At 68.0% G+C, this 53415-nt stretch carries 60 protein-coding genes and 3 pseudogenes; 27 read left to right on the top strand and 36 right to left on the bottom strand.

Annotated elements, in window-relative coordinates:
* Positions 1 to 145: 145 nt before the first annotated feature.
* From ABZ930_RS27480 to ABZ930_RS27450, 7 genes are all read right to left on the bottom strand, one after another.
* Positions 146 to 445, bottom strand: a complete 300-nt coding sequence (locus ABZ930_RS27480; protein WP_361553065.1) for a hypothetical protein — start codon at positions 443 to 445, stop codon at positions 146 to 148.
* A gap of 544 nt (positions 446 to 989) precedes the next feature.
* Positions 990 to 1676 carry a hypothetical protein gene (locus ABZ930_RS27475; RefSeq protein ID WP_361553063.1) on the bottom strand — a complete coding sequence of 229 codons (687 nt, stop codon included), beginning with the start codon at positions 1674 to 1676 and terminating at the stop codon, positions 990 to 992.
* Positions 1677 to 2145: 469 nt separating this feature from the next.
* Entirely contained in the window at positions 2146 to 2985 is an 840-nt protein-coding gene (locus tag ABZ930_RS27470) for a DUF6461 domain-containing protein (RefSeq protein ID WP_361553060.1), read from the bottom strand.
* Between the two features lie 311 nt (positions 2986 to 3296).
* Positions 3297 to 3800, bottom strand: a complete 504-nt coding sequence (locus ABZ930_RS27465) for a DapH/DapD/GlmU-related protein (protein ID WP_361553058.1) — start codon at positions 3798 to 3800, stop codon at positions 3297 to 3299.
* A 498-nt stretch (positions 3801 to 4298) separates the two neighbouring features.
* A complete protein-coding gene (locus tag ABZ930_RS27460; protein ID WP_361553055.1) occupies positions 4299 to 5084 on the bottom strand; it encodes an SDR family NAD(P)-dependent oxidoreductase in 786 nt (261 codons plus the stop codon).
* 164 nt (positions 5085 to 5248) lie between these two features.
* The gene (locus tag ABZ930_RS27455; protein ID WP_361553052.1) at positions 5249 to 5815 is read right to left on the bottom strand and encodes a hypothetical protein; all 567 of its coding nucleotides are present in this window, start codon (positions 5813 to 5815) and stop codon (positions 5249 to 5251) included.
* Between the two features lie 85 nt (positions 5816 to 5900).
* Positions 5901 to 6611 carry an N-acyl homoserine lactonase family protein gene (locus ABZ930_RS27450; protein WP_361553049.1) on the bottom strand — a complete coding sequence of 237 codons (711 nt, stop codon included), beginning with the start codon at positions 6609 to 6611 and terminating at the stop codon, positions 5901 to 5903.
* A 302-nt stretch (positions 6612 to 6913) separates the two neighbouring features.
* Here ABZ930_RS27450 and ABZ930_RS27445 point away from each other — a divergent pair, with 302 nt between their 5' ends.
* Positions 6914 to 7387, top strand: a complete 474-nt coding sequence (locus ABZ930_RS27445) for a hypothetical protein (RefSeq protein ID WP_361553046.1) — start codon at positions 6914 to 6916, stop codon at positions 7385 to 7387.
* 88 nt (positions 7388 to 7475) lie between these two features.
* On the opposite strand, the gene ABZ930_RS27440 is transcribed toward ABZ930_RS27445, so the two are convergent.
* Positions 7476 to 7865, bottom strand: coding sequence for a helix-turn-helix domain-containing protein (locus tag ABZ930_RS27440; protein WP_361553043.1), 390 nt, complete (start codon positions 7863 to 7865; stop codon positions 7476 to 7478).
* A 174-nt stretch (positions 7866 to 8039) separates the two neighbouring features.
* On the opposite strand from ABZ930_RS27440, the gene ABZ930_RS27435 reads away from it, so the two are divergent.
* The gene (locus ABZ930_RS27435; RefSeq protein ID WP_361553157.1) at positions 8040 to 8765 is read left to right on the top strand and encodes an alpha/beta fold hydrolase; all 726 of its coding nucleotides are present in this window, start codon (positions 8040 to 8042) and stop codon (positions 8763 to 8765) included.
* 311 nt (positions 8766 to 9076) lie between these two features.
* Here ABZ930_RS27435 and ABZ930_RS27430 read toward each other — a convergent pair whose 3' ends face one another.
* From ABZ930_RS27430 to ABZ930_RS27420, 3 genes are read right to left on the bottom strand one after another with little or no spacing between them, the layout of a single operon-like run.
* Positions 9077 to 10093 carry a VOC family protein gene (locus tag ABZ930_RS27430; protein WP_361553040.1) on the bottom strand — a complete coding sequence of 339 codons (1017 nt, stop codon included), beginning with the start codon at positions 10091 to 10093 and terminating at the stop codon, positions 9077 to 9079.
* Positions 10090 to 10965: an alpha/beta fold hydrolase gene (locus ABZ930_RS27425; protein ID WP_361553038.1), complete on the bottom strand. Its 876-nt coding sequence runs from the start codon at positions 10963 to 10965 to the stop codon at positions 10090 to 10092. The genes ABZ930_RS27430 and ABZ930_RS27425 overlap by 4 nt, the downstream gene beginning before the upstream one ends.
* A gap of 13 nt (positions 10966 to 10978) precedes the next feature.
* Positions 10979 to 12583, bottom strand: a complete 1605-nt coding sequence (locus ABZ930_RS27420; RefSeq protein ID WP_361553035.1) for a bifunctional 3-(3-hydroxy-phenyl)propionate/3-hydroxycinnamic acid hydroxylase — start codon at positions 12581 to 12583, stop codon at positions 10979 to 10981.
* 131 nt (positions 12584 to 12714) lie between these two features.
* Here ABZ930_RS27420 and ABZ930_RS27415 point away from each other — a divergent pair, with 131 nt between their 5' ends.
* The 3 genes from ABZ930_RS27415 (at position 12715) to ABZ930_RS27405 (ending at position 16197) form a co-directional block, all read left to right on the top strand.
* On the top strand, positions 12715 to 13344 hold the full coding sequence (locus ABZ930_RS27415) for a TetR/AcrR family transcriptional regulator (RefSeq protein WP_361553032.1): 630 nt from the start codon (positions 12715 to 12717) through the stop codon (positions 13342 to 13344).
* Between the two features lie 330 nt (positions 13345 to 13674).
* On the top strand, positions 13675 to 14733 hold the full coding sequence (locus ABZ930_RS27410; protein WP_361553029.1) for an amidohydrolase family protein: 1059 nt from the start codon (positions 13675 to 13677) through the stop codon (positions 14731 to 14733).
* Positions 14734 to 15168: 435 nt separating this feature from the next.
* Positions 15169 to 16197: a hypothetical protein gene (locus ABZ930_RS27405; protein ID WP_361553027.1), complete on the top strand. Its 1029-nt coding sequence runs from the start codon at positions 15169 to 15171 to the stop codon at positions 16195 to 16197.
* Between the two features lie 248 nt (positions 16198 to 16445).
* Here ABZ930_RS27405 and ABZ930_RS27400 read toward each other — a convergent pair whose 3' ends face one another.
* Together ABZ930_RS27400 and ABZ930_RS27395 are read right to left on the bottom strand one after the other, a co-directional pair.
* Positions 16446 to 16748, bottom strand: coding sequence for a hypothetical protein (locus ABZ930_RS27400; protein WP_361553024.1), 303 nt, complete (start codon positions 16746 to 16748; stop codon positions 16446 to 16448).
* A 74-nt stretch (positions 16749 to 16822) separates the two neighbouring features.
* On the bottom strand, positions 16823 to 17503 hold the full coding sequence (locus ABZ930_RS27395; protein ID WP_361553021.1) for a DUF2238 domain-containing protein: 681 nt from the start codon (positions 17501 to 17503) through the stop codon (positions 16823 to 16825).
* Positions 17504 to 17810: 307 nt separating this feature from the next.
* Here ABZ930_RS27395 and ABZ930_RS27390 point away from each other — a divergent pair, with 307 nt between their 5' ends.
* Together ABZ930_RS27390 and ABZ930_RS27385 are read left to right on the top strand one after the other, a co-directional pair.
* Complete coding sequence (locus ABZ930_RS27390) at positions 17811 to 18473, top strand: hypothetical protein (protein WP_361553018.1); 663 nt, start codon at positions 17811 to 17813, stop codon at positions 18471 to 18473.
* A gap of 113 nt (positions 18474 to 18586) precedes the next feature.
* Positions 18587 to 19447: a glycoside hydrolase family 16 protein gene (locus tag ABZ930_RS27385; protein ID WP_361553015.1), complete on the top strand. Its 861-nt coding sequence runs from the start codon at positions 18587 to 18589 to the stop codon at positions 19445 to 19447.
* Between the two features lie 100 nt (positions 19448 to 19547).
* Here the strand turns inward: ABZ930_RS27385 and ABZ930_RS27380 are convergent, their stop codons facing one another.
* The 4 genes from ABZ930_RS27380 to ABZ930_RS27365 form a co-directional block, all read right to left on the bottom strand.
* Complete coding sequence (locus ABZ930_RS27380; RefSeq protein WP_361553012.1) at positions 19548 to 19973, bottom strand: pyridoxamine 5'-phosphate oxidase family protein; 426 nt, start codon at positions 19971 to 19973, stop codon at positions 19548 to 19550.
* 268 nt (positions 19974 to 20241) lie between these two features.
* Positions 20242 to 20616, bottom strand: a complete 375-nt coding sequence (locus ABZ930_RS27375; protein WP_361553009.1) for a hypothetical protein — start codon at positions 20614 to 20616, stop codon at positions 20242 to 20244.
* Between the two features lie 61 nt (positions 20617 to 20677).
* Positions 20678 to 20980 (bottom strand): hypothetical protein, encoded by a 303-nt coding sequence (locus ABZ930_RS27370; RefSeq protein WP_361553006.1) that lies wholly within the window; start codon positions 20978 to 20980, stop codon positions 20678 to 20680.
* Positions 20981 to 21145: 165 nt separating this feature from the next.
* Positions 21146 to 22045 (bottom strand): LysR family transcriptional regulator, encoded by a 900-nt coding sequence (locus ABZ930_RS27365; protein WP_361553003.1) that lies wholly within the window; start codon positions 22043 to 22045, stop codon positions 21146 to 21148.
* 131 nt (positions 22046 to 22176) lie between these two features.
* Here ABZ930_RS27365 and ABZ930_RS27360 point away from each other — a divergent pair, with 131 nt between their 5' ends.
* Together ABZ930_RS27360 and ABZ930_RS27355 are read left to right on the top strand one after the other, a co-directional pair.
* Positions 22177 to 23358 carry a CoA transferase gene (locus tag ABZ930_RS27360; protein ID WP_361553000.1) on the top strand — a complete coding sequence of 394 codons (1182 nt, stop codon included), beginning with the start codon at positions 22177 to 22179 and terminating at the stop codon, positions 23356 to 23358.
* A gap of 19 nt (positions 23359 to 23377) precedes the next feature.
* Positions 23378 to 24685 (top strand): SLC13 family permease, encoded by a 1308-nt coding sequence (locus ABZ930_RS27355; RefSeq protein ID WP_361552997.1) that lies wholly within the window; start codon positions 23378 to 23380, stop codon positions 24683 to 24685.
* A 435-nt stretch (positions 24686 to 25120) separates the two neighbouring features.
* Here the strand turns inward: ABZ930_RS27355 and ABZ930_RS27350 are convergent, their stop codons facing one another.
* Entirely contained in the window at positions 25121 to 25966 is an 846-nt protein-coding gene (locus ABZ930_RS27350) for an SDR family oxidoreductase (RefSeq protein WP_361552994.1), read from the bottom strand.
* A gap of 85 nt (positions 25967 to 26051) precedes the next feature.
* On the opposite strand from ABZ930_RS27350, the gene ABZ930_RS27345 reads away from it, so the two are divergent.
* From ABZ930_RS27345 to ABZ930_RS27335, 3 genes and pseudogenes are all read left to right on the top strand, one after another.
* Positions 26052 to 26771 (top strand): helix-turn-helix domain-containing protein, encoded by a 720-nt coding sequence (locus ABZ930_RS27345; RefSeq protein ID WP_361552991.1) that lies wholly within the window; start codon positions 26052 to 26054, stop codon positions 26769 to 26771.
* Between the two features lie 300 nt (positions 26772 to 27071).
* Entirely contained in the window at positions 27072 to 28250 is a 1179-nt protein-coding gene (locus ABZ930_RS27340; protein ID WP_361552988.1) for a cytochrome P450, read from the top strand.
* Positions 28251 to 28328: 78 nt separating this feature from the next.
* Positions 28329 to 28484: pseudogene (locus ABZ930_RS27335) on the top strand (IS5/IS1182 family transposase); the annotation flags it as partial.
* Between the two features lie 107 nt (positions 28485 to 28591).
* Here ABZ930_RS27335 and ABZ930_RS27330 read toward each other — a convergent pair.
* From ABZ930_RS27330 to ABZ930_RS27320, 3 genes are all read right to left on the bottom strand, one after another.
* On the bottom strand, positions 28592 to 29344 hold the full coding sequence (locus tag ABZ930_RS27330) for an alpha/beta hydrolase (protein WP_361552985.1): 753 nt from the start codon (positions 29342 to 29344) through the stop codon (positions 28592 to 28594).
* A gap of 141 nt (positions 29345 to 29485) precedes the next feature.
* A complete protein-coding gene (locus ABZ930_RS27325) occupies positions 29486 to 29821 on the bottom strand; it encodes a cupin domain-containing protein (RefSeq protein ID WP_361552982.1) in 336 nt (111 codons plus the stop codon).
* A gap of 307 nt (positions 29822 to 30128) precedes the next feature.
* Complete coding sequence (locus ABZ930_RS27320) at positions 30129 to 30266, bottom strand: hypothetical protein (protein ID WP_361552979.1); 138 nt, start codon at positions 30264 to 30266, stop codon at positions 30129 to 30131.
* A 384-nt stretch (positions 30267 to 30650) separates the two neighbouring features.
* Between ABZ930_RS27320 and ABZ930_RS27315 the strand changes: the two genes are divergently transcribed.
* Positions 30651 to 31496: a DUF3626 domain-containing protein gene (locus ABZ930_RS27315; protein WP_361552976.1), complete on the top strand. Its 846-nt coding sequence runs from the start codon at positions 30651 to 30653 to the stop codon at positions 31494 to 31496.
* A gap of 142 nt (positions 31497 to 31638) precedes the next feature.
* Here the strand turns inward: ABZ930_RS27315 and ABZ930_RS27310 are convergent, their stop codons facing one another.
* From ABZ930_RS27310 to ABZ930_RS27295, 4 genes are all read right to left on the bottom strand, one after another.
* On the bottom strand, positions 31639 to 31926 hold the full coding sequence (locus ABZ930_RS27310; protein WP_361552973.1) for a hypothetical protein: 288 nt from the start codon (positions 31924 to 31926) through the stop codon (positions 31639 to 31641).
* Positions 31927 to 32340: 414 nt separating this feature from the next.
* Positions 32341 to 33300 (bottom strand): threonine/serine dehydratase, encoded by a 960-nt coding sequence (locus ABZ930_RS27305; protein ID WP_361553154.1) that lies wholly within the window; start codon positions 33298 to 33300, stop codon positions 32341 to 32343.
* Positions 33301 to 33357: 57 nt separating this feature from the next.
* A complete protein-coding gene (locus tag ABZ930_RS27300; RefSeq protein WP_361552970.1) occupies positions 33358 to 33552 on the bottom strand; it encodes a hypothetical protein in 195 nt (64 codons plus the stop codon).
* Between the two features lie 86 nt (positions 33553 to 33638).
* A complete protein-coding gene (locus ABZ930_RS27295; RefSeq protein WP_361552967.1) occupies positions 33639 to 34886 on the bottom strand; it encodes an FAD-dependent monooxygenase in 1248 nt (415 codons plus the stop codon).
* 79 nt (positions 34887 to 34965) lie between these two features.
* Here ABZ930_RS27295 and ABZ930_RS27290 point away from each other — a divergent pair, with 79 nt between their 5' ends.
* The 4 genes from ABZ930_RS27290 to ABZ930_RS27275 all read left to right on the top strand — a co-directional run bounded on the left by ABZ930_RS27290 (position 34966) and on the right by ABZ930_RS27275 (position 37778).
* Positions 34966 to 35547 (top strand): TetR/AcrR family transcriptional regulator C-terminal domain-containing protein, encoded by a 582-nt coding sequence (locus ABZ930_RS27290; RefSeq protein ID WP_361553151.1) that lies wholly within the window; start codon positions 34966 to 34968, stop codon positions 35545 to 35547.
* Between the two features lie 318 nt (positions 35548 to 35865).
* Positions 35866 to 36402 carry a dihydrofolate reductase family protein gene (locus ABZ930_RS27285; RefSeq protein ID WP_361552964.1) on the top strand — a complete coding sequence of 179 codons (537 nt, stop codon included), beginning with the start codon at positions 35866 to 35868 and terminating at the stop codon, positions 36400 to 36402.
* Between the two features lie 158 nt (positions 36403 to 36560).
* A complete protein-coding gene (locus ABZ930_RS27280; RefSeq protein ID WP_361552961.1) occupies positions 36561 to 37361 on the top strand; it encodes a HEAT repeat domain-containing protein in 801 nt (266 codons plus the stop codon).
* 162 nt (positions 37362 to 37523) lie between these two features.
* A complete protein-coding gene (locus tag ABZ930_RS27275) occupies positions 37524 to 37778 on the top strand; it encodes a DUF6479 family protein (protein WP_361552958.1) in 255 nt (84 codons plus the stop codon).
* A gap of 321 nt (positions 37779 to 38099) precedes the next feature.
* Here ABZ930_RS27275 and ABZ930_RS27270 read toward each other — a convergent pair whose 3' ends face one another.
* The 4 genes from ABZ930_RS27270 to ABZ930_RS27255 form a co-directional block, all read right to left on the bottom strand.
* Positions 38100 to 38921, bottom strand: a complete 822-nt coding sequence (locus tag ABZ930_RS27270) for a S1 RNA-binding domain-containing protein (RefSeq protein WP_361552955.1) — start codon at positions 38919 to 38921, stop codon at positions 38100 to 38102.
* 95 nt (positions 38922 to 39016) lie between these two features.
* Positions 39017 to 39382, bottom strand: coding sequence for a barstar family protein (locus tag ABZ930_RS27265; RefSeq protein ID WP_361553148.1), 366 nt, complete (start codon positions 39380 to 39382; stop codon positions 39017 to 39019).
* 5 nt (positions 39383 to 39387) lie between these two features.
* Positions 39388 to 39759: a hypothetical protein gene (locus ABZ930_RS27260; protein WP_361552952.1), complete on the bottom strand. Its 372-nt coding sequence runs from the start codon at positions 39757 to 39759 to the stop codon at positions 39388 to 39390.
* A 459-nt stretch (positions 39760 to 40218) separates the two neighbouring features.
* Positions 40219 to 40629: a VOC family protein gene (locus ABZ930_RS27255; protein WP_361552949.1), complete on the bottom strand. Its 411-nt coding sequence runs from the start codon at positions 40627 to 40629 to the stop codon at positions 40219 to 40221.
* A gap of 215 nt (positions 40630 to 40844) precedes the next feature.
* Between ABZ930_RS27255 and ABZ930_RS27250 the strand changes: the two genes are divergently transcribed.
* A complete protein-coding gene (locus ABZ930_RS27250) occupies positions 40845 to 41126 on the top strand; it encodes a hypothetical protein (protein ID WP_361552946.1) in 282 nt (93 codons plus the stop codon).
* 180 nt (positions 41127 to 41306) lie between these two features.
* A complete protein-coding gene (locus ABZ930_RS27245) occupies positions 41307 to 41897 on the top strand; it encodes a hypothetical protein (RefSeq protein ID WP_361552944.1) in 591 nt (196 codons plus the stop codon).
* Between the two features lie 249 nt (positions 41898 to 42146).
* On the opposite strand, the gene ABZ930_RS27240 is transcribed toward ABZ930_RS27245, so the two are convergent.
* Both ABZ930_RS27240 and ABZ930_RS27235 read right to left on the bottom strand, forming a co-directional pair.
* The gene (locus tag ABZ930_RS27240) at positions 42147 to 42341 is read right to left on the bottom strand and encodes a hypothetical protein (RefSeq protein WP_361552941.1); all 195 of its coding nucleotides are present in this window, start codon (positions 42339 to 42341) and stop codon (positions 42147 to 42149) included.
* A gap of 10 nt (positions 42342 to 42351) precedes the next feature.
* On the bottom strand, positions 42352 to 42972 hold the full coding sequence (locus ABZ930_RS27235; protein WP_361552938.1) for a TetR/AcrR family transcriptional regulator: 621 nt from the start codon (positions 42970 to 42972) through the stop codon (positions 42352 to 42354).
* A gap of 72 nt (positions 42973 to 43044) precedes the next feature.
* On the opposite strand from ABZ930_RS27235, the gene ABZ930_RS27230 reads away from it, so the two are divergent.
* Positions 43045 to 43566 carry a GNAT family N-acetyltransferase gene (locus tag ABZ930_RS27230; protein WP_361552935.1) on the top strand — a complete coding sequence of 174 codons (522 nt, stop codon included), beginning with the start codon at positions 43045 to 43047 and terminating at the stop codon, positions 43564 to 43566.
* Between the two features lie 576 nt (positions 43567 to 44142).
* Positions 44143 to 44673, top strand: a complete 531-nt coding sequence (locus tag ABZ930_RS27225) for a hypothetical protein (protein ID WP_361552932.1) — start codon at positions 44143 to 44145, stop codon at positions 44671 to 44673.
* Between the two features lie 70 nt (positions 44674 to 44743).
* On the opposite strand, the gene ABZ930_RS27220 is transcribed toward ABZ930_RS27225, so the two are convergent.
* Positions 44744 to 44902, bottom strand: coding sequence for a hypothetical protein (locus ABZ930_RS27220; protein WP_361552929.1), 159 nt, complete (start codon positions 44900 to 44902; stop codon positions 44744 to 44746).
* Positions 44903 to 45205: 303 nt separating this feature from the next.
* Positions 45206 to 45424, bottom strand: a complete 219-nt coding sequence (locus ABZ930_RS27215; protein WP_361552926.1) for a hypothetical protein — start codon at positions 45422 to 45424, stop codon at positions 45206 to 45208.
* Positions 45425 to 46197: 773 nt separating this feature from the next.
* On the opposite strand from ABZ930_RS27215, the pseudogene ABZ930_RS27210 reads away from it, so the two are divergent.
* A pseudogene (locus ABZ930_RS27210) lies at positions 46198 to 46401 on the top strand (IS5/IS1182 family transposase); the annotation flags it as partial.
* A 4-nt stretch (positions 46402 to 46405) separates the two neighbouring features.
* On the opposite strand, the gene ABZ930_RS27205 reads toward ABZ930_RS27210, so the two are convergent.
* Together ABZ930_RS27205 and ABZ930_RS27200 are read right to left on the bottom strand one after the other, a co-directional pair.
* The gene (locus tag ABZ930_RS27205; RefSeq protein ID WP_361552923.1) at positions 46406 to 46840 is read right to left on the bottom strand and encodes a hypothetical protein; all 435 of its coding nucleotides are present in this window, start codon (positions 46838 to 46840) and stop codon (positions 46406 to 46408) included.
* Between the two features lie 823 nt (positions 46841 to 47663).
* Entirely contained in the window at positions 47664 to 48311 is a 648-nt protein-coding gene (locus tag ABZ930_RS27200) for a dihydrofolate reductase family protein (RefSeq protein ID WP_361552920.1), read from the bottom strand.
* 192 nt (positions 48312 to 48503) lie between these two features.
* On the opposite strand from ABZ930_RS27200, the pseudogene ABZ930_RS27195 reads away from it, so the two are divergent.
* The 4 genes and pseudogenes from ABZ930_RS27195 to ABZ930_RS27180 all read left to right on the top strand — a co-directional run.
* Positions 48504 to 48688: pseudogene (locus ABZ930_RS27195) on the top strand (IS5/IS1182 family transposase); the annotation flags it as partial.
* A gap of 130 nt (positions 48689 to 48818) precedes the next feature.
* Positions 48819 to 49358, top strand: a complete 540-nt coding sequence (locus ABZ930_RS27190; protein ID WP_361552917.1) for a 2'-5' RNA ligase family protein — start codon at positions 48819 to 48821, stop codon at positions 49356 to 49358.
* 566 nt (positions 49359 to 49924) lie between these two features.
* Positions 49925 to 50386 carry a hypothetical protein gene (locus ABZ930_RS27185; RefSeq protein WP_361552914.1) on the top strand — a complete coding sequence of 154 codons (462 nt, stop codon included), beginning with the start codon at positions 49925 to 49927 and terminating at the stop codon, positions 50384 to 50386.
* A 152-nt stretch (positions 50387 to 50538) separates the two neighbouring features.
* Positions 50539 to 51126, top strand: a complete 588-nt coding sequence (locus tag ABZ930_RS27180) for a class F sortase (RefSeq protein ID WP_361552911.1) — start codon at positions 50539 to 50541, stop codon at positions 51124 to 51126.
* Between the two features lie 149 nt (positions 51127 to 51275).
* Here ABZ930_RS27180 and ABZ930_RS27175 read toward each other — a convergent pair whose 3' ends face one another.
* Positions 51276 to 52265, bottom strand: a complete 990-nt coding sequence (locus tag ABZ930_RS27175; protein WP_361552908.1) for an SDR family oxidoreductase — start codon at positions 52263 to 52265, stop codon at positions 51276 to 51278.
* Positions 52266 to 52457: 192 nt separating this feature from the next.
* Between ABZ930_RS27175 and ABZ930_RS27170 the strand changes: the two genes are divergently transcribed.
* A complete protein-coding gene (locus ABZ930_RS27170; RefSeq protein ID WP_361552905.1) occupies positions 52458 to 53324 on the top strand; it encodes a helix-turn-helix transcriptional regulator in 867 nt (288 codons plus the stop codon).
* Positions 53325 to 53415: the final 91 nt, after the last annotated feature.

Genomic DNA, 53415 nt, shown 5'->3' with positions numbered 1-53415 from the left:
GACGCTTCACGTCCAGGACGATGACGTCGACCAGCCCGGGCTGCGGGCCACCAGGCCCTCTGCTCAACAGCTTCGAAGATCTCTACAACACGCGCCGAGGCTGACGGCGACTCATTGTCCGCGCGTACCGCCAAGCGGCTACTGGTCAGACGGGATTAGTGAACGAGATCGGCTTGCCGGTGGCTTGGGCATAAGCAATTTCCTTGCTCGTGGACTCGCCGATGTACCCGCCAGGGTTGACGACCAGAACCCGGTCAGCCAGGTCGATCTTGCGTAGGTGGAGGGCATCCAGCACCGTCTTCTGCTGGTCGGTGATCAACTCGTCTGCTTCGCCCGGGGCGACAACGATGACCCCTGCGAAGGTCAGATCACGGTTCGCCGCACGCATCTCGTCCACGAACCGGGTAGAGCCGCAGATGCAGACAATTTCAGGTCGATCGGGCACGGCTCAGCCCTTCGCTCGAACGGAGCGCCGCCAGCAGCGAGCACCTTGGCATCACAAACAGTCGCACGGGCCGGCCTTTTACGTAACAACCCGTCACCTGCCCTGCGTAGGCTGAAGGTTAGTTGGTGGCACTGCCATCAGTGAGACCGGCAGGTCACACCGCTGCACCCCGGACCGCACCCGGTGCGGAATCCCGTTGACCACCTGCCGGTGATCATGCACCGTCCGCAGAGGTTGTTACCCGCAGGCAGCAACAGCTCCGGATGTCGCCGCTCTGCCATGGACGCGGGCAGACCACACGTCGAGTCCTACCGACACAATGCCCGAGGGCACACGTTCTCGTTCGAGCGTGCGGACGACCGCATTCGCAGCCCCCGACAGATTTGGGACATCGGGGTACCTGTTGTGCGGGCCATGTTGCGGAAATAGGCGATTTGAGAGACGACGGGAGATGCCATCGGGTGCTCGGATTCGCTCCTCATGGCCGGGTCCACCTGTGAAGGCCAGCGGTTATGCGGTCGCCGGGCTCCTTGTGTCACGTCCGTCAGACGATGACGGGGACGGTCTCGGAGCGCTTGGTGGACCAGTTGGTGACGATGGGCTTGTCGACGGTGGCGGTGTCGGGGAGCTTGATCTCGGCCGGGTGCGGGTCGTTGTCGGTGGTGGCGATGATGATGTTCTCGAACTCCACGCCGCCGTTCTCCTTGGTGGTCTTGGGGCTCACGCCGGTGTAGGCGACGGCGGAGCCGGAGAGCTTGATCGGGTCTTCGCCGCCCTGCCCGACGGGGGAGGCGACACCGTCGGCGCCGGAGCCGAAGGAGACGCTGGGCGTGTTGACATCCAGGTAGCAGGTGATGCCGGACTTCGCCTTGGCGGTGACGAGGTAGTAGCCGCCGGCCTGCGTCTCCGTGGTGACCGTGAATTCGAGGTCGTTGGTGCCGCAGGACTGGCCGTAGCCGCTCTTGTCGCCGGCCGTGGAGCCGGACTTGTCGTCGGAACCGCCGCTGCTGGAGCCGCCGTTGGAGGAGCCCTTGGTGGTGGAGGCGTCCGCGGAGGGCTTGTCGGCGGAGGAGCCTTCGCCGCCGGCGGAGGCGACGGCGGAGGGGCTCGCGGTGCTGTCGGCGTCGGTGTTGTCGTCGGGGCCGCAGGCAGTGGCGGTGGCAGCGAGGGCCGTCACGGCCGCTGCGGCCAGGGCGATACGGGCGGAACGGGCGGTGAGACGCGAACGCATCGTGATCTCCAGTGGCTTGTCGGTGGCGGAGCTTCTTCCTGACACCGACGACACTAGGGTCGAAACGATCTTCAAATGATCCTGTACATGTCCGGTTTCTGTTTCAGCGACCTCGGTTCCCGCAAACGGCGCTCACTCGCACGGCGGCGGGAGCCTGCCGGCACGAACCAGGTGGGCGCCGGGCGCTCCTGCGGACGGGGAACGTGCTTGCCCTCGCTGCCGTCGCGTACAGCGAAGCCGTTGAGCGCCCTGGCGCGCGAGCCGTCCACGGCACAGTCGTTCAGATCGCCTTCCCACGCCGCCTTCCGCGCCGACACCTGCCCAGTTCGCACGCGCGCTCTTCCGGACCTCGTCGAAGTGGATCGCTGAGGCAAGCCCAAGGGGCACGATCTTGCAGCCCTGGAAAGGGAGGTCGCTGGCAGCAGCTCCGAGTGAGTCGACGGACCAGTGGTGGGTGCCCATTCGCTCACTACGCGCCCGTCTCGCGCTCCGAGCAATCCTTGGCAAGGGGCTCGTCGTGGGTGATGACGATCGGCGCGTTCGCCTCCGCCCGTGCGCGGTCGGAAGCCGCCGCGACCTCCTCGTAAGACCATTCCCTGTACAGACGCTCTCCGTGGGCATCGGTGATGTCGATGACCAGGCCCGTCCACTCCTTGGCGGGCTGTTCGGGGACGAGTCCCAGTTCGTATCTCGCGTCCCGGAGGAGGGATTCGGTGACGTGTACGCCGGTGAGCCTCTCGGTCAGAGCAAGGACCGCCGCCTTCCTGTCGACGGCCGGGGCGCTCTCGTCGTGCTCTCCCTCGGCAGTCAGCTGGAAGCCGACTTCCCGCAACAGGGGGACCAGTTCATCGGGGCTGTTGCCGTCGCGCGCCGAGGGACCCTCGAACGTCGTACGGAGCTCACCGTCCTCGAACCAGTGGAAGAGATGGATGGGCTTGCCGCCGTTGCTCGAGTGCGCCACGACCCGGCCGCCCTTCGACAGAGCCTCCGCGCACGCGCCCTCGATCCCCAGGCCACCGTCGAAGCCGAGGACAACTGTCCAATCGCCTCTCTCGCCCGGAGTACTGAAGGCGCCCGCGACGTAGGACTCGTCCCAGTCGTCATCCGCCTCTGCACGGTGAGCGTCATCCGCCTCGATCAGCCCGGCCGTGCCCTCCCCCGTGCCGCGCGGCTCCGCCTCCATCGCACGCAGCACCTCCTGCGGGCTCCGCCCCCGAATCAGTGTCAAGGTGTATCCGCTTTCCAACATGTGGTCGAAGAGCGGCGAGGTGCGGATCCAGGCGTAATCGTGCACGGTCACCAAGTTCATACGGCACAGTGTTCCTGACGCCTCTGACAATGCCCGAAAGCCCGAATCTCGCAACTGCGGCTCGGACTTGGTCTGCGCCCGGTCCGTGTCAGCGGTCTGCTCGTGTGACGAGCTCCTAGTAGCGCTTCGTTAGGTTCTGGACCTGCGGGTTGTGCCGACCCGGCACCGCAGCATGTCCTGCATGGGGGGGGCGAAGATCCCCGCTGGAAGCGGATGATGGCGGGGGCCCCGGCCGGCGTTCGGCGGAGCGTACGTCTCAGATCAGGCTCTGACAGCCCTGCGTACGAAAGCCTGGGAAGTACAGGGCCGGCTCAGTCGATGACCTTGATCACCGTCGCCGGTACCCCCGCGACGACGCTCCGGGCAGGAACGTCGCGGGTCACGACGGCACCGGCAGCGACCACAGCGTCAGCACCGATGGTCACTCCCTGCAGAATCACAGCGGACGCCCCGACCCAGACGTTGCGTTCGATCCGGATCGGGGCCGACGTGATCCCGGTGCGCCGCCGAGCCGGATCCAGCGGGTGCCCCGAGGTGATCAGGCTGACGTTCGGGCCGAGCATCACCTCGTCATCGATATCGATGCCACCGACGTCGTTGAAGCGGCAGCACTGGTTCACGAAGACGTTGCGACCCACCCGGATATTCACACCGTGGTCGGTATAGACGGGCGGGATGAGATGGAAGGTCTCGTCCACCGCCTGCCCGGTGAGCTCGCTCCACCGCTCATGGATCTCTCCCTGCTGGACGTAGGCGAGCCTGTTGATCTGTTCGGCCATTGCGATCGCCCGCCGCACCTTCTGTGCAAAGTCCATGTCGTCCCTTCAGCAACAACCCTCGTGTGATTGCTGCGAGTGAAACAACGCCGCGCTGTCCCGGGCAAACAACCTCCCGGCACACCGGTCACAACCACTGGTTGTGTCGCCACGATCCGGCCATGGATGTCGAAGCGTCGGGACGTTCGCGGCGACAGCAGGCGGCGGGCGGATCGCGGCCCTCGACTCACACGTCAGAATTGCCGTGTGCCACAGTGCTTCGCGCCTGCGTGAAGGGCGATCGACGCTGGAAAAGACGCGGGAAGCAGATGCGAACCGACCCGGCCCTGCGGCGAATCACAGCTCAGCCATACGCCCGAGGCCCAGCCCCTCTTGCGGCCGACAGACGTGCAGGAGGCGGCCGCCGACCATCGCGCTCCGCCGGCTGAGCAGGGGCGGCCGCCTCTCCCCCGATACGGCGGCGAGTGCGCGCTGTGGCGAGACGGCGGCCGGGCGCGTCGAGGCCCTGTCGGCTTCGGTGCCGTACGGGGGACAGGGTCAGTACAGGGTGGGCTGGGCGGTCCAGGAGGTGAGGCCGCCGTCGACAGGCAGGGTCACACCGCTGATGAAGCCGGCGTCGTCGGAGGCGAGGAACAGGATCGCGCCGGCGATCTCGTCCGACTCACCGACCCGGCCGAGCGGGATGCGCTCCGCGTAAGCCGCGCGGACCTGCGGGTTCTCGTCGAGGATGGGACGCAGAGCCGGCGTGGCGACCGGGCCGGGGGCGACGGCGTTGACTCGTACACCCTGGTGGCCGTAGTCGACGGCCATGCTCCTGGTGAGGTTGATGACCGCGCCCTTAGCCGCGTTGTACGCGGCCATCCCGAAGTCTCCGCCCATGCCGGAGATCGACGCGGTGCTCACGATGGAGCCCTTGGAGGCGATCAGGTGCGGCAGCGCGGCACGGGCGACGTGGAACACGCCGTCCAGGTCGACGCCGAGGACGAACCGCCACGACGCGTCGTCGACGTCAGCGACGGCTCCGCCCGCGCCGACGCCCGCATTCGCGACGAGGATGTCCAGGTGGCCGTATGTGTCGGCCACTTCGTCGATGGTCGCGGTCACCGCGCTCGGGTCGGTGACGTCCAGGACTCGGGTGTCGAGCCGGGCGCCGGCGTCCGGGTGTTCCGTGACGAACCGGTCGATCGCGGGCTGCGCGACGTCGACGGCGACGACGGTGGCCCCCTCGGCCAGCAGGCGGGAGGTCACCGCGGCGCCGATGCCGGAGACCCCTCCGGTGACGAACGCGACCTTGCCGTCGAATCGGCCTTGGTAAAGGGACATCTCAGGTTCCTCTCGAGCACTCTTCGCTGATGTCTGCCGCACCGCACGGTTCGGCAGCAACGAGGGCGCGCGAAGAGCAGCGCCGGGAAGCGTGTCGGACCGCCTGCGTGCACGGACCGCTCTCCACCCTACGCCACTATCTGACAGGTGTCAGATAGTGGCGGTCAGGTGCGGAACCAGAACTCGGGTGAAGCGGCCAGGATGAGTCGCACACCGCGCTCGACATCCAGCGGCTCCTCGACCAGCCACGCCTCGATGGCCCCGACCGTGCCGGCCGCCGCGTAAGCCGCCACGACGCCGATCGCGCTCAGGTCCGCAGCCTCGATGCCCGCGGGAAGGTTCTCCGGGTGCCTGGCCAAGTGATCACGCAGGTAGTCGCGGATCACTTTCTCGAGGTTCGCGCGCAGCGGCGCCAGCAGCTGCGGATCCAGCGCGTTCCGGTACACCGCGGCGCGACCCGCGACGTGCGCGAGCAGGGCGTGCTCACCCGCGCGGAAATCAGCGAGGCCGGACATGTCTCCGTATCCGCCGACCACCTCCGCAATCTCCTCCCCCAGCGCCGAGGCGAGCAGATCGACCGGGGACCCCGCATGCCGATAAAAGGTGTCCCGCGTGACACCGGCGGTGCGGCACACTTCAGCGACGGAGAGCTTCTGGGATGGCTGCTCGGCGGCCATCTGCAGCACCGCCGCACGCAGGAGTCGTTGGGAGCGTAGGTAGCGACTGTCCACCTGGGCAGCATAGGTGTCAGGACCACAATCAAGGCACATGACTTTGCAGGTGGAAACGGACAGCGCTGGGGTCGTCCGAGCTGGCCTAGAAGGTGCTCCGCGACGGTTCCCAGACCGAGCAGTCGTGTGCGAAGAGCACGCGCCGCGGATCGAAGTCGGCAAGTCGCTCCAGCCAGTGCGGGTGGGCGGGAAGCGGCTGCTCCACGCCGTGAAGTGCCGCTTGGCGGGCCAGTTGGTCGGACGCGAAGTGGGAGGCGAAGTCGTGGGCCTGGCCGGCGAGGACTACCGCGCCGTCGGGCTGTCGGAGGACCAGCGACTGATGTCCTTTGGTGTGGCCCGGCGTCGGAATGATCCAGACACCCGGCCAGACCTCCACCTCACCGGCGAGTTCTTCGTAGGACGCGGCAGGGAAATCGATCAGCTCGACGAAGGTGTAGTCGCCGTTGCGGGCGGTGGCCAACTCGACGTCCTGGACCAGAATGGGCTTGCCGCCCAGGAGAGGGTTTCCGCCGCAGTGGTCGAAGTGGAGGTGGCAGTTCGCGACGAGGGAGATGTCGTCAGGACCGACTCCGGCCGCGGCCAGGGCCTCCTGCAAGGCCCGGCGTCGGGGACGGTAATGGGCCTCGGTCTCGGGATCGGCCTTGCCGATGCCGGAGTCGAAGAGGATCAGGCCGCGCTCGTGTTGCACCAAGTAGGCGAGCACAGGTTCGACCCGCGGCTGCGGGCCGCCGGTTTCCAACGCGGGCCGGATGAAATATCCCAGATCGAGCCGACGCACCGGCATGTTCTTCTGCATGCGGCCAGCCTCGCAGGTGTGGGTGTCCCGGTCGGCCGATCTGCCCAGAGCAGAGCCACGGCCGACCTCATCGGCCGCGGGGCGTGCGATTCACGCGCGGGGTTCAGCCTGCCGCGGAGCCTTGGCCGCGGCGCGGGCCTGCGTGAAGGCGAGGCGATGTCATTCGGCGCCGACCTGGATCAAGTTGCCGCAGAAGGTCAGCCGGTCGATCAGGGCCGCGCAGAGCCTCGGGTCGGCCTCGTGGGGGCCGGCGCACAGGTCCAACGCGGCCAGCTCGTCGAGCGGCCGGAGAAACTGACGGCATGACCGAATCGCGCATCGACGAAGAAATCGCCGAGCATCCCCGTTTCGCCCGCTACCTCCATGCTCTGGAGCAGGTCGTCGACACGGACGAGGCTGATCTGGTGGCAGCCGTGCTGCGCGATCAGGACGCCACGATGGCGGACAGCGCGGTCGGCCGTCACCTGGATCGCCGCGCCACTCAACTGCTCACCGGCCCGGCGTTCGTCACGTGGGCTCGGACCATGGCCGCACCGATCGGCGAGCGCGACTACCTCAGCCGCCGGCTGCGGGAGTGGAGGCTGCTCAGATCGATCGCATTGGGTGAAGCCTGGACAGCCGAGGAACTCATCGGGGCGACCGACTGGTGCCAGCGCACAGCCACGAACACACCGCTCATCAGCACACCCGCTGCGGTGCGGCTACTCGCCGACCACGGGCGAACCCGCCGTATCCGCAACGCGGCACGCCTCCGCCTACGACAGCTGGAGCAGTGAGACCAACTCAGTCACCTGCCGGCAGAGTCCGCGGACCGCAGGCCGCCGCGTGGCTCCGCGGTTCTGCTGCATCGGGCAAGCTCTGAGGTCATCGGGGATCCGTGCGGGCGTCATAGGCGGCGCGGGCATCGTCGATCCGGGTGAGGTGCGCGACGCTCCATTCGAGCAGGGGCGCGGTGGCCTTGCGCAGGGTGATGCCCATCTCGGTGAGCTCATAGCTGACATGTGGCGGCATCACGCCGTGGACGGTGCGCGTCAGGATTCCGTCGCGCTCCAGGCTGCGCAGTGTCACGGTGAGCATGCGCTGGCTGATGCCGTCGACGGCCCTCTTGAGCTCGGTGAAACGGCGCGGTCCGTCCTTGAGATTGCGCACGACCAGCAGCGACCACTTGTCTCCGACGATGTCGAGCACCACCCGAGTCCGGCACGCATCGCCGGGCCATGCCGCCGACTGAGGATCGCCCTGTAGCGCGTCCATGGTTACCTCCAGAGAACCGGGTCACCGAAAAGTGCCTTATTGCCTGCTGCGCGTCGTGTGCACCAGCATGCTCTTGGTACTCAAACAGTACCGAGGCACGAAAGGTAACCGCCAGAGCCGCGAACCAGCGGTATGCGCGTGACCGTGTCTTTCTGCTCCTTCGAAGGAAGATCGATGTCCACATTTCTGTTGGTGCACGGCGCTTGGCACAACGGACGGTGCTGGGAGCGGGTGGTACCGCTGCTGGAGGCCGCCGGGCACCGGGTGTTCGCGCCGTCCCTGACAGGCTTTGGCGACAAGGCACATCTGCTCGGTCCGGAGGTGGGTCTCGATACGCACGTCGACGACGTGGTCGGGCTGATCGCCGAGGAGAACCTCAGCGACGTCGTGCTCGTCGGCCACAGCTACGCAGGGCTGGTGATCTCCTCCGCGGCCAACCGGATTCCGGAACGCATCGCGCACCTGGTCTACCTCGACGCGATGGTCCCGGAGGACGGCGAGTCCGCAGTCGACGTCATCCCCGTGACACGGCAACTGATCGAGCTCGCAGAGAACTCCGAGAGCGGCTGGCGCGTGCCGCCGATGCCCGAACAGCCCGCTCCCCTCGGCCTGTTCGGCGTCACCGACCCGGACGACGTCGCCTGGCTGCGCACGATGCTCTCGGACCAGCCGGTGCGCTGTCTGCAGCAGCCGGTGCGACTGGACAACCCAGCCGTTGACGCGATCCCGCGCACGCACATTCACAATGTCGGCGCCATGCCGGCGGGCGTCACCCATCGCCCCGTCCCCTCGATCCAGCCCAACGGCAGTGCCGCCCAGGTCTGGGAGCTCCCGACCGGTCACGACTGCATGATCACCATGCCGAGCGAACTCAGCGAACTGCTCCTCAAACTCTCCTAGTCAGGGGCTGTCGCCCATGTGTCACGCCCGCATCAGGAGCGAGGCATGGGTGACAACTGCCTGGTAGGACTCGGCGGTCTTGTCGTAGCGGGTCCCGGTGCCGGGCCAGGCGGGGTTGGCCGTAGCGCTGTCGAGCGGCTCAAGGAACTGCTCGACTCCTACAGTGACGGCATGCCCCCGGGCGGGTCTGGGGCGTGGAGACCGAAGGCGCGCGAGCCCTGTCGGCGGCCCTTGCCTCTGGAGCACAAGGTCGGACTCCGGTGACGGCCATGTCCCTCGGAACCTTGGGCGGCGTCACGGACCGTACCGGGTCAGGCGTCGGCGATGCCGTTGCCGCTCAGCTTGGCGACGGTGTCCTCGGAGCGTGCCAGGGACCGGGCACCGGCGCGGAATTGGTCGAGCTTGTCGACGATGGTCCGGCCGACGGGGAGGTGTCCCCAGATGCTGATGCCCTGGTGGATGGTGGGCTCCCAGATGCTCTCGTCGATGACGATCGGGTTCCAGCCGACTTCCCATTCGAAGCCTGAGGGGGTACGGGCGTAGTAGGACAGTTCCTTGTCGTTGGTGTGCTGCCCGACGGACAGGGCCATGTCGAAGCCGAGTTCGTGCACGCGCTGGTAGCTCTGGGCGACGTCGTCGAGGGTGGCGGCCTGGATGTTGAGGTGCTGCACCCGGGTACGGACCGGGTCGACGGGCAGGCCGCGGGTGGCGGCCACCGCGATGGAATGGTGCCGCTCGTTGACGCGCAGGAAGCGGATCTTGAGCTTGACGCCGCTGATGGTCTCGTCGATGTAGTCGGTCAGCCGGGCATCGAAGACGGTGTTGAAGTAGCCGCGGATCCTTGTCGGCTTCGTTGAGGTCAGCGCGACATGCCCCATACCGGAGTCGCCCGTGACGAAGCCCGAGGCGAGCATGCGCAGCGGCTCGGCCGCTCGAAGCGCATTGGTGTAGATCTCCTGGGCGATGCCCTTGGGGCCGGGGAAGCGCAGCAGGCGCTCCACGCCGCGCAGAGCCGCTTCCTCGTCGGAGCCTTGTGTCACGGGTACGCCGTGAGCGCGGATGCGGGCTTCGATCTGTTCGAAGGAGGTGTGGTCGTCGATGTGCCAGCCGAGGGCGACCACGTCCTCGGCGGGGCCCTTGCGCAGCAGGAAGCGGCATTCCTGGTCGTCGAGGCGGAATCGCATCAGGTCGGATGCGAGAGCGTCGTGGTGCATGCCGATGGCGTCGGTGCCAAAGCGCTGCCAGTCGGCGAAGTGGTTGGTCTCGATGACGATGTAGCCGAGGTGGACGGCGCCGAAGACGGACGGGGCACTGGTCCGGGTGCTCATCGGTGACCTGCCAGGAAGTCGGCGCAGAGACGGTTGAACAGTTCGGCGCGTTCGAACTGGACCCAGTGGCCGGTGTTGGCGACCACGTAGAGGTCGCAGTCGGGCAGACGCTCGGCGAGCAGGTGGCCGCCCGAGGGCCGGTTGACCTTGTCCCGGGCGCCCCACAGCACGAGGGTGGGTACCGGCAGCCGGCGCAGGCGCCGGTCCCGGGTGAAGTCCATCTTGACCAGCGTGCGCAGCGCGTTCGGGCCGGACGGGCGGCGCAGCGGCGGTGCGGCGATCACGTCGGGGTCGATGCTGGCCCGGTAGCGCTCGTCGATGGCGGCGTCCGGCACATCGGCCGCGTTGAAGACGAGGTAGTGGCGGATGAACTTCTCCAGCTTGAGCCGGGAAGGGCCGTCCCCGCTGTAGTAGTTGAGCAGGCTGTTCAGGCCGGGGGTGGGCAGGGCGCGGGTGGTGCCGATACCGCCGGGTCCCATCAGGACCATGCGGTCGACGCGGTCGGGGGTGTCCAGGGCCAGGCGCAGCGCGCAGGCTCCGCCGTAGGAGTTGCCGACCAGATGGGCTTTGTGGAGGCCGAGTTGGTCGAGCAGGCCGCGGATGCCGTCGGCGAGGAAGCCGAAGGGGTCGGTGCCGTCGATGCCCTTGGTGCTGCGGCCGTAGCCGGGCAGATCGGGAACGATGACGCGGTGGTTCTCGGCCAGGGCCGCGATGTTGCGCGTGTAGTTGGAGACACCGGAGGCGCCCGGGCCGCCGCCGTGCAACAGCAGCACGGGCGGGCCCTCTCCGGTTTCCGCGGCGAAGATCTTCCTTCCGCCGCCGATGTCGTACGTCGTCTCCTGCATCTTCGGCAGACCGGTGGTCGTGGTCATGGTGTCGGTGTCCTCACGAGATGGTGGACGCGGCCGGGCGGGCAGCGGTGCGGAGGGCGAAGTCCCGGGGCGGTGGCGAAAGCAGGCCTGTCGTGGCGGCCGCGTAGACGTAGGCGTCGGGCCGCAGCGCGAGGGTGGTGGCGCGGTGTTCGCCCATCCACGGCAGCAGCACGTTGTCGGTGTCGACGAGGGTGTCGCCGGCCGGTCGGCTGCCGGCTGGGGTGAGGGTCACCGACGGCACGTCGAGGCGGTCCCAGGCGGGTTGCGGCGTGGCCGTACGGGCGTGCAGCAGCAGCCACCGGCCGGCCAGTGCGTCGTCCAGGCGCACGCGGTTGCCGCCGGGATCGAGGACCCAGGGCTGGGGGATCTGACGGCCGGAGGCCTTGGCGTGCGGCGTGGCCTGCAGGCCTGCGTCGTAGTGGGCAACGGGGATCCACTGGGAGGCCTGCAGCCGGTTGGCGAAGCCGGGCACCCGGTCGAGTGCGCGCAGGGCGTGGTCGCGGATTCGCGTGAGTGCCGGACGGCGCTCGGTGATCATGCGTCCGACGAACACGGCCCGCTTGGTGACCTCCATGACGTGCGGTTTGCGCTCGGTCTCGTAGCTGTCGAGCACGCTGTCGGGCAGCTCTCCGCGGAGTACGGCTTCCAGCTTCCAGCAGAGGTTGGCCACGTCCCGGACGCCGGCGGCCATGCCCTGACCGATCCAGGGCGGCATGGCGTGCGCGGCATCGCCGGCGAGGAAGACCCGACCGACGCGGAAACGGGCGGCGAAGCGGACGTGGTGGCTGTAGACGGTGGCCCGCAGGACCTTGATGCTGTCGCGGCCGATCCCGTACCGGGAGATCAACTGGTACACGGCGTCCTCGGTGACCAGGTGCTTCTCGTCGTCGTCGGGCAGCAGCGGGAACTCGTAGCGGTGGTGCCCCAGCGGTGTGGGGCAGTCCACGGCCGGGCGGGCCGGGTCGCAGTGGAAGCGCAGTGTGTCGTGGCCGGGCCAGGGCTTGAGCATCTTGGTGTCGATGACGACCCAGCGGTCCTCGTAGGTGCGCCCCTCGTATCCGATGTTCAGCTGGGCGCGGGTGAGGCTGGAACCGCCGTCGGCGGCGATGACGTAGGACGCGCGCAGCCGCCGGACAGAGTCGTCGTGGGTGCCGGCCAGGGTCAGCTCGACTCCGGTGGAGTCCTGACGGACCCGCAGGCACTCGTGCTCGAGGAGGATTTCGACGTTCGGGTAACGGTCGACGCCTTCTCGCAGCACCTGTTCCAGGGCCGGCTGGTAGATGAACATCTGGGGCGGGTGACCGTGCCCGCGCGGGGTCGGTCGGGCGCTGAGGAAGGGTCGTCCGGCCGCGTCCACGAAGTCGACGGGCCGCTCGGTCAGCATGTCCTGCTTCAGCCGTTCGGCCAGGCCGATGCGCTGCCAGATGCGCACCACCTCCTCGTCGGTGGAGATGGCCCGGGCGCGCGTGAAGATCTCGGCGTCCCGTTCCACGACAACGACTCGCAGGCCCGTCGCGCCCAGCAGATTCGCCGCGGTCACACCCGTGGGGCCATAGCCGATCACCGCCACGTCGTAGGCGGTGTCTTCGGCCTCTGCACCGGCCCGGGTCTCACTCATCGGGCCCCCTCGCTGTCGATCACGTCGCAGAATCCTTAATGTAGTGGTCACTCTAATTGGAGTGAATGCTACGGTAGGCTTGCTGTCGAAGACGGTCAAGCGCCGAGCACACACCAGGAAGGGCACCCGTCATGGCCCCGCAGACACCCCGCAAGAAGCGCGCCAACGGAGTGGAATCGCGGCAGCGCATCCTCGACGCCACCGTGGAGATCGCGGGCGAGCGGGGGTACGAGGGCACGTCGATCGCGGCGGTCAGCACCAAGTGCGGACTGCCTGCCAGCTCGATCTACTGGCACTTCAAGGACAAGGACGACCTCATCGCCGCGGTCATCGAGCGCAGCTTCGAAACGTGGCTCGCCGCCGTCGAGCTGCCGGGCGAAGAGACCGGCACCCCGCTGGAGCGGCTCACCGGCATGGCAGCGAGCGTGGCGAAGTCACTGGTCGATGCCCCCGACTTCCTCCGGCTCGGGCTGATGCTCGCCCTGGAACGGCGCCCCACCGAGCCTCGGGGCCGGGCGGTGTTCCTCCAGGTCCGGGACATCGCAGGCGCAAAGATCGTCGAAATGGCCAGGACGCTCGTCCCCACCCTCGACGAGGAGTCCGTCCGCCTGCTCACGGCCTACGCCATCGCCGGTGCCGATGGACTGTTCGTCCAGCGGGAGATCCACGGGGACGCCGTCGACTTGGTCGCGATGTTCGAACTGCACGCTGAACTGGTCTACGCCGCGGCGGTGCGGATGGCAGCGAAAGGCGAGGAATGAACACGGTCAGCCGACGGTCGCGGGGGCCACGCCCGATTGCGGCCTGATGCGGCGCACTGCACGACACCGCCCGCGCCGCTTCCCGTTCCCGGACCACGGCCCGGCCTCGATCTGTCCGAGGCCGGGCCGCAGCGCAGGCAGTTGCAGCCCACGGTGGCCCCTCTCTCCTCTTCCGGTCCCTCCCGCAAACCCCTCCGTCGCCGCCACGCCGGACTTCGTCAAAGGCTCCGCGCACAGACGCCCCTGCCTCGTCATGCGGACCGGCGGAACGCGGTCGACGGCCGGGACGGCACTTCCCCTTGCACTGCAGACAGCACGAAAGGCCACTTCATGCCTCTCTCTGCACAGCGCATCGACGTCCACCAGCACGCGGTGCCCGACTTCTACCGCGACGAACTCGCCGCGGCCGGCATCGCCGCCGCCGGCGGGCGAGCCCTGCCCGACTGGAACCCCAAGTCCGCCCTGAACCTGATGGACCAGCTGGAGATCGCGACATCGATCCTCTCCGTGTCCACACCGGGCACCGGTTTCCTCACCACCTCAAGCGAAGCGGTCGCCCTGGCCCGACGGCTCAACTCCTATTGCGCCGCTCTGACCGTCGATCACCCCGGCCGTTTCGGCTTCTTCGCCACCCTGCCCATGCCCGACGCCGACGCCTCCTCCGCCGAGGCCACACGTGCGCTGGACGACCTGGGCGCTGACGGTGTCACCCTGCTCGCCAACAACCAAGGCACCTACCTGGGCGCCGAAGGGCAGGACGCGCTGTGGCACACCCTCAACGACCGCAACGCAGTGGTCTTCGTCCACCCAGCGGATCTCCCGGCATCCACGGTCGACGGCATCCCCGCCTTCGCCGCCGACTTTCTCCTGGACACGACCCGCGCCGCCTATCTCCTGGTCCGCAACGGCATCCTGCGGCGTTACCCCAACATCCGATTCATCCTCAGCCACGCCGGCGGCTTCGTGCCCTACTCCTCGCACCGCATGGCCATCAGCATCGCCAACGACACGGCGCGCAGCCCGCTCGACGTGCTCGACGACTTGCGTTCCTTCTACTTCGACACGGCTTTGTCCTCCAGTCCGGCATCCCTTCCCACTCTTCTGGCCTTCGCCCGTCCCGGACACATACTCTTCGGCAGCGACTGGCCCTTCGCCCCCACCGCAGCAGGGCAGTACTTCGTCAACGGCCTGGAGGGCAACGTCGACGTAGACACACTCAAGGCCGTCAACCGCTCCAACGCCGAAACGCTCTTCCCTCGCCTGGCCGCCACTCCCCCAGCACAACTCCCCACTCCTGCCGCCGCGGTGCGCCTGCGCCGCGCAGCCCAGCGCACCGCAGCGCGTCTGGTCTTCAAGCTCCTCCAGCCAGCTCCGGCAGGGCGAGGTTGAGGGCGGAGAAGGGGGCTGCGGCGAGGACCGGAGTGAGACACCTGAAGGCGAACACACCGTGCAAAGCCGTGATCAGCCGCACTCTGACGGGAGCCCGGCAGCTGCACTCGCCGGGCCACTGCCAGGGTCTGTCCGATGGGTCCTATGCGCTGATCTGGGCCGCGGCCCAGTGTTCGCTGCACGAACGGGGTCGCATGGCACGGAAAGCACTACGTGACCCTGGCTGAGCTATTGGTTCGCCTCGGCAGTTTCGGCCTCGGCCTGACGTGGTGGGACGTCAGGGCTGGCGACGCGCGCGTACTCAGCGAACTTCGCCGCCACTACCCGGGGGCCGAGGACCTCTGAACGGGCGCGTCACCACGGACGTGGTCACAGGCGGATCGCGGCAACGGTGACCGTCCCGGCCTGTCAGTACCGGCCGCTACTGTCTGCCGGATGGAACACACGATCCCCCGCGGCAACTGGCTCGACGACGACATCTTCCGTGCCTGCGTGAGAGAGGTGGCACCGCTGCGTCCGGGCTCATGGAGCTTGTCGGAGTTCGCGCACGCGACGTCCGCGCTGGGCTGGCAACTCCGGGAGCCGAGGGAGGTCGCGGGCCAGGTCTGGCACAGGTTCACTGCCCGGAAGGGTCCCTCGGCCGGTTACGGCACGCTGATCGCCGACGCCTCGGAACCCGAACAGGTGCGCAGGCTGGACATCCGGGTCGTCGACCTGCCCGACGAAGACGTGCTCGGCGCCGTGGACCGCGTCCGCGCCGCATGGTGGGTCATGGAGGAGGAGCTGGGCCCGCCTGCCCTGTGGGGCGGCTCCTCAGGCCCGTGGATGTTGTGGCGGCAACCCGACCCCGCCCTCCCCGCCCTTCAGGTACACGCGCATGACGGCGGCGAGATGAGCCTCGCGCTCCTGCCACCCGACGCGCACGCCGACACCTTCGGCCAGGCCCGTGCGCGAGGTCGCTGGCAGGCCACCGAGGCGTCCATACCTTCTTCCCAGGTGGTTGCGGACAGGTCCGGAACCACCTGGGAAGACGTGGAGAAGCGCCTATGCGAAGCGCTGCGATCCCTCATCCACGACGTCCCGTACTTTCCCGGCAGGTTCATCCTGCACCTGGGGGTGGCTCAGGATCCTCTGCGCTTTGTCCAGTGTTGGAGCCAGGACCTGACCCTCGTCATCGAGGCCACCGGATCCATGCGCCAGCCGAATCCGGCCGACACCGCCAGGCTCATCCGGAGCGGCTGGGAGAACTCCCGCTCGATGTGGCAACGCCGCTTCCCGTACGCCATGAAAGACCGCGCCCACGCCGCGACGGCCGCCAGCATGCTCGTCGATGAGTTGCGACAGTTCGGCACCGATCCGGCCGAGCTCTCCCACGACGGCACCATGAGCGGCCGCGGACACCGCCTCCACATCGACCTGCCGGACCTGGGCATCCCGCGCCTCCACCACCGCGCCGACATCTGAACCCCGTTGGGCAAGGTGCTCGTTGCCGAACCGGACGACAGCGGCGTGCCCCACTCTCACATCGCGGCTGACGGCGATGCCCCGAGCCGACTCTCCACCCCTAATCCGCCGTCACCGGCCTCTCTCGGAGAAGGCTGATTCATCGCCGGACCGTGCAGACGGCCACCGCCTCAGAAGCAGACAGGAATGAAATCGAGGAGCAACACCTCATCGAGTCAGGTCTGAGGGCAACAAAGAACCTCACCGCGCTACTTCCAGGGAATGATCTCGATGTCGTCCTCGGCCCGCACGGTCGCGGTTACGTTCCGGCGGCCGTTGGCGAACAACGCTGCGGTGAGAGTCTCCCGCGCCTTGCTCTTGGCCTCCCGATCGTCAGCGGTTTCCACGACGAGGTTGAACGTGACGTTCCCGGCGTCGTCGCGCCGCCAGGAGAGACTGCCTCTGGAACCTCGGGGGTCGTAGGGCGCGAGTGCGTCGTTCAGGTCGCTCAGTTCGGCTCCCGTGGGCTCCTTGGTGAAGTCGACGGGCACGCTGGCGAGGTAGTAGGTCATGCGGAGACCGTACGTCAGTCCGAGGCCAGTGGATGTGGGCGGAAACCTCCGCACCGGACGGCCGGCCATCGGTCTCACGAGGAGGCGGCCGACCTTGCCAGACCCAGACGGGCCAGGGCGCGGTCGTGGACGCGGCTCAGGAGCAGCAGGGCGCAGGTGGCGCCGATCAGGGCGCAGAACATGTCCCACTGGGTGTCCCACACGTCTCCCTGGGTGCCCAGGAACGCGTCGGCGGCGTCGCCTCCGGTGACCGCCGCGAGCCATTCCAGCATCTCGAAGACGGCGCTGAAGGCCAGGCAGGCGCAGATGGTGAGCGCGGGGAGCCAGCGGCTGTTGCGCAGCGGGGAGGTGCGGACGAGGAGTTCGCGAACCAGGACGGCCGGGACGAAGCCCTGCATGAAGTGGCCGAAGCGGTCGTAGGGGTTGCGGTTCCATCCGAGCCAGTCGCGCACCCAGTCCCCCGCGGGCACCTCCGCGTAGGTGTAGTGGCCGCCCACGATGAGGACCAGGGCGTGCGCAGCCAGCAGCCCGCACAGCAGTCCGCTCAACGGGAAACGGTGGCGCAGCAGGATCGCCAGCGGCAGTCCCGCCATCACCCACACCGTCTCCAGCAGCCAGGTCGTCGGATCGGCCGCACCGAACCACGACACGACGAGCGCCACGGTCACCGCGACGGCGAGGACAGCCGGCAGGCGGCGCCGGGGCAACAGGCTCACGGCCGGCGTCGGGGCGGGGGCGGGGTGGGTGGCGGTCATCGCCTGCTCCTCATGTTTCGGTGCGGGCCACCACTGTCGGGCTCAGCCGCGACCGCCCTCATGAGTACGGGTACTCAGACCACCGCGTCGCATCTCCCCGATCGGCATGAGTGATGGCCGCACCATGTGCGGGAGGCGGCGGAGAGGTCGATCGCCTGCGCGTACTCACCGATCTCCACGAGGACGGCCTGCTCGATGTCCGCTGCCGTGGCTGGCACCCCTAAAGCGGTCACGAGCAGATGCGAGGTTCCTGTCATGCCGCAAAATCTCGCGGCGGGGAACCGTGCTGCATGGCGATACTGGGCTGGTGAGCGACGCCTTGGCCGAGTACGAAGCCGATACTGAGCAGTTGATGCGAAGGGTCTACCTCGGCGTACGCGAGGGCAGCCTTGACCCACAGGACGTCGTCACCCTCGCATGTGAACTGCTCGACAGGTTCCATCACACCGATGCCGTCCTGGAGGTCGTCGAGCGGAACCCGGCCGAGGTGTCGCAGGCGGAGATGACCGCGTTGGCCCTGCGGATCCTGGCCGACGTGGGCTTCGATCCCGGCTTCGACCTCGCTCCCGAGCGTTTGGAGACGTTGCGTGCGGCTCTGGGGATCGTGGCCCGAGATCTGCCCACGCGTGGGATCAAGGGCAAACCGGAGATCGAGATCCTCGAGGACTGGTTCCCGGTGGGAGCCGGTGTCCGTCTTGCCGACGGCGAACGACTCACCTGGGGCGGCCCCATCCTGCCGCACATGTGCGACGACCCGGCCACAGCATTGACCGGCCTGGCCATCCTGATCCAGGAGAGCCTGCTCGAACGGACCTGGCAGGTGTGGCCGGAGTGCCCGCACCACGGCCTCGGTGCCCACGGATCGGAGCGGGAGAGTGAGGCTGTGTGGTGGTGCGCGGGCGATGGCGGACACATACTGGCGCCGGTCGGCGAACTCGCGCGCGCTCTCGGCCGCCATCGCCCCACGTAGAGCAGGCCGGAGTGCAGTTCGCTTGGGTGTAGCTCCTATCAAGGCAGAGCCATGCCGCGGGCCGCGGCGGCCCCGCCCCTGCACACGTACCTTTACGGCTTATGGAGCACCCGTTGAAGCACCCTGTCCGCCCGATCCTCATGCTCGCCGTCGGCGCCCTTCTGGCCGGGTGTGTGTCGACACAGGACGCGGCACGACGGCCGGCTCCTGACCGCGACAGGCTTTTCTGGCAGGCCGAGTTCGACGGATCCGCGGGGACCCGCCCCTCGGTGAAGTACTGGAACACCGAGACCGGCAACCGGGACGAGGAAGGATGGGGCAACAACGAGCTGCAGTACTACACCGACGACGCGGCCAACTCCGCGCTGGACGGCACCGGTCACCTGCTCATCACCGCGAAACGCGCCCCCGAAGAGGCGGAACTCCCCTGCTACCCGCAGAAAGTCTGCCCGTTCACCTCGGCGCGCCTGACCACCGCGCACAAGGTCTCGCTCCGCCACGGGCGCGTGGAGGTCCGGGCAGAACTGCCCACCGGACAGGGCCTGCTCCCGGCGATCTGGATGCTCGGCGACAACGGTGCGCAGTGGCCACGCCAGGGCGAGATCGACATCAGCGAAGTCGTCGGCGACGAACCCCGCACGGTGTACGGCACCGCGCACGGCCCGACCTACTACAACGAGAACGGCATCGGCGGCTCCACCTCGCTCCCCGCCGGCGCCGGCCGGGCCTTCCACACCTACGCCGTCGAGAAGGAGCCCCACCGCATCACCTGGTCCGTCGACGGAAAGCAGTACTTCACCCTGACCCCCGACAAGCTGCCCGCCACACGCGACTGGGTCTTCGAGCAGGACATGCACCTGCTGCTGAACGTCGCGGTCGGCGGCGACTGGCCGGGCCCACCCGACGACTCCACCCGCCTCCCCGCGACGATGACCATCGACTACGTACGCTTCTACGGCACCGGACACCACTGAACGCCACCGGAATCTGCCGCCGGACCACCTTCGAGGCGCTGTCCGTCCAGGGCATGGGCAGCATGCAGCCAGAGTGTCGTGTCGACGCGATGGGCGTGGGTCAGACGTTGCCGAGGTCGGAAGAGACCCAGTGCTCCGGGCGGAGCGTGATGATGACCGCTTCGCCGTGGTTCGCCTCGGCGAACTCGACGTAGCCGTCGACCTTCTCGGGCGGCAGATAGCGCGAGGCCATCTCCGTCAGATGCGCGCGGACGGCGGGGACCGTGGAGACCACCGGGCCCTCGACGGACACGTAGCGGACGGACGGTTCGACACGGTCGACCATGAGCGTGAACCGGCCCGCCTTCGCGATGAGTTCATGCTTGCGTGAGCCCTTGCCGGTGTGGATCCAGATGTCGCCGCCCGGCGCGTACTGGTACCAGATCGGCACGGTCAACGGCGCCCTTCCCTCCCCTGCGTCGACGGCCAGCGCCGCGATGTGCGGCTCGGCGAGGAATTGCTCACGCTCTTCGCGGGTGAGGGCCATGGAACTGCTCCTTCGAAGGTGAATGCCGCTGCGGTCACGACGCCAGGCGATTCGGTCCAGCATCTCGCACAGGGCTCCCATCGACGGTCTTATTGCGCCGTGTCCGAATCCCTGGCGCTGCCGTGCCGGTCCGACTCGCTGCGGGCAGAACCCGGAGCGAGTCGGCTGCCCTCGACGACCGCCTCCTTCATCACTGCGAAGTGACCTCAGTCAACGGCCCCAGGCCTGGCCTGATTGCCCACGTCGCTGCCGCCGCCCGAGCGCTTCATCAGTTGTTGCTCACCCGCTGAAAGATCTCGGAGAACTCGCCGTTCTCGATCAGTCCGGCAATCACCGCGGCCATGTTGTCGATGCCGGGCTCCCTGATGATCAGGCCGTCCGAGACCCAGAAGTACCGGCCCCCGAGGGCCTCGTCGGTCCCTGCCCAGAGTTTCATCAGGCGCTCGACTTCCGCGACAGTGAACACGGTCGCGGTCCAACAAGATCCATCCTTCAGAGACACGAAGACATCGACATTGCAGACCTCGTCCAAGTCCTCGCCGTCGCTGGGCAGGAACGACGCCTCGAAGCCCTCCATGCGGACCCGATACCAGGGCTCGTCCCACCCTCGCTCGATCGCTTCAGACGATGCGCTGTTGTTCATCGCGCGAGTGTCGCTGGTCGGGGTATCGATCTCAACCGAAATCCCTTGCCGCTGACCGCAGTCAGCGCTCGGGGCGTTCATCCATGCACAACCGGGCCGAGATCCCGGCCGCGTCGTTCGCGGGGATCTTCCAGCGGTGGGGGGTATCGGTGCCGTCGACATAGATGAGCGTGCCGCCCTTGTCTGTCGCGGCTATGTCGAAGACCGCCACGTCCTGGTGAAACACCTGAGACGTGAAGACCGATCCGCCTTCGCTGAATCCGATGGGGGCCAGTTTTGATGCAGCCTGACTGTTCCTCGCCTTGACGGTATGCCCGTTCGGCGCTTTCCACCTCAACCCGCCCTTGTCGGCCGTTGTCACCACGCGGCCCTCGCTCCGGTTCCTGGATGGCGCAGACGCCGGCCGCACGCTCACCGGAGACAAGCACCAGCGACCGGCGCCGCGTGCCGTTTCCTGTGGTGGCACTGGAGGTGACGAGTGTCGCCGGCCCACGGTGCGATGGCGTTGCAGCCCTCGGCAAGGGCCGCGTCAGAGCCGAGACGTCCCGGCACCCTGCAGTTCCTCGGCGCGAGCGCTGATCAGGCGTCGCACGATCGTGGAGGGGCGTGACGGCTGGCTGTCCGTGCGCTGGACCTGGCTGATCTCGACCGGCGCTGCGTCCATGAGGGGCAGCCACACCAAGTCCGCGATGGATTCGCGGGTGTTGAAGGCGGCGAGGAGTCCGACCCCGGCCCCTTGCGCGACCATGGTCTGAACCGAGCGGGCCGACATCGCCTCGACCCTCGCCTCGGCGTTCGGAAGGTGTTGGCGCAGTCGCTGGTGCAGAACGGTTCCGGGTCTCATGGTGACGACCGGCCACTTGCCGAGCTCGTCCCATGTGACCGCGCGCTGGTGGGCGAGTGGGTGGTCGAGACGGGTCTGGACGCCGAGTGGCGCGGTCATGAGCCGACGCCGCGTGAGCCCGCTTGGCGGGGGCCCGTCCGGGGTGGTGACCACGCCGAGGTCGAGATCGCCGCTGAGCACCGCTCGTTCGACGTCCGCGGACGGCCCTTCGTGCACGGAGAACCGCAAGCCCGGGTGGTCCGCGACGAGCCGGCCCACGACCGGAGCGACGATCGTCTCGACGGTCACCGATCCGCCGCCGATGGACACCCGCCCCTGGTAGGTCCCATTGGAGGCCAGGGCCGCCTCGCGCACCGCGTCCTCGGCCGCCACGAGCCGCGTGAACGGGCCGATCAGCGCCTCCCCCGCCGACGTCGCACGCACACCTCCCCGGCTCCGGGTCAGCAGGACGGCGTCGAGTTCCTCTTCCAGCATGGTGAGTTGCTGTCCGATGGTGGGCTGGCTTACGCCGCAGGCCGCCGCCGCCGAGCGCAGAGACCCTGTGCGGAGCGCGGCGAGAAAGTACCGGGCACGTTCGACTCGCATGGACAGACGTTATAGCCAATACCTTTCACCGGGTCCAGTGATCGGCATCTTCCCGCGGCGATGGGCGCGCGACATCGTGGCGCGGGTCACGAACGGATGTGACGTGCCGGTTGCCTGTGAAAGGAATTTTCGTGTCTGGGCCTCTCAACGGTGTGCGTGTTCTGGACATCTCGACCGTGCTCGCCGGTCCCCTCGCCTCCTCTCTGCTCGCCGAGTTCGGCGCCGAGGTCATCAAGGTCGAGCAGCCCGGAACCGGGGATCCCGCGCGCAGCTATCCACCGCTCGAGGACGGGGTGTCGGCCGGCTGGGCTGTCATCGGCCGCAACAAGTCGAGCGTGACGGTCGATCTGCACCACCCGGAGGCCGCGGCACTCGTCGGGCGGCTCGTCGCGACGGCTGATGTCGTGGTGACCAACTTCCGTCCGGCGACCCTGCGCCGGTTCGCCATCGACTTCGACGACCTCGTGGCCCATCGGCCCGATCTCGTCATGGTGCACGTGAGCGCGTACGGGCGCACCGGCCCGTACGCGGACCGTCCCGGATTCGCCCGTGTCGCCGAGGCCTTCGCGGGACTGACCCACCGCACGGGGTTCTCCGACGGCCCACCGGTGTTCGCGGGCTATCCGGTCGCCGACGGCGTCACAGGGATCTACGCCGCCTTCGCCGCGATGCTCGCCCTGCGTCAACGGGACCTGACCGGCGAGCCCCAGCTCGCCGACATCGGTCTGTACGAGCCGCTCCTGCGGATGATGGAGGACTTCATCGTCGACTACGGCGCGACCGGAACGGTCCGTGACCGCCAGGGCAACGAGAACCCTCACATCAGCCCCAACAACCTCTACCGTACGCGCGACGGTCGTTGGCTGGCGCTCCCCGCGTCGACCGAGCAGATGTGGCGCAGGCTCATCGCCGCCATGGACGCGCCTGATCTGGCGGCCTACGACTCGATGACCGCCCGGATCGAGCACCGCGCGGAGATCGAAGGCCGGGTGTCCGCCTTCGTCGCCTCCCACGACCTCCGCCCCCTGACCGAGCTGTTGGACGCGGCAGGCGTGGCCTGCGGACCGGTCAACACGGCCGCCGACATCTGCGCCGATCCTCATGTACGCGCCCGAGGTTCGGTGGTCGAGGTGACCGATGCGCACGACGGCCGCACCCGTCTGGTGCAGGGATCAGCCGGACGCTTCTCCGGGTTCGAGCAGACGATCGGCCCCAGCGCACCGCGTCTGGGCGAGCACACGCGCGCCGTCCTCAAGGATCTCGGCGTCACCGGGGAAACCATCGACGCCCTCGCCGACCGCGGCGTCATCTGAGCCAGGAAGGCACTCGCACATGTCCATGGCCGACGTCTCCATCGTCGTACTCGTCGCCCTCTTCCTCGCGACCCTGGTTCCGCGGTTCAACATCGGACTCGCGGCCCTTCCGGCCGCTTTCCTGGTCGGCCTCGCCGCGCACCGCAGCGCGGACGAGGTGACGGCGTTCTTCCCCAGCGACTTCTTCGTCCTGCTCGTCGGTATCACCGCGTTGTTCGCCGTCGCGCAGATCAACGGCACGCTCGACTGGCTGCTCGACGGCATGCTCCGCCTCGTGGGCGGACGAGCGCTGTTGGTGGCCCTGGTCCCGTTCCTGATCGGCGCCGTGCTGACGGCAGTCGGTACTCTCCCGGCCGCGGCCACCGCGATCGTCGCGCCGATCGCGCTCGGCATCGCCGCGCGGTACGGAATACCTCCGTTCATCGCAGCCATTCTCGGTATCACCGGCATCATCAGTGGTCTTCTCTCGCCGCTCGCCGTCTACGGCACCAGCGCGAACCGACTCGGCACGAAGCTGGGGCTTGAACTTCCCGGCTCCGCCCCGGTCGGCTTCTTCCTCGGTGGACTGCTGGCGGGCCTCGCCGTATCGACGGTGTGTCTCGTCGTCGCATTCCGCACCGGGGCCATGCCTCGAGGTCACCTCACGCCGGTCGAGACACCGGCGGCGACCGCATCCGCGCCTGTCGACGCGGGCCCGGCCGCCGAGCCGACGTCCGAGGAGCCCACCGGGCGGAAGCCCTCACCGGCCGCGGCCCGGCTCCTCACGCTTGCTTGCCTGCTGGCCGTGGTGGTGCTGTCGGTCGGCTTCGACATCAACATCGGCTACCTCGGGATCACCGCCGCGGTCGTGCAGCAGCTGGGCCTGCGACTCGAGCCGGCTGAGATCATTTCCCGGATCCCGTGGAACATCGTGCTGCTCATCGGGGGTCTGCTCACGTACGTAGGTCTGATGGAGGAGCTGGGCGCCTTCACTCGGATCAGCGAGCTGCTGCAGGTGGAGGGATCGCCGATGCTGAGCCTGCTCGTCCTGTGCTACATCGCAGGTGTCACGTCCTTCGCCGCGAGTTCCATCGCTGTCTTCGCCACCACGATGCCGCTGGTCCCTGCGGTGGTGGCCGACGGTGCTTCTCCCGTCGGCGCCGTCCTGGCGGTCGCCTTGGCTTCCGTCCTGGTCGACATCAACCCCCTGGGCATCACTGGCGGCCTGATCCTCGGCGCCGCCCGCGCCGAAGACCGCACCCGGCTCTTCCGCCAACTGCTGACCTGCGGCCTCGTGTCCGTGGTCGCAGGTCCCGCGCTGGCCTGCTTCGCCTTCGGGTGGTGGTGACAGCCGCACCGCAGGATGACGTCAGCCGCTCGGCGGTTCCGAGAAATCTGGGTAGGAGCTCGTCACACGATCAGGGTGAGGGCCCGTCTGCCTTGTCGGGGTGTCGTCCCTCGCTGTTACCGCTTCTTCGCACTCCTCGCCGTCTGCCGCCCTCCTCACGGAAACAGCCCCGCCCGCTCTCGACGGGGGATGCGAGAGCGGGCGGGGTGGCTTGGTGAGGCCGGCTCCACTGCCCCGGTTCTGCTTTTATACGGGGGCAACCGGCCTCCCGACAGACCGTAGCAATCACGAGGTATGACCGGTGTGAACATCGCCCGCCCGGACGCGGACTGACGACTCCCGACACAAAGGGGGCTCCGGCACTCCACATCTGAGCGCTGTGCGGTGAGCACTGTCCACGGGCACAGCAGAAGTCTTCGAGGCTGTAGAGCGGCTTCAGGCGGCCAGGGCTTCGCGTGCGGTGGACGGGCGGCGGCCGAGGAGTTCACCGAGGAGGGGGTCGGTACCCGAGAAGAAGCCGGCCTGCGCGGCCCGGTAGAAGCCCAGCAGGAAATGGCTCATGTGCTCGGGCTGTCCGGCGGCGCTCTGTGCTTCGATCCAGTCGCTCTCGTCCATCTGCTGGTAGCGGATGGTGCGTCCGGCGACTTCGGAGGCGATGTCGGCGACTTCGGCGAAGGTCGGCGCCTCGGGTGCGGTCAGGGTCACCGGGCCGTCGTGGGCGCCGGGAGAAGCGAGGATCAGTGCGGCCGCCTCGGCGGCGTCGCTGCGGGCGGTCCAGGACACCGGTCCGTCGCCGGGCACGGCGATGACGCCCGTCTCGCGCCATGGCCCGGCGAGCCACAGAAGGCTGTGGGCGTAGAAACCGTTGCGAAGTGACGTCCACGGCGTGCCGGAGGCGGCCAGGAACTGTTCGGTGGCGAAATGGTCCCTCCCCGGCGTGAACGGGTTGTCCGGTGCGGCGGCCTGGTGGCTGGTGTAGAGGATTCGCTTCGCGCCCGCCTCGACGGCGGCCTGGACAGCCGCGCGGTGCAAAGCGGTGGCATCCGCGGTCGGGTCGTTGGAGGAGACGAGCAGCAGCTGATCGGCGCCCGCGAATGCCTCGGGCAGGGAGTCCGGGGCTGCGTAGTCGCCGTACCTGACCTCGATTCCCTGCCGGGCGAAGCGCTCCGCCTTCGCCGTGTCGCGTGCCACGACCGCGATCTCGCTCGCGGGGAGGCGTTCGACGAGGTGGTCGACGGTTGCGCCGTTGAGGGCTCCGGTCGCACCGGTCACGATTATCATTGATTCGCTCCTGTCGTTATCGCTGGAATCATCGTCACGGTAACCCTAGATATCGGCGATAGCAAACAGCTGTTATCTTTGATTCATGGGTGATGCGGCACGAACCAGCCGGACGGACACACGGGCGGCGATCGTCGACGCCGCTGCTGCGCTGCTGCGCGAGAAGGGACCCGGAGCGGTGACCACCCGCGGCGTCGCCGAGCGCGCCGGCGTACAGGCCCCGACCATCTACCGCCTGTTCGGCGACAAGGACGGCCTGCTGGAGGCGGTGGCCGAGCACGTCATGGCGACGTTCGTCTCGGACAAGGCCGCGAGCGTCGCGACCGCCGCGGCGACCGACGTGGACCCGGTGGAAGACCTGCGCGCGAGCTGGCACAAGCAGATCGAGTTCGGCCTGGCCAACCCGGCGATCTTCCGACTGCTGAGCGACCCCGAACGCGTACGCGACTCCCCTGCCGCCCGCAAGGGAAAGCAGATCCTTGAGACACGCGTGCGCCGACTCGCGGCGGCCGGACGACTCCGGGTCCCCGAACCGCACGCCGTCGACCTCATCCAGGCGGCCGGCGTCGGAACCATTCAAACCCTGCTGGCAACCGCACCGGAGCACCGGGACCCTGCATTGGGAGAGGCGATGATGGACGCCGTCTTCAGCCGCATCCTGACCGACGCCCCCGCCCGGACACCCGACGGGCCCCTCACTTCGGCCGTCGCCCTCCGCGCCCACGCACCCCACCTGGACGTGCTCAGCGCGCCCGAACGCCTCCTGCTGGTCGAATGGCTCGACCGCATCGCAGATTCAGCGTGAACCTGCACCCCGGCCGCCCCGGACACGTCGTCCCGTAGGCGGGCACACCGTCCGCCCAGGAGCAGGACAGCACCGACCGCCGCTCGGATCGACCCGGCCTCACCGTGGTCACGTACCGTGGACCCTGCGAGATCGCACACACCACGGCACCAGATGCTCCCTCAACGGGCGGCAACGAACAGACGACACCGGGGAGTTCATCTCGTTCCTCTTCGAAGCACCGACGTAGTTCCCGCCGAAGCGAAGGAATCCCGCCGCGGGAGAGGTTCTCCCGGGCTCCCTTCTCTCCTTGGAGAAACGTTGTCCCACATACCCGTCAGCAACGTCGATCTCTACACCGCATCAGCGCGCACCGATCCCTACGACATCTATGCCGAACTCCGTGCGCTCGGGCCCGTGGTGCACCTGTCCCGCTACGACATGTACGCGTTACCCCGCTACGACGAGGTACGCACCGCGCTGATGGACTGGCGGACGTTCTCGTCGGCGCGCGGGGTGTTCGTGGACCCCGACGTGAACGCTCAGCTGGAGGGGATCACGCTGTGCAGCGATCCGCCCGAGCACACTGCGATGCGTTCGGTGCTGGGACGGCCACTGCGCCCGGACCGGATGCGCGAGGTGACACCGCGGATCGAGGCCGAGGCCGACCGGGTCGTCGAACGGGTCGTCGGGCAGGGCCGGTTCGAGGTGGTCACCGAACTCGCGGAGTATCTGCCCATGACCGTGGTGTCGGACCTGGTCGGCCTCCCCGGTCGCGGACGGGAGAAGATGCTGGAGTGGGCCGCGAGCATCTGGAACACCCAGGGCCCGGCCGACGACCGCGCGGCCGCGGCGGGACCCGCCGTCGAGGAATTCATGGCCTTCGCCATGAACGACGCCGTGCCCGGAAAGATCGACCCCGACGGCTGGGCCGCGCAGCTCTACGAGGCCGCCGACCGCGGCGAGATCCCGCGCGACAAATGCCCGGTGATGATGCTCGACTACGTCACTCCCAGCCTGGACACGACCATCCTCGCGATCGCCGGCGCGGTCGCGCTGTTCGCCCAGAACCCTGACCAGTGGGAGCTGTTGCGCGAGGATCGCTCGTTGATCCCGCACGCGATCAACGAGTCGCTGCGGCTGGAGACCCCGGTGCCCCAGTTCAGCCGGGTGCTCACCGACGATCACGAGATCGGCGGAGTCCCGCTGACCGCCGGCTCGCGGGTCGCGCTGCTCTACGCCTCAGCCAACCGCGACGAGCGCCACTACCAGCACCCAACCCGCTTCGACATCACCCGCCGCCCTTCCGACCACCTTGCCTTCGGGCGGGGCGAGCACGTGTGCGTGGGGATGCACCTCGCCCGCCTGGAGATGAGCGCGCTGCTGGAAAGGCTCGCCGACCGGGTCGCCCGCTTCGACATCGTCGACCACCGGCCGATGATCAACAACGGCTTGCGCGGTCTCGACCGCCTGGAAGTGACGGTCACCCCGGCGTCGTAACGCACGGACCGGCGGTGACGCGGCAGTCGCAGCGCGGGAACGGCCCTCTCTGCGCCGGGAGTTGGGTGATGGCCGGGTGTGGGGGCTTCGCCATGGATCCTGTCGGATGACCTGTGGGAGCGAATCGAGCCGTTGCTGCCTCGCGGGGAACGCCGCTTTCGGCACTCTGGACGGAAGCCGCTGCCGAACCGTCAGGTGCTGTGCCGCATCCCTTTTGCGCCGCACATCGGCTTACGGTCTGAACCCGGGCTCCACCAGGGCGGGGAGGCCGGACCCGGGCGAACTCATGGGACCGCATCACGATCAACTCAGCCGCCCACTCTCGCACTCAGCGGCTCGGATCAGATGTGTGCGAGGAATGCCACCGAGATCTCGATCAGGCCGGCGATGTCATCGTGGCCCGTGAAGGTGTGGCCTGCCCCTTCGACCGGGAGGAATGTCGAGCTCACGCCCGCTGCGACCAGCAGCTGGTGCAATGCCTCGCTCTGGCTGTGCGGAAGCTGCTCGTCGGCGGTGCCGTGAATGAGCAGGAAGGGCGGACCGGAGGGCGAGACATAAGTGACGGGGCTGGCCTGCGTGGCGAGCTCGGGCAACTCCGCGGGCGGCCCGCCGATGAGTTTCGCCATCGGTGTCTCGGGATTGTGCGGATCGAGGATCCTGAGGTCGGTAAGCGGATACCAGGCGACCACGGCGGAGATGCCGCCGTCGGTGAGCCCGGCCAGTGCCGCGAGGTGGCCGCCGGCTGACTCGCCCCACAGCCCTATGCGGTCGGCATCGAGGTCGAACTCCTCAGCGTGGGCTCGAAGATGGCTGAGTGCTGCTTTGACGTCGTCGAGCTGGGCAGGGAACGGCGCCTCCCCCGAAAACCTGTAGTCGATCGTGGCCACGGCGATGTCCGCCTTGATGAGCGCGTCGAAAACCGAGCCCGCAGGCACAGTATCGGGAAGGAATCTTCGGTCGCCGAAGAGGAAGGCACCTCCGTGGATCCACACCACCAGCGGAAACGGCCCCTCACCCGGCGGCACCCGAAGGTCGAGCAACAGGGGACGAAAGCCGGGGATCTCCGCGTAGCTCACGGTTGTGTAGTCGTTCATGGGCGCTGATCCTAGGAGCTCGTAACGCGATGTTGCAGAGACCGCCTCCCTGGTCTCAGTGGCCGCAGGAGACGAAGCCGGTGCCGGTGCCGGACGGGCTGCGCCTGCAGGCCATCTTGCGCCGAGCGGAAATCCTGGCCGCTAGGACTTCGGCGCGCGTGAACCGAACGCCGGCCCGAACACCACGAGCACCACCAGGTCCTCGGTCACTTCCGTGAACCGATGCTCTTCGCCCGCTGGCACGAAAATCACCGTTCCAGGACCGACCTCGTCCGCCCGTCCCGGCGACGTGATCTTGGCATGCCCGGCGGTAACAACATAGATCTCGTCCTCCGTGTGTGGGCTCTGCGCGTCATGCCCACCGGCGGGGATGCAGTACGTCCCCACCGACATGTCCGCTGTCCGCAGCTGCTCGAACCAGTCATTGCCCGCTTCTCCAGGGTGCACCCACACACCCGCACCCTTGATGATCTCCATGGCGGGAGCCTAGTCCTGCGGCCAGGGCCCAACACCCCTGATCCTGCTACGAGTTCTCCGTGGGTACCCGAAACGGGCAGTCGGTCACCGGCCGACGAGAGGGACACGCACGACCCGCGGGCGACGAACAGGTCTCGGCGCCGAACCGGCACACCGTGTGGCCGTCTTCGCGCATCTCAAAGGCTCCCGCGTGAACCTTGCCGACGACGATCGTGTCGGTGGGATCCCTCCGGGTTGCGCACGGAAGGGCTGGTGTCGACCAGCGGCAGGTGCTGGGTGACGTCGTTGCGGTTGCCGGCGGCGAGGATCACTCGTCGTCTTCGGGCAGGTGGAAGTAGACGGTCCCCGAGCTCCAGGGACCGTGCTCGGTCATCTCCGACTCGATCACCACGTCCTGGATCTCGGCGGGACCCAACGCCTCGATGGCATCCGCCAGTCGCCGCAAGAGGGCTGGAACGCTATCGCAGCCCGGGCCGGCGGGGGTTGGCCTCCGAGAACGAGCGCACCGCCCAATGCGTCGGAGTATCACTCACGGAGTGACCGTAAGACCTGGCATGGCCTGCTCAGCAGGGCCCCGCCCAGGCCGGACCATCCATGTCCCGGGGCAGACGAGACGGTGATCGAACGGACAAGCCCCAGACGGTCGACACTTCCTTCGCCTCAGGGGCGTTCACCGTCCTCGGCGTCCTCGGCCGGTGAGTGAGTCACGCCCCCGGCGCCCACCAGCCCCGTGCCCGGGGCGACCAAGGGATCGACGGCTGCGGGCACGACCGCCGGTGGCCCACAAACTGAGGTGCGTGGGGCAGTGCTATCCGTGCACACTCCCTGCATGGGCGCTGACATGGTCGTATCGCTTCAGCAGAAGGCGCTGCAGCATGTCGCGGCTTCATGTGGAGGAGAGCCGCTCGCTGGAGACCTCCGGGTGACGATGCACTTTCATCCCGATCGCCCCTCAGGGGATCGTCAGATCCTGGGCCGGATGACGGAAGACGGTGTCTATCGGTCGCAGTTCGTGACAGGAACGAGCAACGGTGGTCTCACCGCTCATCCTGATGGAGACCGGTGGCGTTGGGAGAGCCGCATCTTCGGTGGGGCGTACGACGAAGCGCCGGCTGACCAGCGCCCCGTGTACGGTGCGCTGAACTACCGCAGGGATCCGGTCGGTGGTGCACCGCGGTTCGGCTCCTCGTACTTCAGACTCAACGCCGAGGCCCTCGGACGCACTACGTTCTGTTATCCCGACAGTTCCACCGAGCCTTCCGACTTCGGCACAGCCCACCGCTGCTCACTGATCGAACTGGCCCAGGCGGGCGAATTGGACGCCCTGGACTGGCACATCGAGGCACAGATTCACGGCCCTGTCAGGTTCGGCTGCGACGTCGAGGCGCTGGTGCTGGACCCCAGCTATCGCGGAACAGAGACCGAATTCGCGGCCCGTCGCCTCCCCTGCCCCGTCGAGTGGCACCCAGGATTCCTGCTCAGCGTCGCTGAACTACGGCGGCACGCAAGCTACCGAGGCCAGCGATACGTCGACCTGGGTGCTGAGATCGCCGTCGACGGCCTGCTCAACCCCAAAGTCATCGGGGACGCCGCTCGCACCGGACGGTACGACCACCAGGACCTCAAGAAGGTCTGGCACTGCCTGGCACGCTTCGGAGTGCGCACCACCTGCTGACCGAGCGATTGGTACCTGGGTGGTGTTCGTTGAAGCGAGGCGCAGGCTGCCTGCGCCTCGTGGAACACGACGACGTCAGCGATCGTGCGGTCGCGGCTGTCGTCCCCGGTCTCTCGCACGCGATGCCCAGAGCTCTCGGCACTCACGCGCCGACAGAACCGCACCTACGCGGTTCCTCACGCTGCGACAGGTCAAGCCCCTTGGCCTGTGCGTACTCTTCAATCTCCTCGAGTGCCTGCTCGATGTCCGCCGCCGTGGCCGGCATCCCTGAAGCGGTGGCGAGGAGATGCGAGGTGCCATCGTCTCTGGCGGATGCCAGAAGGTCGTAGAGCCCGGCCACTGCAGTGAGCGCGGTTCTCCCCTCGATGGAGCCGTCCCAGCCATGGTGGACGGCAACGTACCCACGGTGGTCCTCAAACACGACGATCATCTGCCAGACCCTAGGAACCGATACAGGTGGGTTTGTGGATTGCCACACACAAGACGGGACATACCCACCCAATGGAGGGCACTCGGCGCGCGCCTGCACCTGCCACTCGACGGAGCCGAGCAGGACGCGGAGAGCATGCCCGTCGCGTGGGGTATGTGACTCGCCGACACACGACGCCGCGCCGACAAACGCACCCCACAGCGACGGATCGATCTCGATGCCCTCGGCACGAGGATGGGCGCGATCAGCAGGTGGCGGGCGGCTTCCGGCTGGGCCCATGAGCCAGTCCGAGGCGGGTGACCGGTGCGCGTCGCCGTAGGCCTGCTCGGCTTGGCGTCGCTCCTCATCCGCGATCCATCGGCCGATGCGCGCGAGGTCCGCTTCCTGGTTGGGTGGCCGCTGGAGCTTGTGCGGTCAGCGCAGCCGGAACCTCTCGGCCCAGGCTGCCGCATCGGCGGTCGTCGCATTGCCGCCGCAGATCACCAGGCCGAGCCTGGCTCCCTCACCGACGTGCCGCAGCACCCGGCGTGCTGCGGGCAGCAGACATCCGGCGGCGGGCTCGGCCCAGACCTTCGCATGGTCTGCCAGGTCGAGGGTGCCCTGAACCGCCTCGGCGTCCGTCACCGTCAGGACATCGGTGACCAGCGCGGAGACGTGCTCGTAGGTGAGCTGCGAGGCACTGGGCGCGCTCAATGTCGAGACGATCGAGGACAGTTCGACCGGCACCGGCCCTCCAGAGGCCAGGGCCGCCGACATGGCTCGCGCGCCTTCGGTCTCCACGCCCCAGACCCGTACGCCGGGACGACGCGCGTGCAGCGCGGCGGCGACACCGGAGATCAGCCCACCGCCGCCGATGCTGACGAGTACGTCGGTGAGCTCTCCGGCGTCCTCCGCGAACTCCAGGCCGACCGTGCCCTGGCCGGCGATGACGACGGGGTCGTCGAAGGGATGGACCAGGGTGAGCCCCTTGCTCCGGAGTTCGTCCACGAGGGCGAACGCGCCGTCCATCGTGTCTGCGAGGGTGACGCTCGCCCCGGCGGCCTCGGCGAGGTCCACGGCGCGGCCGGGGGCGGACCGTGGCATGACGACGGTCGCTTTGATGTCCAGCGCGCCGGCCATGACCGCGACCGCGATGCCGTGGTTGCCGCCGCTCACCGTGACGACGCCGGCGGCCCGTTCGGCCTCGCTGAGCGTGAGCAGCTTCGCCGTCGCGCCGCGTGCCTTGAAGGAGCCGGTGCGCTGCAGCAGTTCCAGTTTCGCGGTGACATGTGCGCCCAGGAGCTCGGACAGCCCGGGGCTCGGCACCGTCGGGGTCCGTATGACATGTCCTGCGATCCGCTCGGCCGCGGCTTCGACGTCCTCGACAGTGATCAGCACATGCGCCTCCAACGCGTCATCTCCTGGCTGGTTGCCGGGCGGCCTTGGCCGTTCCTAGTCATCGCCGCTGCTGGTGGAGTTGGAGCTCCGGCGTCGGTGTTTCTGGGAGTGACGCACCATTTCGCCCGCGGCGAGAGTGACGGTCGCTACGCCGCGGACCCAGCGGGGCCCACCGCGCTCCGCCCACACCACACATACGCACCCACCGATGGTGAGCACCAAGACGCCGAGCAGCAACAGGCCAATCATGTTCTTCCCCTCTGTGTTCAGTCGTACGGCCTTGCTGATCGTCTCAGGCCAGGATGGGCCGTCAAAGTACGTCCGGCGCGAGCGGCTCAGAGGGTGTGAGCGTCGGCGTAGGCCGGGAGCCGCCAGTCGCCGCCGCGGTCCTCCTTGGAGAACCGTGCGACCAGCTCGGGGATGCGGAAAAAGCAGGCGAGAGCGGTGGCGTTCTGGAAAGCGCTGATGGCGTGCTTGTTCAGGGGCATGCCCACGCGCAGCAGGCGGGGGTTGACCGCGGCCTGTATCTCGTTGACGAAGGGCCGCAGGACACGGTCGTAGTCGGCCAGGGCGGTGGGTAGGTTGTCGCCGTGCCGGTTGAGCTCGCTGGCCAGTACGTAGGCGCCGACGAGTCCGCCGGAGATGCCCATTCCGCTGTAGGGCGAGGCGCAGTGCGCGGCGTCGCCTGCCAGGACCACGCGGCCCTTGGACCAGGTGCCGGTGCGTACCTGGGCGATTTCCTGGGAGTAGAAGAACGGGCTGTCCGTCATGCCCTCGATGAAGCGGTCGGTCTGCCAGCCGGCGTCACGGAACCGGGCGGCCCAGAACTTCCGCTGTTCCTCGACGGGCGCGCGGTGGATCGCGGACGCCTCCGCCGACTCCTCGCGCATCGCGAAGTACACCTGCGTCTCGGTCGCGTTGTGGCTGCGCCGCATGATCTGGCGGCCGCCCGGGGCCATGTAGGTGTCGCGGATGTTGCTGTCGGAGGCGATGCGCGGCACGAACCAGTAGGCCATGTGGATGCCCACGCGCCAGTACGGGTCGAATCCCTCCGGCAGCAGCGCCCGACGGGTGCGCGAGCCCTGCCCGTCGGCGCCGATCAGCAGGTCGTACGCGCCGGAGGCCCCGTCCGAGAAGTGGACGGTGACGTGGTGATCGTCCTGGTCGAAGCCGTCGACGCTCTTGCCGAAGACGTACTCGGTGTCGTCCTTGGTCGCCTCGTGGAGGATGCGGACCAGGTCGCCGCGCATGATCTCGTACTCCGAGGTGAGGGTCTGGCGGCCCTTGCCGGAGGTGTTCGCCATGATCGTCGCCTTCGGCTTGCCGCGGGAGTCGACGAACGCGACGCCCGCCTCGTCCACCAGTCGACCGCGCACGGTGTCCAGCAGCCCCATGCGTTCGACTGCCTCGATGCCCTGCCCGCGCAGGTCGACCTGGGCTCCCGAGGAGCGCAGCGCCGGGAAGCGTTCGACGACCGTCACCTGGTGACCGCCGCGGGTCAGCCAGAAGGCCAGGGCCTGTCCGGTGATGCCGCCACCGGCTATCAGAATCCGCAGAGCGCGCTTCGTGCTCCTGTCCGTCATGACGACCGTCCCAAAATCTATCGGTGATTGATTCCTTTCCAGATTCTTCTATCACCGATAGAATGTCAACGTGACCAAGATGAACCGTGAGACCGTCGTCGCTGAGGCGCTGAATCTGCTCGACGAGGTGGGCCTGGACACCGTCAGCACGAGGCGGCTGGCAAAGCGGCTCGGGGTCGAGCAGCCGTCGCTCTACTACCACTTCCGGACCAAGAAGGACCTCCTGGCGGCCATGGCCGAGGCCGCCATGGCGCCTCACATCACCGCGCCCCTCCCGTCCCCCGAGGACAACTGGCGCGCCTGGTTCCTGGAGAACTCCCGCAGCTTCCGGCGCACGCTGCTGATGCGCCGCGACGGCGCCCGGCTGCACGCAGGAAGCACGCCGTCCGGCGACCTCGACCGGATCCGGAGCAAGATGGCCTTCCTGGTCACTTCCGGCGTGCCCGAGCGGGACGCGCAGATGGCGATGCTGGCCGCCGGCCGCTTCACCGTCGGCTGCGTGCTGGAGGAACAGGCGGACGCGGACTTGCCGGACGGCGAGGACTTGCCGGACGACATCCCCGTACTTGATCACGAGGAGGCGTTCGAGTCGGGCCTCGCACTCATCCTCGACGGTCTCGACCAGCGCACCGCGGCCTCCACACCTTCGCCGTCGGCCTGACCCGGGCCGCGAGTGCTGTGGCACGCAGCACGAACTCCCTGTCCCGGCCGCGTTCCCGTTCCCTCGTACCCCCGTCGACCTCCGCCAGGTCGAATCCGACGGCGCCGCGCCCTGACGTTCTGGTCCCGCAGAACGAGCAGCGCCGCGACGCGGAAGTCCCAGTCCTCGGAGACGAAATCGGACACGGCGAGCATCAGTACGTCGATGAACACCGCGGTGGCGCCCTTGGACAGATCCAGGTCCTGGCTACCGCCGGAGAGGACGTCGCTCCCCGACCTATGATGCGATTCCGGCCCTCCACCTGCTTGGAGAAGACGCGTGACGGATGCGAACACCGGCAAAGTGGTCGTGAACAGGGTGATGTCCCTCGACGGGTTCATCGCCGGTCCCGGTCACACGATGGACTGGATCTTCGAACACATGACGTCGGCGACGTTCCCGGAGGTCATGGCGGCCACGGGCGCCATGCTCATCGGCCGGGGCACGTACGAGGTCGGCAAGCGGATGTCCGGCGAGAACCCCGACTACGACGGCGGGACGCGGTTCGTCCTCACCCACCGCCCGCCCGACGAGCCGGACCCCGACGTCACCTTCCTCACCTGCGGCATCGAGGAAGCCGTGGCCACGGCACGCCGTGCCGCCGGCGGCAAGAGCCTGGAGATCCTGGGCGCCGATGTAGCCGCCCAGTGCCTGCGGCGCGGCCTCGTCGACGAGATCCTGGTGTACGTGCTGCCGGTGCTGCTCGGCGACGGTGTCCGCTTCGCACCGCCGGGCCTCGACCGGATCGACCTGCAGCCGACCGGCAACATCCAGTCGGGCGGGGTCACCATGCTGCGCTTCAGCGTCCGCAAGTAGGACGCGCGCCCAGCGGCAACGCCTTCAGCAGATCGTCCGTCTGCACGTGGTGTGCGTTGGCGAGGGTGTCCAACTGTGTCTTCGCACACCGACGTTGGACGTCCTCGCCCCGTACGCGCAGCAGAGGCCAGGGAACCGGTCACCTAATATCCCGTGTCATGGCGATGTTCGTGCACGTGACCTCAGCGGCGAACGCGCCGCGCATCCGGCGGTCCGGGATCCGGGCGGCCAGCCACGGACAGGGCAGCGCTCGGGGGGTCTACTGCTTCCCGGTCCTGCCGTCGTACACCCTCACCCACCAATGGCTTCGCGAGCTGGCCCGTTTCGGCAGCCGGGGCGGGCTCGTGGCAGTCCACGTACGACTGGACGACGCCCAGGACGTGCTGGTCGGACGCTATTCCGACCGGGCGCGGGATGCCCAGGCCACCGTTTCTGCGTCAGAGGCAGTGCGGCGCGTCTCGGGCCTGGCGGATCCTCGCGGGTGGGAGGTGTTCGTCCCCCGGGCGATCCGGCCGCGAGAAGTGCACCGGGTCCGCACCGCGCCGCAGGTGGCGGGCTGGCGGTACCTGCCGGACGCACACGGTGCGCGCCCCTGCACTTGTTTCGGGTGCCGCGTGCGTGGCGGATACGGGGCGCGGCGCCTGCGCGAGCGGCTGCCGCATCCGCTGGACGGACCGCCGCCACCCGTCAAGGTGCTGCTTGCCCGCGTCGCAGCCGGTGACCCTGGGGACCCGGCCGCGCTGCGGGAGGCACTGCACTGGTTCGGAATGCGTCCGCGCGGCCCGCTCGCCCAGTTGAGCCGCCTCGTCACCCACCCCGACCCCGAGGTGCGGGAGAGCCTGGTGTGGGCGGTCGCCGGTTGGTCCACCCCCGGGGTCGCCGAACTGCTCGACCGACTCGCCGACGACCCGCACCCACACGTCCGGGAGGCAGTCGAAGCAGCCCGCGATCCGCGCTGACCACCGCCCCCTTGAAACAGATCATCCAGGGCTGGGCGGGGACAACCACCGGTCTCGCGATGCCCCACAACCGCTTCGCCCGCTCGCGGAAGACTTCGAACCAGGGATCGTCTGCCCGGCTTCGCTCCGTGAGGGAACGACGAGTCGGGGTACTTGATCCACATGCAGACTCACAGCCTTGCAGTCGTCCTGGCCGCCTCAAAGGGGCCCGCACTGCTCCTCATCATCGTGGGCATCGTCGTCGTTCTGGGCCTGATCGCCATGTTCTTCACCGGCCGCCGCCGCGCCGCCCGCCGTCCGCCTCCGACCACTCCCCTCTCCGGGAGCGCCCCCGGCCACGTGCAAGACAAGGCGCAGCGCGGCACGGGCTGGCAGACGCCAGACGACGACCCTGAACAGGGCCACCCCCACCGCTGATCTTGAGACGCATCCGAAGTGACGGGCGGGGTGTGCAGGTGTTGGCTATGGGCACTGGTTAGCCGATGGCATGCCAGTGGGGGCCTGCGATCGTGGGGGCGGGCAGCCCTTGTCCTGTCGCAAGAGCAGCGGGTGCTCGCCCTCACTCCCCGGCTCGCATTCTTTTGTTGGCGCAGTGGCCGACGTCAGTTGTTGGCGCAGTGGCCAAAGTAAGTGCTTCGTTGCTGGTCGGGATGCCATGAGCTCCGCCTTTTGCAGCCAGTCGATGTACCCAGACGCCCTCATCGAGACGATCGAATCGGGCACCAGAAAGCCCATCGGCTAGGTTCTGTCCGCTCCATCAGCGGCGCTCAGCCGCACCCGGTGGCGCTGAAGGTCGACCTCTGCGACCTTTACCGCGACCTGCTGACCCTCATCTACAAGCTGATCCGGAGTCTCGGCCGGCTCGTCGGTCAGTTCAGAAACGTGGAGGAGTCCCACAACCTTGGGGGCGAGCTGCACGAACACACCAAAGGGAACGATCCTGACGATCGGCCCGGTGACGATTCGGCCGACCTGATCCGCAAAATGAATGAGCGGATCTTCCTGCAGAACCTTCAACGAGAGAATGACCTGACCTGAGCGTGTCTCGGCAATGATCACCTCAGCGGTGATCCGCTGGCCGACTTCGACCGCCTCGGAGGGATGGTCGATCCAGCCCCACGTCAGGTCCGGCACCCGGATGAATCCGGTGCACAGACCCTCCGGTTCACCATCGACGTGAACGAAAACCCCGAAGTTGTGAACCGCGGAGACCGTCCCGGCGACGACCTGCCCTCGTTCGAGCGCGAGGAGGAAGGAACGCAAGGCCGGAATCTCGCACGCCCTGGCGGAGAGATGAAGCTGCCCCCCGTGCCAACGCCCGATCTCCTCGGCGTCGAACTCCTGACCCACCTCGAACAGCTCGGACGGATGCTCCGTCCGACGCATCGACGCCTCCTGCCGAGGAATCCGACCGATCTCGACTTCCTCCCCTTCCGCATCCTCAACCCGCACCAGGACATCCGCTCCGTCGAACCCGATGACCTTCACCGTTCTCACGGCCCCCGGCCGGAGCTGGTTGATCAGAGACCGCATGCGAGGGTCAGGGGCTGGCTCGGGCATGGAGGCGAGCCTAGTCGGCGCCGACCGCGCCCGTTCCGGGAGGAATCTGCCCGAGGAGCAATGGACTGGCTCCATTCACGAGAACGGTTCTGGCCTCAGCTTTCGTGCCGAGTGACACTCCGTCGTGGCTGGAGGTCGAACTGGAACCCCTGATCCGCCTGGTGGTATGCGGCTTTATAGTCGTCGAGCGCCCTGCGGAGCATGGCGGCCCCGCAGGGAGCGCTGGCCGCGAGCTGAGCCCAGCCAAGGAAGAGCACACGATCTGGGATGCTGACCAGTCCGGCAACTGCGTCCCAGAATGCATCCCAGTTCCTGCCGTAGAACTGCGGGAAGTCCAGCTGGCCGCGTCCGTCGCTGCCTCCAGGGCCGCCGAGGCAGAACGGGACATCTGCCAGCGGCCTGACACAGTTCCGGGCCCAGTATCGGTGGGACCTTTCAGCGAGGTCGCGCCCCCTCTCCACCGCTCTCACAAGGGAACGTAGAGGTCCTGCGGTGACGCGCCCAGGATGAACCCGTTGTCGAAGCGGACCCGCACCGTCACCACCGGCCCCTGTTCCTTGAACGCGTCCCACGCCGGTTGCAGTGCGCCGACCTTCTGCTGCAACTGCTTCTTGCTTTCCGGGGGCATGCCGTCACCGTAGGAGTCGAGCAGTTCCTTGAGCCGCTCGTACTCGCGGACGTCTGCCTCCTCACGGACGTGCTCGACGACTTCTTCCACGGTCCCCACGGTGTCGGCGGCGAGAGAGAGGAAGCCGATGACCGCCCCGGACACCTCGATCGGGTCGGTCAGGCGGAGATCGGCGGCCAGCTTGACCCGCTGGCCTTCCTGCAGAGTCATGGGATTCCCTGTTCTACGATCCGGTCGTACTCATCCCCATGATCACGCTCCTCCCGCCGGGCCGTGAACCCAGAGCAGGTACACCAGCGACCCCGACGCCTCCTAGACGACCGGCGGTGACGACCGTACGACACTGCGGTCGTCGTCCGGGTATCGCGTGACGAGGGCTTCCACCAGCGCATGGTCGCAGGCAGCAATACATACGGGTTCACCAGGCCCTGAGATCGCACCGCCACCAAGCGAACCGAATGAGAAGTCCTCGTGGTGAGCCAGGTGCCCGCCGAGCAGTGAAGGCGAATTCAGGCGCCCATTGCGGACGCCGCGGAGCTTTCCTGCGGTCGTCGCCGCAGGGGTGGCGTCAAAAGGTGGGATCGCCTGGACGCGTCTATCGCGTGGCGACTTGGCCGGGGTGCTCGGCCTGGATGAGGCAAAGACCGACGCGGGTGCAGGTGCAGGAGCTTAGTCGTGCTGGGGCCAGATCGGGCCCTGGTCGGTCCAGGTGACGCCCTTGTTGCGGCAGAGGCAGAAGGGGTGGCCGACCGGGTCGGTGTAGACCCGCCAGCCGAAGCCGTTGGGGCCGATGAAGTCCTGCCGGAGGGTCGCGCCTAGGTCGAGGACGCGACGCTCCTCGGACTCGATCTCGTCCACTTCGAAGTCGAGGTGGAACTGCTTGGGGTGCTCGCCGTCGGGCCACTGCGGAGCGCGGTAGTCGTCCACCCTGATGAATGCCAGTTCGATCTCACCGAACTTGATGCCGGCCCAGTCCTCGGAGCTACCCTTCTTGACCGGACGGCCCGTCACCTCAGCGTAGAAAGCGGCCAGCTTCATCGTGTCCGGGCAGTCGATGATGAAATCGGTGAGTCGCAGCATCCCGCGATCTTGGCACAGGTCCCCGGCTTCGGAACAGTTCCTGGAGGCGAGGAGCGCGGTGCGCTCGTGTGACTGCCACAGATCGTCGATGGGTGTGGATCTCCTTGCCCCGGGCACGGCCGACGGCTTGAAAGAGGAACCGCATCAAGCGCTCGGCGTAGCGCGACTGTGGATCCGTCGCCAGTCGTCCCGCGAGCTTTGGGAAGATCTATCTCATGACGGAGAATCCGACAGCCCGGGAAGCCGTGTGGGCAGACGGCGAGAACCTGTACGACATCGTCCCCGCCCTCGACGCTGTCATCGAGACCATCGGCCGAGATCTGGTCCTGGGCGAGTACTCCCTGGCACAAACCACAGCGTATGCAGCGGCACAAATGATCACGGAGCAGGGGGCTGTGTCTGGGATTCGTGATGAGGCGACAGCCCTGCTCGTCGTCCGCGCACTCGCCGAATCGGCAGCTGCTACGGAACGCGCAATTGACGGATCCAGTTCGTAGCATGCCCCTGTTCCGGCCGTGGCGTAGCCCTTGCTCAACCTGTCCTTTGAACGTCTCATCGACTCGCACGCGCCCAGCGGGGATGTCACTGCTGTTGCCTGTCATCCGATCCGACGTGGCCTCGTGCTCACCTTGTGGAATCTGACTGCGCTGTCATGACGGCGTGTCAGAATCTCCCGCATGGTCGAGAGCACGGGGATGAACACCTATCAACGCCTGGCCGTCCGGCTGCACGAGCTCGGCATGATCACCCGCCAAAAAGCGGACGAGTCGGTTCTCTACATCGCCGACTGGGGCGAACCCCACCCGAGCCGACGCGCCGAGGAGCTGACCGGGGTGCTCGAGGTCTGCGCCGTGGCCCTGCAAGCCCACGGCGAGGACGTCGACTTCGCCGAGCACGCATACGCCGGGATCTTCGAGGACGCGGAGCGGATGATCGGCGGCGCGATCGCCATCACGGACGTCGATCTGGTCGGCGAGATCGGCTCACCGCGGGCTCTCGACTTCAAGGTCAACGGCGAGGTCAAATCCTGGTGGATCGAGCAGGACTCCGACGACTACCTCGACCTGGGCGCCATCGAGGAGGGCATCTCGGACCTCGTGCCGGGCGGCGACGACCCGCGGGTCTTCCACTGCGTCCCCGGCGACGACGCCTGCGCCGACGACTACTACCTACTGGCCACTCCCGCTCAGGCGGCGACACTGCGCGACGAGTTCGACCTGCGCATCAAGGTCCGCGGCTCGGACGGAGCGCCCGTCCACGAGCAGTAGCCCTGAAGCGGGCCGCCCGCCGCCGGCAGGTCCGCGATGCCATCGGGCGTCGACGCTGCCGCGCCTCAGGCGGTCATCGCCCGGCTGTGAGTGTCGATCTCGCCAGACGATCACCTGTGCCCCATCGGGTTCACCCGCTTCACGGCTGAATGGCGATCGTGGTGACGACGCCGTTGCCCCAGATCGTGGCCTTCAGTAACGCTTGCCCGTCAAGCGAGACGACCGTGGACTCTGGCACGAACCGCTCCGTCAGCTCCCTCCCATCAGGCTCCGGAACTGGGCCACCTCGCTCCGCACGAACATGCCACTCGTCGAGTCCTCAGAGAGCGCGGAGTCGACCGCGAGCAAGAACTCGCGTTCCTTGCCGAACGAGCCGTCGTCCACCGCCATGCGACGCCAACCGGCATTGGTCTTGCCTGTGTCTGCCGTACCGGGCTCGTCCACAACCGCGACCTCAACCGTGCGAGAACCGAACCGCCCCTGCTCGGGACAGGCACCCGCTGCGCAGGAGTGCCAGCTGCAGGCGGACAGCTGCGGTCACCCTCTTCTCCTCGTCGGTGGCGAGAAGATCGAGAAGCGCCCCGCGCAGTACCGCCAGCGCCAAGGTGCGGCGGGAGGCTCCCTCTTCGCTGTCCCGCTCCGATGGTGGCTGGCACACGGCCAGGGTCTCGAGCCAGTCGTCCACGGTAGACCTGGCGAAACCGGCCCAAGGACCATCGGGCTCGACTAGGGAGCGAGTGTAGGCCTCGGCCCAGAGTCGTAGCAGGGGGCGGTGCTCGCCGGCGGCGAGCCACGTCCACACCTGCTCGGTTGCCGATGCCAGGCCGGCGGGCCGGTCGCTCTGGCGGAGGTGCTCCAGCAGCGCCAGTTCATCGGTGCGGGCCCGCTCCAGCAGTGCTCGCAGGAGGCCGTCCTTGTTTCCGAAGAGGAACATCAGCACACGTGTACTGGAGCCAATGGCTTCGGCCAGCGGGCGCAGCGACAGATCGGTGAGGCCGTGGGCGAGCGCGTACGCGTAGGCGGATTCGAGCAGCTGGGTCTGGCGTGCGGACGGGTTTGCGGTGGTCGGGGCCATGGATCTAGCCTAGACCAACTGACACACCCGTGTCAGTAACGTGAAGTAACTGATAGCTCCGGAGAGTACACAGTGCCGAAGGAAGCGCCCCAGCGGCAGGCTGTCATCCGCCGCGCCGACCGCCCCGGCGACCTGGGCTGGGTGGTGATGGCCCATGGCGAGCTGTACCACCAGCAGTTCGGCTTCAACAGCGACTTCGAGGCACTGGTGGCCAAGATCGTCGGGGACTACGCCGTGAAGCACTCCCCCACCACGGAGGCGGCCTGGATCGCCGAGGTCGACGGCGAACGCGCGGGCTGCGTCATGCTCGTGGCCGACGATCAGCCGGGCGTGGCCAAACTGCGCGTCCTGCTCGTCACCTCGGCGGCCCGAGGTCTCGGCCTGGGTACCCGCCTTGTCGAGCAATCCCTCACGTTCGCCCGCGACGCCGGCTACCGATCCGTGTCCCTGTGGACCACCGACAACCTGGTATCCGCCCGCAGGATCTACGAACACTTCGGGTTCGCCCTTGCCGACGAAGGACCTCACCAGGGATTCGGCCAGGAGCTCACCGGCCAGACCTGGATCCTCAACCTGCACGACAGCCCATCATGAACACAGCAACGCCCCGCATCGTTGGACGGTTTGATGAGGCTCTGGCCCGTCCGGACCACCCCAGGCGGCGGAGGGTGCCAATGGGGATGTGACGGCAAGAGCAGATGCTCGAGCTGGAGGGTCGAGAGCCCCGACCATAGGAAGATGCCAGCGTTGTTGCTTGACAGGGTGCCCAGCCCAGACGAGCTGCCTGCTGGCAGGATCATCGCGAATTGATCGATGGGATGGTCTGGATGCTCCAGACGGGATCGCCATAGGTGCTCTTGCCAGAGGAGTACGACACTCGGCGAGGAGGCCTACAAGCCGTTGCACATGCGGGCTGTAGACGGCACCGGGCAGCGGGTCTTCGCCACCCGGCATTCCGCACGACCGCTCGTCGACCGCGACACCCAGGTGGTGGGAGCGGCAGACACTTGGCTCAACGGGTCGGACACCGACAACAGCCCTGGGGGTGCTGTTGCGGACTGACCATCGCCCGTTCCGCTGGTTCAGCTTCGACCAGCCATCTGACTGGGGCCACTCTCCTGCCCAAATATTCTTGGACGTTCTCGTGTGACAGGCGGTAGAACCCACCGTATGACCGTCTTCTACTGCGCCAAGTGCGGGACCGCGCTCACCGGAGACCTTGCGGCGCTCCCGGTCGTTCCGGATGTGGATGACCCGGACGACGGCAGGGACAAGAAGAGCGGCCAGGCCCGGTCCACCGTCCCCTGCGGTCACTACGCCACCGACCCCGAGCCGTGGGGCGCGCCGTTCGTCGTCGCCGATGAGCCCCGTCGCTTCCTCCGCAGCACTGGGCGTGAGCTCCTGCGAATGGAGACCGGCATCCCCACAGTCTCAGCCGGATGGCGGGACAGCTTCGTCGTCCACCCGGACGATGTCGTGCCGCGCCTCGAACCCTTCACGCTGGGGAACAACTGGCTCGGGTGCTGCGGCCCCACTGGCGCGCACGGTCCCAACCTGGCCTGCTCATGTGGCTCCCGACTGGCCACCTGGGCGGCCGACTGCTTGGGGCCGAACGAGCTCCACCTCGACCCGACCCGGGTCTACGCCTGGAATGAAACGGACCCGCAGACGGCCAGTGACGAACCGGCTCAGGAGACATGACCTTGCACGGAGGGCACAAAGAGTCACGACGTTGACGGCAGCAGCCCCGAAGAAATGGGGCGCATGGGCTTCAGTCGCCCTGGAACCACAGATGGCTGCCCGGAGTGCCGGCGCACTGGCCCAGCAACGTTACGAGGTCGCCCAACGCGGCGATCTGGCGCACATTGGTGCACCACTCCCTCAGATCAAGGATCTCGCCGAGAGCCACGGCAGACTCCTGCTCGTCCATCAGCCCGTCCAGTCCCCGTACGGGTCCACGGCGACAGCCTCCCAGGCGTTCCACACAGTCTGAACGAGCCGACTACGTAGACCAGCGCGTCGACATACCCGTACGAGCTGTGCAGAAGCATCGCTCGGAACTACCGCCAGTTTCCTGTCGGCCGCGCCGGGTGCACCTCTTCGTCGATTCCCACTTGGGGTGACCAGTGAAGGGTAAACAGGCCGTACGAGGGCCTCATGGGGGCGGAGGTTGCTGTAGCTGCCGTACTTCGATGCTGTACCGACGGCATCGGCAGAGTTGGGCAGCGCCCGCTCAGGGAGCGGGGTGTTCTTGGAGCCAGATCGAGAGCTCGCGCGCGGACCCGAAGACGGCCGGCCGGTTGGAGGATGGCAGGTCCATTTCCGGATCATCGCCGTTACCGTATTCGAGATCACCGCGATCTCTTCCCTCAGCGAACCCGGCTTCCATCTTGCCGATGAGCGCGTACGCGTCGTCCCACCGGCCGGACGGCACCGAGGTGTCTGACTGCATAGCCCTGCGCAACTGACGGGCCGGTCGAATAAGGTCCCGCATCTGCTCCCAGCACGTGTCCGGCATGGACGAGGGACAGCCCTCCACGGTGTAGCCGTCGAACGCTTCCTGAAACTGTTCTACGGCAGTCCGGACGGTGATGCGCTGCGAATCGTCCGCCGCCGCAGGAGGCGAACTCGCCTGACACCCGCATGCCAGCACAACACAGACGGCGGCCAGGAATGCTATGCAGACGGACCGTCCCGATAAATGTCTCCCCATGGGCCGGATGATCCCACGTCCCATCACTCTTGGGGCCCGAAAGACGATGACACAGGGGCACTCGACGTCTGTCGTCGAATGCGGCGCCCTGGCGCCCCTCGAGACGAGGTAGAAGAAGCACTTCGCTTCAATCGCGGACCATCGGCGGCAACGGGACAGCGCACTTCACCAAAGCCGTCAACGCTTGCTACCTTCCGGCAGTCAGTGGCCAGGACGACTACCCGGGCAATATAGATACTGGCGTCGATGACACCGGACTTGTCATCGAGGAGATCAGTAATGCGATACAGAACGCTCAGATCGTCCTCATGAGTTACCCGCACATCGTCGCGGGCGCAGCGTGCCTGCCCGCGAACTTCGATGCGTACTGAAGGACGACGGCTCTGACCCCGCCCGGCAGAGCGTGCTGGAGATCTTCCACGGTCTCGGCACGGCGGGCGAAAGCATCGAGCAGCTTCGGATGCTGGCTCTGGACGTCCCGCGGCAGGCAGACCTGCTAGAAGACCGAGGGCCAGGCCGCCCGCCTGCGCAAAGGCGCCCGCGGTGGACGGCCGCCCGGCTTCGACGAAGACCGCTACACGAAGCGCAACACCGTCGAGCGGGCGATCAATCGCCTGACGCAGTCCCGGGCCGTCGCCACTCGCTACGACAAGCGCGGCTACGTCCTCCTCGGCACCGCCACCGCCGCGGCCGTCGCCATCTGGCTTCGAACCTGAACTGCTATGCGACCCAGCAGTAGACGCCTTGGCTCTGGCGCCGGGCGCTGCTGACGAGAGCAGCGAGATCACCCACGATCGCCTCGGCGATCTCGGTGTCGATGGCCTCGCCGTCCTCCGAACGCAGCCGACTCCACGAGGCGGCGACGTCGCGCAATCTGGCGTGCCCGGCGTCCGCGAGCGCCGTGGACAGGCGAGGCGAGAGCGCGAAGACGACGCACCCGTCGTTGTCCCGGCCGGCGACGATGCGAGGCTCCCCGGCTTCGACGAGTTCCTCGAATCTGCCACCAGCCAGGAGGCATTCCCACTCAAGCACGGCTTCTTCGGGGTCGAAATTGCCGAAGGAGAGCGACTCGAATGCCCGTCCCGGACCGGTCCGAAGAGCCAGGCTCGCTGACGTGTCGTCCGGCGCCACGAAGAACTTCACGATGATGCTCACCCGGGCATCGTGCACGACTGCCTACAGCCATGATCGGCCGGACAAGTCCTGGTCGGCATCTCTGCGGCCGCGCCGCCTTCGCGCTGCTCCGCGAGGTGAGCCTTCTCCAGTGGCACGTCGTGATGTTCCACTGGAGCTGCGCGAGAACCGAAAAGTAGAAACCCCTGATGCGGCCGGGCATTGAGCCAGTGCACGCAGGCGCCCTCCGCTGGCAGGATGGCCTCATGTTGATCCGAAAGGGCGATGCCGCGTAGGCGCCCCAAGGCTGTCCGTGCAGAGCGGTGGCGGCCACGATGGCAGTATCCGGTTCTGAAGGTTCCCGGTGTCTCCGCGCGGACTCGTGCAGCGATCCGCCGGGTCGAGGACCAGGAGATGTGGCCCAACGCCGTCGCCAAGGCACTCTCGTGTTTCGCGTGGGTTTTCAAGGAGCCCGGCCGCTACCTGAACGCCGACGCGTTCGACTCGCCCGGGGTGGGTGATGCCCGTGATGACCTGGAGCTGGCGATGTTGCACCTTCCGCCCGGAGCAAAAAGGGGACTTGGGGCGGTTGATCACGTGTATCGATGAGGAATTCGAGCGCCGCACCTTGCCGGAACCCAACTACAACGAGTGGGCGACGGCGCGCGGCAGTCTGGGTGGAAAGGCACGCGGTGATGTCGTGACTCACGCTCCGAATCATCAACTGCCGCGTTCTGCGGGGGCCCACGCCCCGACAGGCTGGCTACCGAGTGCAAGAAGGACGCCCGCATCTGCGGCGAGAGGAGCATCCGCCGGGCTGGACGCCCCTCTCTCAGTCGCGGTCTGAAGCTGAGTGGGTCTCGGATCACCTACGCCAGAACAAGTGGTGCTTCATACCGCTCGGGCTGGGCACGATCTCCAGGTGGAAGCGGTCGAGCAGTTCGTCGGCGGACTCCCAGAGCCGTAGTCCGGACCCGAGCTCTACCGGGGCGACCGCCACATGCATGGTGTCGACGAGGTCGGCATCGAGGAACTGCCGGATGGTGGTGACCCCGCCGCCGAGTCGGACGTCTTTGCCGTGTGCCGCTTGCCGGGCCCGTTCGAGGACCATGGCCGGGTCGCTGTCGACGAAGTGGAACGTGGTGTCGGAGAGGGCGATCGACGGACGTGTGTGGTGGGTCAGGACGAACACCGGTGTGTGGAAGGGAGGTTCCTCCCCCCACCAGCCGCGCCACTCGTGGTCCTGCCAGGGCCCGCGCTGGGGCCCGAACTTGTTGCGGCCCATGATCTCGGCACCGATGTTGCGTGCGAAGTCTCGCGTGAAGTAGTCGTCGAGGCCCCGGCTCCCACCGGCATCCGTGCGCATGGGCCAGCTCGCCGTGGCGCCGGCCCAGGCGAACAGCTCCGCCGGATCGATGTCGTGGCCGAACGGACTCTCAAGGCTCTGGTCCTCACCGGCGCCGATTCCGTCGCTCGAGACGGTGAAGTTCATGACTCTCAGCAGTTGATCCATTTGTTCCTCGTCAGGTCCTGTCGCGTCATCGTGTGGCGAGGTGCCGCACATCATGACGTCGAACGGGGCGTGGCCGGATCGACAGCAGCCCGCAGTTCTTTTTCCGGCGCGTCGGGAAGCGGCCGCATCGGCGCTGTGGCTCCCTCGAAATCGTCCAACGTGCCTACGTGGCCGGGAGGTTCACGCCGTCCCCCGAAACGAAGGACCGTCGAGCGGACCTACGGCTGGCTGGTCCTGGCTGGTCCTCCACCGCCGCCCGTCTGGTGCGCGACCACGAAACTCTGCCCGCTCGATCCGAAGCCATGGTCCACCTGGCGATGACCGATCCGGCGGCCCGCCGCACCACCAAGACGAGCACGAACTGCTGGCGCAGCCCGACTCCAGCCCACGGCGCCCGAACAAGGCCTGCCGCGTTGCACCGCACCGCATCGTGGGACGACTGGCTTCACTGCTCCGCGGGCACCTCTGGCTACCGTTTCCTGACGGCAGACCCTTTAGCCTGAGCTCATGCACACGGTCGAGCTGCTGCCCGATGACGAGGCGGACGAGTTGGTGCGCGAGGCCTGGGCGGCGTTGGCCGCGGCCGGGATGCCGAGTCAGGCAGGCCACACACACCCGACGAACCGTCCCCACATCACCCTCTTCACGCTGCCGACGATGCCACCGGAGCTGCGGCTCGCGCTGCGCGACGCGCTGTCGGCGGCGCTGCCGTTGCCCCTGCGGATCACGGGCCCGCATGTGTTCCCGGGCAGGACCAGCACCCTGGCTTGGCTCGTCGCGGCCGATCCGGCGCTCATGGAACTGCGCGTAAGGCTGCGGGAGCTGGCCGAGGGTGCGCTCGGCACCGAGTGCGTGCGCGATGACGTGCAACGGCCGGAGGACTGGCGGCCACACCTGACGCTCGGGCGGAGTCGCCGCCCCGGAGCCTGGCCGGCCCTTGGCTCCACGAGCTTTCCCACCCTGCCGGATCCGCCCAGGGCTGGGATGTGGACGCGGGCACGTACATACGACAGCGTGCCGCGAACGGCCGAGCCGCTGGCTCCCTGAGGGATCGTTCGTGTCGAGACCACACGCCGGGTGGAGCGCATCCTCTACCGCCGCCGCGCATCCCGCAGGGTCAGCCACCTCACGACTGCCGACCACCGTCGAAGGGACGGACGACGGCACCCTCACAGCGGCGCACCGTTCGGAATCGTCTCGGCCCCCGGCCTAAACACCACCAGGGAGACCGCTCTGCTGACCTTGCTGGACCACCCGGGCGAGCAGATCGGGCGGTGATGTAGGGGAGGTACACCAGGTGTGGCCGTACCCACCAACCTGTCGAGCGAGCCCTGACCGCATACGACCACCAAACCCCAGGGAATCGATCATCTAGCGGCCCGATCGGCCTCGGCGGGCGTCCGTTTGGCGCAACGTAGCTGGTGTTCACCCTTGCGCAGTACGGCCACGCCCCTGAACTGCACCAGTGTGGCGGCGGCCACACACATCGCCGTGCCCGTGGGCGGTACCGATTCTGCGCGTGGCACGGCGGCACCGTTGAGTCGACCACAGGAGCGGTTCTCCGAAGCGGCACGCCTGTGGCCGCGGCCGGCTCCTGATGGAGGAATGCGCTGATGCGTTCGCTGAAGATAGCCACCGGCACCGTCCTGGCCAGCACCGCCCTGCTCATCGCTGCGCCGATGGCTACCGCGTCCGACACCCAGTGCGATCCGGTCACGGCGGCCGCCACCGAGGCCGAGTCCGCCTACAAGGCCGCACTCGCCGACTACCAGAAGCAGGTCGATGCCGGCGGGCATCCGGGCCAGGCCGAGCAGGACAACGTCAACCAGCTCAAGCAGAAGGCCGACTCCGCCGCCTCGGAAGCCCAGCGCATCTGTGGTGACACCGTCATGAACCCCACCACCACCCCCACCGCCCCGTCCACGCACAAGCCCTCCGGCTCCATGCACACCGGCAGCGGCTCCACCAGCAGCGATTCCTCCACGTCCGCTCTGGCCGCCGGAGGAAGCATCGCCGTCGTCGCGGCCGCGGGCTACGCACTCGTGCGCCGCGCCAGGTCCGCCCGCCAGAACTGACCGGCGACGCCCGATACGCGCCGCCTGCGGGGTCGGACATGCCCCGCGGGCGGCGCGCGCTCGGCGCCGGCCACACGGTTATCGGGAGGTGCGACCGGGTGTCTGCCTGCACTGATGGATCGGCTGCGTCTGGTGCGCAGCGGGTGAGACGGATGATCAATGGGGTGGTCCTGGCGCTGACCGCCTCGGTCGCTTTCGCCTTCACCACCACCGAACAAGGGCCGCCACAACCCACACCCGCAGCGCAGCAGGCCTCCGCACAGCACGAAGCCGCGGCCGCGCCACTGCCTGCCGCGCGCCCGCTACGCGTCACCATCCCTGCCATCGGCGTCGACGCCCCGCTCACCGACCTCGTCCTCCAGAGCGACGGACATCTGGCAGCCCCGCCGGAAACGGACGCCAACCTGGCCGGCTGGTGGGCGCACGGCCCCTCCCCCGGTACCCGAGGCACCGCCATCATCGCCGGACACGTCGACATCCCGACCGGACCCGCCGCCTTCTACAACCTCGGCGCCCTCCACCCCGGCATGCGCATCACCATCCCGCGCGAGGACGGCACCACCGCCCGCTTCACGATCGACGCGATCGACGTCTATGCCGCCACTGACTTTCCCGACGACAAGGTGTACGCCGACACAGGCCGCGCCGAACTGCGCCTGATCACCTGCGGCGGCGGCTTCGACCGCACCCGCCAGCAGTACAAGGGCAACGTCGTCGTCAGCGCCCACCTCACCCGGTAGCCCAAGGCGTGGTCGGCGGGTCAAAGCGACCGCTGAAGCATGCCGGATTGTTTCCGGTTTCCGGATGCGAGGTGTTCAGGCGAGATCGTGGGGCTCAACACGCCCATCGCCCGCCCCCACAAGCGGCTCGGCCGGGAGCTGTCCGCAGATCATTGAGCCGGGCGCCCCTCCCCCGCCGCGCTCGCGCTCCCGGCTCCCGGTTCGGGGAACGACACCTTGGCCAGTTCCTCGGAGACCGCCCAGACCCGCCGGGCCTCCTCGGCATCGGTGAGGCGGGAGTAGAGCTTCTGCTCCGCGGGCGGTCCGCCCAGATGTCCGGGACCGCTCGGTCCGTAGAAGCTGCTGCCTCGTGCCGCGCGATCCGTCGCCGCGAGGAGGGCGGGGAGCCCGGCGGTGTCGGGGGTGCCGAGGAGGATGCCTCGGGCGGACAGGGCCCGGATCAGCCGCACGCCGAGGGTGTCGCGTTCGCGGCCCAGTTCGGGGCGGGCGGCGAGCAGGCTGGTCGGCGCGACGCCGGGGTGGGCCAGATTGCTGGTGATGCCCCAGCCGGCGGCCCGGCTGCGCCGGTCGAGTTCGAGCGCGAAGAGGCCCAGTGCGATCTTCGACTGGCTGTAGGCGTGCTGCCCGTTGTAGGAGCGCTCGAAGTTGAGGTCCTGCCAGTTGATGGACCTCTGGTTCGCCGCGACGCTGATCTGCGAAGTCACCCGGGCCCGGCCCGTCCGCAGCAGGGACAGCAGGTTGGCCACCAGGGCGACATGCCCCAAGTGGTTGGTCCCGAACTGGAGCTCGAACCCGTCGGCCGTGGTCTGCCGGTCGGGTGGAGTCATCACGCCAGCGTTGTTGACGAGGAGATGGATCGGGTGTCCTTCGCCGCGCAGCGCCTCGCCGAGCGTGGCGATCGAGTCGAGCGATGCCAGGTCGAGTGTGTGCAGAGCCGCCCGCGCGTCGGGAACCGCGGCCCGGAGCGCGCCGATCGCCGCCTCGCCCTTGCGGAGGTTGCGCACGGGCAACAGCACTTCAGCCCCCGCGGCCGCCAGCCGGGTGGCGATCCCCAGGCCGATGCCGTCGCTGGCTCCGGTGACGACGGCTCGCTTGCCGGTCAGATCTGGAACGGTGATGTCGATGGGCGTGCGTGGCATGTTTCTCTCCCGGCCGTGTGGGTGCTGCTCTCACCGTCCCGCACGGACGGCACCCGTATTCAGGGCCCGCCGATCCCCCCTTCTCGGAGTGCCGCCGGATGGCCGCAGCGGTCCCGGAAGGGGGGATCGGCGGGCCGTGGCTGCCGGGACGCGGCCGAGGTACACAGGAGGCTGCACTCAGGGAGGTACGGCATGGTGATCGATCGGGCCGGGATGGCGGGGTTCCTCCGGCGGCGCAGGGAAGCGCTGCAGCCCGAGGACGTAGGCCTCCCCCGAGGCAGTCGGCGCAGGACGAGCGGGCTGCGGCGTGAGGAGGTCGCCGCGCTGTGCCACATGTCAACCGACTACTACGCCCGCCTGGAGCGACAGCGCGGCCCGCAACCATCCGAACAGATGATCGCCTCGATCGCGCAGGGCCTCCACCTGTCCCTCGACGAGCGCGACCATCTGTTCCGGCTCGCCGGGCACAACCCGCCGGCGCGCGGCTCCTTCGCCGACCACATCAGCCCCGGCCTGTTGCGGGTGCTCGACCGGCTGGACGACACGCCCGCGGAGATTGTCACGGAGCTGGGCGAGACCCTGCGCCAGACCCCGCTCGGCGTGGCGCTCACCGGGGACACGACTGGATTCACCGGCGCGGCCCGCAGCGTCGGCTACCGCTGGTTCACCGATCCCGCGTCGCGCCGGCTCTACGCCCCGGAGGACCACGCGTTCCTCTCCCGCATGTTCGCCTCCGGACTACGGGAGGCGGTTACGCTGCGCGGGCCCGGTTCACGCGCCGCCGACTACGCCGACCAGCTGCTCGCCGAAAGCGCGGAGTTCCGTGGGGTGTGGGACGCGCACGAGGTCGGCGTCCGTCCCCGCCAGGTGAAGCGCTTCGTCCACCCCGAAGTCGGCGCTCTGGAACTGACGTGTCAGACGCTGGTGGACCCGGGCCAGTCCCACTTCCTGCTTGTGTACACGGCCGTGCCGGGCAGCGAGAGCTACGAGAAGCTGCGGCTCCTGTCGGTCGTGGGCACGGGATGGCAAGACGGCGGGCAACAAGCCGCTCCGCACTAGGGCGTGTCTTCAAAGTAGTGGTGCGGGATGATGGGTCTTGTGAGTCGCCGCTATGAACTGACTGATGAGGAATGGGAGTTGTTACGCCCGT

Source organism: Streptomyces sp. NPDC046716 (assembly GCF_040645755.1).
Lineage (GTDB): Bacteria > Actinomycetota > Actinomycetes > Streptomycetales > Streptomycetaceae > Streptomyces.
The sequence above is the reverse complement of the archived record's forward strand: the minus strand, read 5'-3'. Positions and strand labels throughout refer to the sequence as shown.

Bases quoted from the DNA above. Each gene is read 5' to 3' on its own strand.
- ABZ930_RS27475 (WP_361553063.1), bottom strand. From the start codon at position 1,676: ATGCGTTCGCGTCTCACCGCCCGTTCCGCCCGTATCGCCCTGGCCGCA.
- ABZ930_RS27470 (WP_361553060.1), bottom strand. From the start codon at position 2,985: ATGAACTTGGTGACCGTGCACGATTACGCCTGGATCCGCACCTCGCCG.
- ABZ930_RS27465 (WP_361553058.1), bottom strand. From the start codon at position 3,800: ATGGACTTTGCACAGAAGGTGCGGCGGGCGATCGCAATGGCCGAACAG.
- ABZ930_RS27460 (WP_361553055.1), bottom strand. From the start codon at position 5,084: ATGTCCCTTTACCAAGGCCGATTCGACGGCAAGGTCGCGTTCGTCACC.
- ABZ930_RS27450 (WP_361553049.1), bottom strand. From the start codon at position 6,611: ATGCAGAAGAACATGCCGGTGCGTCGGCTCGATCTGGGATATTTCATC.
- ABZ930_RS27445 (WP_361553046.1), top strand. From the start codon at position 6,914: ATGACCGAATCGCGCATCGACGAAGAAATCGCCGAGCATCCCCGTTTC.
- ABZ930_RS27440 (WP_361553043.1), bottom strand. From the start codon at position 7,865: ATGGACGCGCTACAGGGCGATCCTCAGTCGGCGGCATGGCCCGGCGAT.
- ABZ930_RS27435 (WP_361553157.1), top strand. From the start codon at position 8,040: ATGTCCACATTTCTGTTGGTGCACGGCGCTTGGCACAACGGACGGTGC.
- ABZ930_RS27430 (WP_361553040.1), bottom strand. From the start codon at position 10,093: ATGAGCACCCGGACCAGTGCCCCGTCCGTCTTCGGCGCCGTCCACCTC.
- ABZ930_RS27425 (WP_361553038.1), bottom strand. From the start codon at position 10,965: ATGACCACGACCACCGGTCTGCCGAAGATGCAGGAGACGACGTACGAC.
- ABZ930_RS27420 (WP_361553035.1), bottom strand. From the start codon at position 12,583: ATGAGTGAGACCCGGGCCGGTGCAGAGGCCGAAGACACCGCCTACGAC.
- ABZ930_RS27415 (WP_361553032.1), top strand. From the start codon at position 12,715: ATGGCCCCGCAGACACCCCGCAAGAAGCGCGCCAACGGAGTGGAATCG.
- ABZ930_RS27410 (WP_361553029.1), top strand. From the start codon at position 13,675: ATGCCTCTCTCTGCACAGCGCATCGACGTCCACCAGCACGCGGTGCCC.
- ABZ930_RS27405 (WP_361553027.1), top strand. From the start codon at position 15,169: ATGGAACACACGATCCCCCGCGGCAACTGGCTCGACGACGACATCTTC.
- ABZ930_RS27400 (WP_361553024.1), bottom strand. From the start codon at position 16,748: ATGACCTACTACCTCGCCAGCGTGCCCGTCGACTTCACCAAGGAGCCC.
- ABZ930_RS27395 (WP_361553021.1), bottom strand. From the start codon at position 17,503: ATGACCGCCACCCACCCCGCCCCCGCCCCGACGCCGGCCGTGAGCCTG.
- ABZ930_RS27380 (WP_361553012.1), bottom strand. From the start codon at position 19,973: ATGGCCCTCACCCGCGAAGAGCGTGAGCAATTCCTCGCCGAGCCGCAC.
- ABZ930_RS27375 (WP_361553009.1), bottom strand. From the start codon at position 20,616: ATGAACAACAGCGCATCGTCTGAAGCGATCGAGCGAGGGTGGGACGAG.
- ABZ930_RS27365 (WP_361553003.1), bottom strand. From the start codon at position 22,045: ATGCGAGTCGAACGTGCCCGGTACTTTCTCGCCGCGCTCCGCACAGGG.
- ABZ930_RS27355 (WP_361552997.1), top strand. From the start codon at position 23,378: ATGTCCATGGCCGACGTCTCCATCGTCGTACTCGTCGCCCTCTTCCTC.
- ABZ930_RS27350 (WP_361552994.1), bottom strand. From the start codon at position 25,966: ATGATAATCGTGACCGGTGCGACCGGAGCCCTCAACGGCGCAACCGTC.
- ABZ930_RS27345 (WP_361552991.1), top strand. From the start codon at position 26,052: ATGGGTGATGCGGCACGAACCAGCCGGACGGACACACGGGCGGCGATC.
- ABZ930_RS27330 (WP_361552985.1), bottom strand. From the start codon at position 29,344: ATGAACGACTACACAACCGTGAGCTACGCGGAGATCCCCGGCTTTCGT.
- ABZ930_RS27325 (WP_361552982.1), bottom strand. From the start codon at position 29,821: ATGGAGATCATCAAGGGTGCGGGTGTGTGGGTGCACCCTGGAGAAGCG.
- ABZ930_RS27315 (WP_361552976.1), top strand. From the start codon at position 30,651: ATGGGCGCTGACATGGTCGTATCGCTTCAGCAGAAGGCGCTGCAGCAT.
- ABZ930_RS27310 (WP_361552973.1), bottom strand. From the start codon at position 31,926: ATGATCGTCGTGTTTGAGGACCACCGTGGGTACGTTGCCGTCCACCAT.
- ABZ930_RS27300 (WP_361552970.1), bottom strand. From the start codon at position 33,552: ATGATTGGCCTGTTGCTGCTCGGCGTCTTGGTGCTCACCATCGGTGGG.
- ABZ930_RS27295 (WP_361552967.1), bottom strand. From the start codon at position 34,886: ATGACGGACAGGAGCACGAAGCGCGCTCTGCGGATTCTGATAGCCGGT.
- ABZ930_RS27290 (WP_361553151.1), top strand. From the start codon at position 34,966: ATGAACCGTGAGACCGTCGTCGCTGAGGCGCTGAATCTGCTCGACGAG.
- ABZ930_RS27280 (WP_361552961.1), top strand. From the start codon at position 36,561: ATGGCGATGTTCGTGCACGTGACCTCAGCGGCGAACGCGCCGCGCATC.
- ABZ930_RS27275 (WP_361552958.1), top strand. From the start codon at position 37,524: ATGCAGACTCACAGCCTTGCAGTCGTCCTGGCCGCCTCAAAGGGGCCC.
- ABZ930_RS27270 (WP_361552955.1), bottom strand. From the start codon at position 38,921: ATGCCCGAGCCAGCCCCTGACCCTCGCATGCGGTCTCTGATCAACCAG.
- ABZ930_RS27260 (WP_361552952.1), bottom strand. From the start codon at position 39,759: ATGACTCTGCAGGAAGGCCAGCGGGTCAAGCTGGCCGCCGATCTCCGC.
- ABZ930_RS27255 (WP_361552949.1), bottom strand. From the start codon at position 40,629: ATGCTGCGACTCACCGATTTCATCATCGACTGCCCGGACACGATGAAG.
- ABZ930_RS27250 (WP_361552946.1), top strand. From the start codon at position 40,845: ATGACGGAGAATCCGACAGCCCGGGAAGCCGTGTGGGCAGACGGCGAG.
- ABZ930_RS27245 (WP_361552944.1), top strand. From the start codon at position 41,307: ATGGTCGAGAGCACGGGGATGAACACCTATCAACGCCTGGCCGTCCGG.
- ABZ930_RS27235 (WP_361552938.1), bottom strand. From the start codon at position 42,972: ATGGCCCCGACCACCGCAAACCCGTCCGCACGCCAGACCCAGCTGCTC.
- ABZ930_RS27225 (WP_361552932.1), top strand. From the start codon at position 44,143: ATGACCGTCTTCTACTGCGCCAAGTGCGGGACCGCGCTCACCGGAGAC.
- ABZ930_RS27220 (WP_361552929.1), bottom strand. From the start codon at position 44,902: ATGGACGAGCAGGAGTCTGCCGTGGCTCTCGGCGAGATCCTTGATCTG.
- ABZ930_RS27215 (WP_361552926.1), bottom strand. From the start codon at position 45,424: ATGCAGTCAGACACCTCGGTGCCGTCCGGCCGGTGGGACGACGCGTAC.
- ABZ930_RS27200 (WP_361552920.1), bottom strand. From the start codon at position 48,311: ATGGATCAACTGCTGAGAGTCATGAACTTCACCGTCTCGAGCGACGGA.
- ABZ930_RS27190 (WP_361552917.1), top strand. From the start codon at position 48,819: ATGCACACGGTCGAGCTGCTGCCCGATGACGAGGCGGACGAGTTGGTG.
- ABZ930_RS27185 (WP_361552914.1), top strand. From the start codon at position 49,925: ATGCGTTCGCTGAAGATAGCCACCGGCACCGTCCTGGCCAGCACCGCC.
- ABZ930_RS27180 (WP_361552911.1), top strand. From the start codon at position 50,539: ATGATCAATGGGGTGGTCCTGGCGCTGACCGCCTCGGTCGCTTTCGCC.
- ABZ930_RS27175 (WP_361552908.1), bottom strand. From the start codon at position 52,265: ATGCCACGCACGCCCATCGACATCACCGTTCCAGATCTGACCGGCAAG.
- ABZ930_RS27170 (WP_361552905.1), top strand. From the start codon at position 52,458: ATGGTGATCGATCGGGCCGGGATGGCGGGGTTCCTCCGGCGGCGCAGG.